This window comes from Mesorhizobium sp. M0276 (assembly GCF_040321755.1).
Taxonomy (GTDB): domain Bacteria; phylum Pseudomonadota; class Alphaproteobacteria; order Rhizobiales; family Rhizobiaceae; genus Mesorhizobium.
The window spans coordinates 1-55,229 of sequence record NZ_JAMYSC010000024.1; the positions used below are offsets into that span (position 1 = coordinate 1).

Annotated in this window: 57 protein-coding genes, 1 tRNA gene and 1 pseudogene (1 of these 59 running past the window's edge); 24 read left to right on the forward strand and 35 right to left on the reverse strand. The window is 64.0% G+C overall.

The features are described from left to right. Both NKJ01_RS19460 and NKJ01_RS19465 read right to left on the reverse strand, forming a co-directional pair. The coding region (locus NKJ01_RS19460; RefSeq protein ID WP_352730198.1) for a DUF7929 domain-containing protein at positions 1 to 3,311 on the reverse strand (3,311 nt) is incomplete at its 3' end. 10 nt (positions 3,312 to 3,321) lie between these two features. After that, entirely contained in the window at positions 3,322 to 5,280 is a 1,959-nt protein-coding gene (locus tag NKJ01_RS19465) for an NHL repeat-containing protein (protein WP_352730199.1), read from the reverse strand. A 488-nt stretch (positions 5,281 to 5,768) separates the two neighbouring features. On the opposite strand from NKJ01_RS19465, the gene dnaK reads away from it, so the two are divergent. From dnaK to NKJ01_RS19510, 9 genes are all read left to right on the forward strand, one after another. Next, positions 5,769 to 7,685 (forward strand): molecular chaperone DnaK, encoded by a 1,917-nt coding sequence (dnaK, locus tag NKJ01_RS19470; RefSeq protein WP_023762470.1) that lies wholly within the window; start codon positions 5,769 to 5,771, stop codon positions 7,683 to 7,685. A gap of 213 nt (positions 7,686 to 7,898) precedes the next feature. Beyond that, positions 7,899 to 9,029 carry a molecular chaperone DnaJ gene (gene dnaJ, locus NKJ01_RS19475; RefSeq protein WP_352486114.1) on the forward strand — a complete coding sequence of 377 codons (1,131 nt, stop codon included), beginning with the start codon at positions 7,899 to 7,901 and terminating at the stop codon, positions 9,027 to 9,029. Positions 9,030 to 9,199: 170 nt separating this feature from the next. Beyond that, entirely contained in the window at positions 9,200 to 9,802 is a 603-nt protein-coding gene (gene pmtA, locus NKJ01_RS19480) for a phospholipid N-methyltransferase PmtA (RefSeq protein WP_352730202.1), read from the forward strand. Between the two features lie 231 nt (positions 9,803 to 10,033). After that, positions 10,034 to 10,630, forward strand: coding sequence for an NADPH-dependent FMN reductase (locus NKJ01_RS19485; RefSeq protein WP_352730204.1), 597 nt, complete (start codon positions 10,034 to 10,036; stop codon positions 10,628 to 10,630). Beyond that, positions 10,627 to 11,325 (forward strand): orotidine-5'-phosphate decarboxylase, encoded by a 699-nt coding sequence (pyrF, locus tag NKJ01_RS19490; protein ID WP_352730206.1) that lies wholly within the window; start codon positions 10,627 to 10,629, stop codon positions 11,323 to 11,325. Before NKJ01_RS19485 ends, pyrF begins: the two co-directional genes overlap by 4 nt. Positions 11,326 to 11,353: 28 nt before the next feature. Continuing rightward, positions 11,354 to 11,641 carry a DUF1330 domain-containing protein gene (locus tag NKJ01_RS19495; protein ID WP_352730208.1) on the forward strand — a complete coding sequence of 96 codons (288 nt, stop codon included), beginning with the start codon at positions 11,354 to 11,356 and terminating at the stop codon, positions 11,639 to 11,641. 240 nt (positions 11,642 to 11,881) lie between these two features. After that, a complete protein-coding gene (locus NKJ01_RS19500; protein ID WP_352730210.1) occupies positions 11,882 to 12,202 on the forward strand; it encodes an ArsR/SmtB family transcription factor in 321 nt (106 codons plus the stop codon). Then, positions 12,199 to 12,666, forward strand: coding sequence for an SRPBCC family protein (locus tag NKJ01_RS19505; protein WP_352730212.1), 468 nt, complete (start codon positions 12,199 to 12,201; stop codon positions 12,664 to 12,666). Before NKJ01_RS19500 ends, NKJ01_RS19505 begins: the two co-directional genes overlap by 4 nt. A 44-nt stretch (positions 12,667 to 12,710) precedes the next feature. After that, complete coding sequence (locus NKJ01_RS19510; protein WP_352730214.1) at positions 12,711 to 13,121, forward strand: GFA family protein; 411 nt, start codon at positions 12,711 to 12,713, stop codon at positions 13,119 to 13,121. A gap of 50 nt (positions 13,122 to 13,171) precedes the next feature. Here NKJ01_RS19510 and NKJ01_RS19515 read toward each other — a convergent pair whose 3' ends face one another. From NKJ01_RS19515 to NKJ01_RS19540, 6 genes are all read right to left on the reverse strand, one after another. Then, positions 13,172 to 14,230, reverse strand: coding sequence for a D-alanine--D-alanine ligase family protein (locus NKJ01_RS19515; RefSeq protein WP_352730215.1), 1,059 nt, complete (start codon positions 14,228 to 14,230; stop codon positions 13,172 to 13,174). 118 nt (positions 14,231 to 14,348) lie between these two features. After that, complete coding sequence (locus NKJ01_RS19520; RefSeq protein ID WP_352730217.1) at positions 14,349 to 15,224, reverse strand: SMP-30/gluconolactonase/LRE family protein; 876 nt, start codon at positions 15,222 to 15,224, stop codon at positions 14,349 to 14,351. Next, positions 15,224 to 15,865: a 2-dehydro-3-deoxy-6-phosphogalactonate aldolase gene (locus tag NKJ01_RS19525; protein WP_352730219.1), complete on the reverse strand. Its 642-nt coding sequence runs from the start codon at positions 15,863 to 15,865 to the stop codon at positions 15,224 to 15,226. Before NKJ01_RS19525 ends, NKJ01_RS19520 begins: the two co-directional genes overlap by 1 nt. Next, on the reverse strand, positions 15,862 to 16,815 hold the full coding sequence (locus NKJ01_RS19530) for a 2-dehydro-3-deoxygalactonokinase (RefSeq protein WP_352730221.1): 954 nt from the start codon (positions 16,813 to 16,815) through the stop codon (positions 15,862 to 15,864). The genes NKJ01_RS19525 and NKJ01_RS19530 overlap by 4 nt, the downstream gene beginning before the upstream one ends. Continuing rightward, the gene (locus tag NKJ01_RS19535; RefSeq protein WP_352730223.1) at positions 16,812 to 17,579 is read right to left on the reverse strand and encodes an SDR family NAD(P)-dependent oxidoreductase; all 768 of its coding nucleotides are present in this window, start codon (positions 17,577 to 17,579) and stop codon (positions 16,812 to 16,814) included. The genes NKJ01_RS19530 and NKJ01_RS19535 overlap by 4 nt, the downstream gene beginning before the upstream one ends. A gap of 257 nt (positions 17,580 to 17,836) precedes the next feature. Next, complete coding sequence (locus tag NKJ01_RS19540) at positions 17,837 to 19,186, reverse strand: putative bifunctional diguanylate cyclase/phosphodiesterase (protein ID WP_352730224.1); 1,350 nt, start codon at positions 19,184 to 19,186, stop codon at positions 17,837 to 17,839. Positions 19,187 to 19,524: 338 nt separating this feature from the next. Here NKJ01_RS19540 and gshB point away from each other — a divergent pair, with 338 nt between their 5' ends. The 3 genes from gshB (at position 19,525) to NKJ01_RS19555 (ending at position 22,548) form a co-directional block, all read left to right on the forward strand. Further along, entirely contained in the window at positions 19,525 to 20,466 is a 942-nt protein-coding gene (gene gshB, locus NKJ01_RS19545) for a glutathione synthase (RefSeq protein ID WP_352730226.1), read from the forward strand. Positions 20,467 to 20,643: 177 nt separating this feature from the next. After that, entirely contained in the window at positions 20,644 to 22,176 is a 1,533-nt protein-coding gene (locus tag NKJ01_RS19550) for a YifB family Mg chelatase-like AAA ATPase (RefSeq protein WP_352730228.1), read from the forward strand. Between the two features lie 87 nt (positions 22,177 to 22,263). Beyond that, the gene (locus NKJ01_RS19555; RefSeq protein WP_352608652.1) at positions 22,264 to 22,548 is read left to right on the forward strand and encodes a TfoX/Sxy family DNA transformation protein; all 285 of its coding nucleotides are present in this window, start codon (positions 22,264 to 22,266) and stop codon (positions 22,546 to 22,548) included. A 4-nt stretch (positions 22,549 to 22,552) separates the two neighbouring features. On the opposite strand, the gene NKJ01_RS19560 is transcribed toward NKJ01_RS19555, so the two are convergent. After that, the gene (locus NKJ01_RS19560) at positions 22,553 to 22,783 is read right to left on the reverse strand and encodes an exopolysaccharide production repressor protein (RefSeq protein ID WP_352608651.1); all 231 of its coding nucleotides are present in this window, start codon (positions 22,781 to 22,783) and stop codon (positions 22,553 to 22,555) included. A gap of 358 nt (positions 22,784 to 23,141) precedes the next feature. On the opposite strand from NKJ01_RS19560, the gene NKJ01_RS19565 reads away from it, so the two are divergent. After that, entirely contained in the window at positions 23,142 to 23,681 is a 540-nt protein-coding gene (locus NKJ01_RS19565) for a J domain-containing protein (RefSeq protein ID WP_023762635.1), read from the forward strand. A gap of 77 nt (positions 23,682 to 23,758) precedes the next feature. On the opposite strand, the gene NKJ01_RS19570 is transcribed toward NKJ01_RS19565, so the two are convergent. The 6 genes from NKJ01_RS19570 to NKJ01_RS19595 form a co-directional block, all read right to left on the reverse strand. Further along, entirely contained in the window at positions 23,759 to 25,927 is a 2,169-nt protein-coding gene (locus NKJ01_RS19570; protein WP_352730231.1) for a malate synthase G, read from the reverse strand. A gap of 265 nt (positions 25,928 to 26,192) precedes the next feature. Next, a complete protein-coding gene (locus NKJ01_RS19575; RefSeq protein WP_352730233.1) occupies positions 26,193 to 28,235 on the reverse strand; it encodes a hydantoinase/oxoprolinase N-terminal domain-containing protein in 2,043 nt (680 codons plus the stop codon). 224 nt (positions 28,236 to 28,459) lie between these two features. Next, entirely contained in the window at positions 28,460 to 28,762 is a 303-nt protein-coding gene (locus tag NKJ01_RS19580) for a cupredoxin domain-containing protein (RefSeq protein ID WP_023762630.1), read from the reverse strand. Positions 28,763 to 28,819: 57 nt separating this feature from the next. Next, the gene (locus tag NKJ01_RS19585) at positions 28,820 to 29,446 is read right to left on the reverse strand and encodes a CDGSH iron-sulfur domain-containing protein (protein ID WP_352730235.1); all 627 of its coding nucleotides are present in this window, start codon (positions 29,444 to 29,446) and stop codon (positions 28,820 to 28,822) included. A 108-nt stretch (positions 29,447 to 29,554) separates the two neighbouring features. Continuing rightward, entirely contained in the window at positions 29,555 to 29,926 is a 372-nt protein-coding gene (locus tag NKJ01_RS19590) for a hypothetical protein (protein WP_352486111.1), read from the reverse strand. Between the two features lie 124 nt (positions 29,927 to 30,050). Then, positions 30,051 to 30,341 (reverse strand): hypothetical protein, encoded by a 291-nt coding sequence (locus tag NKJ01_RS19595; RefSeq protein ID WP_352730237.1) that lies wholly within the window; start codon positions 30,339 to 30,341, stop codon positions 30,051 to 30,053. Here NKJ01_RS19595 and NKJ01_RS19600 point away from each other — a divergent pair. Beyond that, on the forward strand, positions 30,328 to 30,786 hold the full coding sequence (locus NKJ01_RS19600; RefSeq protein WP_352730239.1) for a hypothetical protein: 459 nt from the start codon (positions 30,328 to 30,330) through the stop codon (positions 30,784 to 30,786). The genes NKJ01_RS19595 and NKJ01_RS19600 overlap by 14 nt on opposite strands. 76 nt (positions 30,787 to 30,862) lie before the next feature. Next, a complete protein-coding gene (locus NKJ01_RS19605) occupies positions 30,863 to 31,243 on the forward strand; it encodes a YkvA family protein (RefSeq protein ID WP_352730241.1) in 381 nt (126 codons plus the stop codon). A gap of 34 nt (positions 31,244 to 31,277) precedes the next feature. On the opposite strand, the gene NKJ01_RS19610 is transcribed toward NKJ01_RS19605, so the two are convergent. Continuing rightward, a complete protein-coding gene (locus NKJ01_RS19610) occupies positions 31,278 to 31,820 on the reverse strand; it encodes a phosphatase PAP2 family protein (RefSeq protein WP_352730243.1) in 543 nt (180 codons plus the stop codon). Between the two features lie 38 nt (positions 31,821 to 31,858). Here NKJ01_RS19610 and NKJ01_RS19615 point away from each other — a divergent pair, with 38 nt between their 5' ends. After that, positions 31,859 to 32,341 (forward strand): DUF2127 domain-containing protein, encoded by a 483-nt coding sequence (locus NKJ01_RS19615; RefSeq protein WP_352730244.1) that lies wholly within the window; start codon positions 31,859 to 31,861, stop codon positions 32,339 to 32,341. A 47-nt stretch (positions 32,342 to 32,388) separates the two neighbouring features. On the opposite strand, the gene NKJ01_RS19620 is transcribed toward NKJ01_RS19615, so the two are convergent. The 11 genes from NKJ01_RS19620 to NKJ01_RS19670 all read right to left on the reverse strand — a co-directional run bounded on the left by NKJ01_RS19620 (position 32,389) and on the right by NKJ01_RS19670 (position 43,330). Then, complete coding sequence (locus tag NKJ01_RS19620) at positions 32,389 to 32,697, reverse strand: UBP-type zinc finger domain-containing protein (RefSeq protein WP_352730246.1); 309 nt, start codon at positions 32,695 to 32,697, stop codon at positions 32,389 to 32,391. Beyond that, positions 32,694 to 34,373, reverse strand: coding sequence for an FAD-dependent oxidoreductase (locus NKJ01_RS19625; RefSeq protein WP_352730248.1), 1,680 nt, complete (start codon positions 34,371 to 34,373; stop codon positions 32,694 to 32,696). Before NKJ01_RS19625 ends, NKJ01_RS19620 begins: the two co-directional genes overlap by 4 nt. A gap of 149 nt (positions 34,374 to 34,522) precedes the next feature. Beyond that, positions 34,523 to 34,607, reverse strand: a tRNA-Leu gene (locus NKJ01_RS19630). A gap of 150 nt (positions 34,608 to 34,757) precedes the next feature. Beyond that, entirely contained in the window at positions 34,758 to 35,378 is a 621-nt protein-coding gene (locus NKJ01_RS19635; RefSeq protein WP_023762619.1) for a 2,3-bisphosphoglycerate-dependent phosphoglycerate mutase, read from the reverse strand. A 48-nt stretch (positions 35,379 to 35,426) separates the two neighbouring features. Next, on the reverse strand, positions 35,427 to 36,263 hold the full coding sequence (dapB, locus tag NKJ01_RS19640; RefSeq protein ID WP_352730250.1) for a 4-hydroxy-tetrahydrodipicolinate reductase: 837 nt from the start codon (positions 36,261 to 36,263) through the stop codon (positions 35,427 to 35,429). Next, on the reverse strand, positions 36,260 to 38,134 hold the full coding sequence (locus tag NKJ01_RS19645; protein WP_352730252.1) for an ABC transporter ATP-binding protein: 1,875 nt from the start codon (positions 38,132 to 38,134) through the stop codon (positions 36,260 to 36,262). Before NKJ01_RS19645 ends, dapB begins: the two co-directional genes overlap by 4 nt. 78 nt (positions 38,135 to 38,212) lie before the next feature. Then, a complete protein-coding gene (locus NKJ01_RS19650; RefSeq protein WP_352730254.1) occupies positions 38,213 to 39,259 on the reverse strand; it encodes a glucokinase in 1,047 nt (348 codons plus the stop codon). Positions 39,260 to 39,448: 189 nt separating this feature from the next. Beyond that, the gene (gene mepA / locus NKJ01_RS19655; protein WP_352730256.1) at positions 39,449 to 40,543 is read right to left on the reverse strand and encodes a penicillin-insensitive murein endopeptidase; all 1,095 of its coding nucleotides are present in this window, start codon (positions 40,541 to 40,543) and stop codon (positions 39,449 to 39,451) included. 63 nt (positions 40,544 to 40,606) lie between these two features. Then, positions 40,607 to 41,506 (reverse strand): NAD-dependent epimerase/dehydratase family protein, encoded by a 900-nt coding sequence (locus tag NKJ01_RS19660; protein WP_352730258.1) that lies wholly within the window; start codon positions 41,504 to 41,506, stop codon positions 40,607 to 40,609. Further along, positions 41,503 to 42,657, reverse strand: a complete 1,155-nt coding sequence (gene queG / locus NKJ01_RS19665) for a tRNA epoxyqueuosine(34) reductase QueG (protein ID WP_352730260.1) — start codon at positions 42,655 to 42,657, stop codon at positions 41,503 to 41,505. Before queG ends, NKJ01_RS19660 begins: the two co-directional genes overlap by 4 nt. Next, positions 42,638 to 43,330, reverse strand: coding sequence for a glutathione S-transferase family protein (locus NKJ01_RS19670; RefSeq protein WP_023762611.1), 693 nt, complete (start codon positions 43,328 to 43,330; stop codon positions 42,638 to 42,640). Before NKJ01_RS19670 ends, queG begins: the two co-directional genes overlap by 20 nt. 160 nt (positions 43,331 to 43,490) lie before the next feature. On the opposite strand from NKJ01_RS19670, the gene NKJ01_RS19675 reads away from it, so the two are divergent. Then, complete coding sequence (locus NKJ01_RS19675) at positions 43,491 to 44,297, forward strand: undecaprenyl-diphosphate phosphatase (protein WP_352730262.1); 807 nt, start codon at positions 43,491 to 43,493, stop codon at positions 44,295 to 44,297. 35 nt (positions 44,298 to 44,332) lie between these two features. Here the strand turns inward: NKJ01_RS19675 and NKJ01_RS19680 are convergent, their stop codons facing one another. Then, positions 44,333 to 44,731 carry a YraN family protein gene (locus NKJ01_RS19680; protein WP_084025735.1) on the reverse strand — a complete coding sequence of 133 codons (399 nt, stop codon included), beginning with the start codon at positions 44,729 to 44,731 and terminating at the stop codon, positions 44,333 to 44,335. Next, positions 44,703 to 45,617: a 16S rRNA (cytidine(1402)-2'-O)-methyltransferase gene (gene rsmI / locus NKJ01_RS19685; RefSeq protein ID WP_352730264.1), complete on the reverse strand. Its 915-nt coding sequence runs from the start codon at positions 45,615 to 45,617 to the stop codon at positions 44,703 to 44,705. Before rsmI ends, NKJ01_RS19680 begins: the two co-directional genes overlap by 29 nt. Positions 45,618 to 45,763: 146 nt before the next feature. Between rsmI and NKJ01_RS19690 the strand changes: the two genes are divergently transcribed. After that, a complete protein-coding gene (locus tag NKJ01_RS19690) occupies positions 45,764 to 45,943 on the forward strand; it encodes a hypothetical protein (RefSeq protein WP_352730266.1) in 180 nt (59 codons plus the stop codon). A 73-nt stretch (positions 45,944 to 46,016) separates the two neighbouring features. Here the strand turns inward: NKJ01_RS19690 and NKJ01_RS19695 are convergent. The 5 genes and pseudogenes from NKJ01_RS19695 to rph form a co-directional block, all read right to left on the reverse strand. Beyond that, positions 46,017 to 46,145: pseudogene (locus NKJ01_RS19695) on the reverse strand (EamA family transporter); the annotation flags it as partial. Positions 46,146 to 46,186: 41 nt separating this feature from the next. Next, the gene (gene hemW / locus NKJ01_RS19700) at positions 46,187 to 47,350 is read right to left on the reverse strand and encodes a radical SAM family heme chaperone HemW (protein ID WP_352730268.1); all 1,164 of its coding nucleotides are present in this window, start codon (positions 47,348 to 47,350) and stop codon (positions 46,187 to 46,189) included. After that, positions 47,347 to 47,994: an RdgB/HAM1 family non-canonical purine NTP pyrophosphatase gene (rdgB, locus tag NKJ01_RS19705; RefSeq protein ID WP_352730270.1), complete on the reverse strand. Its 648-nt coding sequence runs from the start codon at positions 47,992 to 47,994 to the stop codon at positions 47,347 to 47,349. The genes hemW and rdgB overlap by 4 nt, the downstream gene beginning before the upstream one ends. Next, on the reverse strand, positions 47,994 to 48,404 hold the full coding sequence (locus NKJ01_RS19710) for a VOC family protein (protein WP_352730272.1): 411 nt from the start codon (positions 48,402 to 48,404) through the stop codon (positions 47,994 to 47,996). Before NKJ01_RS19710 ends, rdgB begins: the two co-directional genes overlap by 1 nt. Before the next feature lie 198 nt (positions 48,405 to 48,602). After that, a complete protein-coding gene (gene rph, locus NKJ01_RS19715; RefSeq protein WP_023762602.1) occupies positions 48,603 to 49,319 on the reverse strand; it encodes a ribonuclease PH in 717 nt (238 codons plus the stop codon). A gap of 180 nt (positions 49,320 to 49,499) precedes the next feature. On the opposite strand from rph, the gene hrcA reads away from it, so the two are divergent. The 6 genes from hrcA to NKJ01_RS19745 all read left to right on the forward strand — a co-directional run bounded on the left by hrcA (position 49,500) and on the right by NKJ01_RS19745 (position 55,113). Then, on the forward strand, positions 49,500 to 50,582 hold the full coding sequence (gene hrcA, locus NKJ01_RS19720) for a heat-inducible transcriptional repressor HrcA (RefSeq protein ID WP_023762601.1): 1,083 nt from the start codon (positions 49,500 to 49,502) through the stop codon (positions 50,580 to 50,582). A gap of 90 nt (positions 50,583 to 50,672) precedes the next feature. Further along, positions 50,673 to 50,870, forward strand: a complete 198-nt coding sequence (locus NKJ01_RS19725) for a hypothetical protein (protein WP_352730274.1) — start codon at positions 50,673 to 50,675, stop codon at positions 50,868 to 50,870. Between the two features lie 114 nt (positions 50,871 to 50,984). After that, entirely contained in the window at positions 50,985 to 52,334 is a 1,350-nt protein-coding gene (locus NKJ01_RS19730) for a PQQ-dependent sugar dehydrogenase (RefSeq protein WP_352730276.1), read from the forward strand. Positions 52,335 to 52,539: 205 nt separating this feature from the next. Beyond that, complete coding sequence (locus NKJ01_RS19735; protein ID WP_352730278.1) at positions 52,540 to 53,157, forward strand: LysE family translocator; 618 nt, start codon at positions 52,540 to 52,542, stop codon at positions 53,155 to 53,157. A gap of 216 nt (positions 53,158 to 53,373) precedes the next feature. Next, entirely contained in the window at positions 53,374 to 54,354 is a 981-nt protein-coding gene (gene cysK / locus NKJ01_RS19740; RefSeq protein ID WP_023762597.1) for a cysteine synthase A, read from the forward strand. Between the two features lie 132 nt (positions 54,355 to 54,486). Further along, a complete protein-coding gene (locus tag NKJ01_RS19745) occupies positions 54,487 to 55,113 on the forward strand; it encodes a glutathione S-transferase family protein (RefSeq protein WP_023762596.1) in 627 nt (208 codons plus the stop codon). Positions 55,114 to 55,135: 22 nt separating this feature from the next. On the opposite strand, the gene NKJ01_RS19750 is transcribed toward NKJ01_RS19745, so the two are convergent. Further along, positions 55,136 to 55,229 carry the 3' end of an RNA polymerase sigma factor gene (locus NKJ01_RS19750; RefSeq protein ID WP_352730280.1) on the reverse strand. It continues 1,151 nt past the right edge of the window, so only the last 94 of its 1,245 coding nucleotides appear in the window; the start codon falls outside the window, past its right edge; its stop codon occupies positions 55,136 to 55,138.

The window sequence follows — 55,229 nt, forward strand, 5'->3', positions numbered from 1 at the left end:
TGCTCGGGCTTGGGCCGGATCGGACGGCAGGCGTTGTCCCTGACTTCCGTACCCTTGGGGCAGACGCAATCGCCATCGGCATTGTAGACCTGGCCACGGATCGTGCACTGCTCGGGCTTGGGCCGGATCGGACGGCAGGCGTTGTCCCTGACTTCCGTACCCTTGGGGCAGACGCAATCGCCATCGGCATTGTGGACCTGGCCACGGATCACGCACTGCTCGGGCTTGTCGGTCCTGACGCATTTGCCGTTCTCAAGCCCGGTTCCGCGTGGACAGACGCAGCGTCCGTCCTCGGTGCGGATCTGGCCTTCGAGCAGCACGCAGCGCTTCGTCTCCGGCTTCGGCACGATACCGCCACCCGGCGAACACTGGCCGTTGCGGAACGTCGTACCGGGCGGGCAGACGCACCGGCCGGCGCCGTTCAGGACGAAGCCTGCCGAGCATTCCTTCTTCATCTCGTGGCTGATGGAGAAGGGATGGCAGGCATAGGCTTTGCCGCGATCACCCTGCGTGTTGGCCTGATCGCCGGAAAGCACGTCGCCACCGCCCTGCACCCGTGTGTCGGGAGACAGGACGCCAACGCAGTTCTGGCCGCTGACGTTGCCCTGCAGATTGGCCAGGCGGCCGTCGTCGGGAATGACCACGGTGACATGGTGCATTTGGCTTTCGCCTGCGCCGAGCGTCAGGTTGGCAATGCAAGACAGCGGCAAGCTTGTCGGTTCCGGCGAGCAGCCGAAGGGCGGATCGATCGAAGTGATCTCAACCCCTTCCAGCCTGCCTAGACCCTCCACGCCGATCGCATCACCGATGCGGACCGGCCCGGAGAAGGGGCTTGTGCCGTCGTTCGTGATGGTGATCTCGAACGAGCAGGGTTGGCCGAGCTTGCATTCGCGGTCGCCGGTCTTTTCGACGCGGATGGTCGAAGAGCCGCCGCCCTTGGCGCAGGCCTGGCCGATCGGATAGACGATGTCGTCGCCCGGCGCCGGACCATACGAGCCGCGCGCGCAGTTCTCGAACGCGCCGTTCGCCGAAACCGTCACGTCGAAGTGGCGGCTGGTTCCAGGTGTCATCACGGCACCGGGAATCTGGCACGACAGCGCATTGGCCGGAACCGGTCCGCACGCCCATTCCGCGCCGTCAGGAGTGACGGACTGGATCTGGACGGGCGCGCCGCCAGCCACCAGCGTGGCGGCATCGTTGACCCGCACCGGGCCGGTGGGGGCAGCGGTGCCAAGGCTGATGACAGTGATGCGGCAAGAGACGGCCGCGGCACCGGCGAGCGAGGCGTTGCACACCTTGGTGATGCGCAGGGTCGGCTTGCCGCCACTGGGATGACGGAAGCGCTCCTTGGCGCAAGCCTTGTTGTTGGTGAGGTCGACCTCACCGGGAATGGCCTTCACCACCGCGCAGTTCTCGACCGTGTCCGACTGGTAGCCGGCCGGCATGACCGCCTTGACGACGATCGGTGTCGAGGCGCCCGGAGGCAGCGAGATGCCGGCATTGTCGCAGCGGAACTGGCCGGGGCCGTTTGGTCCGCATGTCCAGGGTGGGCTCGGGCCGAAGGTCGAGGAGGACGGTGCACCGGCCGGATAGCTGTCGATCACCGTCAGCGGCCCGTTATAGGTCGATGTGCCGTTGTTGATGATGTCGATCACGAAATAGCAGATGCCGTCGGCCGTGCAGACCGGGATGCGGGCGCGCTTCTTCAGGATCAGGTCGACCTTCTTTTCGACCGGCGGCTGGCAGTCGCGGTCACGATCGCCACGCCGGCAGATCGGGATCGAGGCACAGCCGCGATCGTTCGACTGGCTGCCGAAAAGCGGCTTGCCGCTGGCCCCATAATTATAGGTGGCGCAGTTGCGCAAGGCGCCGCCTTGCCAGCCCCCGACCGGCTTGAAGCCGAGCTTGAGGTCGACCGAGGCTCCCGGATTGAGCGTGGTCACCGGATAGGTGCACGTCATCGGGGTGGTGCCGGGCACGCAGACCCAGGGCGGATTGGGGCCTGAATCGAGCGTCGAGCCGGCCGGCAGCGTCACTTCGTCGAGCACGATCTTGCCGTGGTAGGCACCGGTGCCGACATTGGTGACCCTGATGGTGAAGTCGCAGCCGCCGCCCATCGTGCAACGCGACACGTCGGCGCGTTTCTCGACCTTGAGATCCGGTTCCTTGTCCTTGGGCGGGCATCTCTGGTCACGCGGGATGACGATGTCGATCGTCTGCGTGCAGCACAGGCCCCAGCCTTCCTTCGGACCGGCATAGGTTTCGATGCCGGTGACGACGAGGTGGATGACGTCACCGGGCGATGCGCCGACGATCTTCCAGTTGAGCACACCGCCGCCCGCCGGCACCAGCTGCGTGTCGGGGATGATGGTGATGCCGGGCGTGGTCGTCGACACCTGCACCCATTTGCCGCCCATCTCCGGGCCGACGGGCATGTGGTAGATGAAGGCGCCGCCGCCGGGCACGCAGTCGACCGTGCCGCGCTCCACCTTGAAGCACTCCTTGCCGGGAGGCGGTGGTGGCGGATTGCACTTGCTGACATCGATCTTGATCGAGGTCTTTTCGCCGGTCTTGAAGTCGCCGTCGTCGGGCTTGCCCGGATCCTGCGACGGGATGATGGTCCCGGTGCCTGGTCCGGCGGTCACCTTGATCATGCCCTGGTTGTCGACGATCGTCGGCGCGGGAAATGCCGCATGATCGATCTTGGCCGTGATCTTGAAGTTGATGATGCGCTCGTTGGGAGCCCCGATGCCGTCGAGATCGGAAGTGGAGATACGGAAATCGGAAACAACAGCCGTATCGTTCGGATTTGCCGACGTGCTGATCGTCGCCCCCGGCAGCGGTCCGCCGGACGAATCCGTGCCGTCGCCGGACACATCGACGTTGACGATCTCAAGGCCGTGCGGAAGCTGGTCCTTGAAATCGACCCGGACCTTCTTCAGCCTGGCTTCCAGGCTCGGGTCGGCAAGGCCCTGCGGATCACCGCGCAGGCCGAAGCTCAGCGAATAGACGACATAGTCGCAGCCTCGTTGAGTGCCTTTCTTGGTGAAGAAGGGTACGACCCGGTCGGGCCTCGGATTGATGACGCGCGAACTGTCGAGATCGAGCTTCAGCTCCGGGGTGATCGGGGCGGCGTCTTCCGCAAAGCCTTGCACCGGGGTCAGCATGGCGACCGCGATACCGGCCGCCATCAGCCAGCGCGCGCCGCGCCTGGCGTATGACAGGGGTTTCATGATCGTCTCCATGACGGTTGTTTGAGTGCCGGTTAATTGGCTGCTCTGGGCGAACGGGGAGAGTGCGAGATTTTTCATCTTCCCCTCCTTAACGTTCGCAGCTGACGGCTGGGGTTCTGAGCGGCAAAGTCATCTTGCAGCAAGGGTAGTAGCCACCCTTGTCCTTATCGGACTTCCTGTAGAAGCAGAGCCCGACATCGACTGTGTCGCCCGGATAGTGGCCGGTGATGTCGATCGTGTAGGGCTTGCCGGGCGCATGCGACTGCCGGGTGGTTACCCCGACCCCTGGCGTCCTGGACTGGGCCTTGATCGAATCGCCGCCGAAGCCAGCATGATCATGGAGATAGAGATCGGCCTCGAGACCGGAAGGCGTGCAGTAGTACTGGACGTCGTCGACATCGAGACATGGAGGCAGATTGCCGGGCGGTGGGAAGTCCGGCGGGTAGAAGGGGGGCAGATAGCCGCCCGGAATTTCCTCATAATAGCCGGCACGGCCTTCGCAGGGATGCCAAATAGCGACGTCGCCGACATGGCCCTCGACCTCCGGGTCGTCGAAATAGCTGTCGAAGTCGACGAACCAGGAGCCGAAGGGCGGCATATTGGCCGGCTTGACCAGTTCCTTGGGCGTGATCTGCACGCCATGCACGGCGAACGGCCCGCCGGCGGCGAGTTGCTCGGCGAGAGCCGGATTGTCGCGCAATTTGTCGCCGGTGTTGACCAGCGTTTGCGTGCAGACCGAGGTGTCGAGATTGCCGTCGGCGTCATAGCCATATTGCAGGTCGAGACCGCCGGCCGACTGCCTGTTGCCCTGCGGGAAACCGACCGCGTATTCCTGCGGCGTTTCGACCCAGACCGATTCCGTTTCCGGATCATCCGGGTTCTCTCTGAAGTAGCGAATGACCTCGCCCTTGCCGGAATCGGCGAACTGGCTGTAGTCGTAGCGGTTCTCGACCGGGCCGCGCTGGGCCAGGTACATGAAGCCGCTGTTGTCGAAGGCGATGTCGGTGACGGCGTAGTCCTTGTCGGCCTTGACCGTCAGTTCCCAGCGCGGATCGCCAGCAAAAGTGCCGTCGCGGGCAATGCCCACCGACCAGATTTCCGACTTTTCGCCGACCGAATAGTAGAGCCGGCCGCCATGAGAGGAAACGGCCCAGATGCGGCGCTCGTCCTGCGTGTAGCCCCAGCTGTCGGGATCTTCGCTGTCAAAGGCCGCGCCCTGTATGTCCATCACCGAGCCATCGTCGGCGACCGGAGCCAGCCCATGCGTCGGACGCCCGGCAACGCCATGGTCAAAGCTGTCGATCAGCGTGCCGGCGGCATCGATGCGGTGGATCAATCCGGTATCGAGATCGGAAGCGAAGAACTGGCGATGGCTGGGATCGAAGGTAAGATTGCCGATGCCGGGACCGCTGTTGGTGTCGATGTCGGCAAACTTGGAGACCTGGCCGGTGATGCCGTCGATCTTCCAGATGGTGCCCGGCCCGCCGGCGTTTTCGGTGCCGAACTGGCCATCCATGAAGGTGGCGCCGGCCGCGCCGCGGCGCTGCCTCTCCGGCCTGCCATCATCGTCGGTATCGGGCGTGACGATGCGGATGCCGTGCAGCGAGGTGGCGGCGGCATAGAGGTTTGGAATGCCTGATGGAACGCCGTCGCGCACGCCGTCGTCATAGGTGACGCCGAACACCTGGCCGATCTGCTCTGCCGTCACCTCGAAAGGCGGCGGCGTGTTGACGAGCTGGCCGGCGGCTGGCCCGCCCAGATGCGAGACGTCGAACACGCGCAAGGTGGCGCGCGTGGCGTCGATGAAGGTTTCGTCGACCGGATCGACGCCGGGAGGCAGGCCCTCGTCGAGATTGGGAATGATGGTGCCGGAAAATCCGGTCACTGCCATGGAACCGGGATAGATGATCTGGGTTTCCTGCGCCTGGGCGGCGCCCAGCCACAGACCGGCGCTGAGCGCCAGCGTCAGCAATCCGCCGCTTGCGTGCGCGATACTGCGCAAATGTCCATCGAGAGACGACACGAGCGAGCCGCGGATGCGAGACATGACATTCCCCCCGTAGTCGACGGGAGAAATGTCCGGTTGGGCCGCGCAAATCAGGGCAAGGCGCGGCGGTCCGGCTCGTTTTTCCCTGATCGAATTGTCTGCTTTCCTCATTGTCACGATACGCCTGCTCTTACGCAGGGTCAACGGAACCAGCGGAGAACCCAGCGCATCGACCCCATCCCGAAGGCGGTGGTCGCGCCCAGCTCCTGTTGTTCCCGGAGACCGTGGTGCCTCTGGGTTATTGGTCATGGGGCTTCCTTTCCGGGCCGCACCATGCGGCACCTGGAGATCAGTCGCAGGCGGAAGTGGAAAGGTTCATGGAAGCGTTGCGCAGAATGCTTGCGCGCGCTGCAGCCTGTTCTTATATACGCGCCAAGCCGTTCGGTGCCGGAATGCCGGTTGCCGGAACGGAATTTCTTGTGAACAGGGGCTTTCGTCGGAATGCCTGTACGGGTCCTGAGAGCCTGCTTAGCGGAGAGACTAGAAAAATGGCAAAAGTAATCGGTATCGATCTTGGCACCACCAATTCCTGTATCGCCATCATGGATGGCAAAGAGCCTAAGGTAATCGAGAATGCGGAAGGGGCGCGCACGACGCCTTCCATCGTCGCCATCAGCGGCGACGACGAACGTCTCGTCGGCCAGCCGGCCAAGCGCCAGGCGGTCACCAATCCTGAAAACACCATCTTCGCGGTCAAGCGCCTGATCGGTCGCCGCTATGACGATCCGGTGACGGAAAAGGACAAGAAGCTTGTCCCTTACAAGATCATCAAGGGCGACAATGGCGATGCCTGGGTCGAGGCCGGCGGCAAGAAGCAGTCGCCCTCGCAGATTTCGGCCATGATCCTGCAGAAGATGAAGGAAACGGCGGAAGCCTATCTCGGCGAGAAGGTCGAGAAGGCGGTCATCACCGTTCCGGCCTATTTCAACGACGCCCAGCGCCAGGCAACCAAGGACGCCGGCAAGATCGCCGGCCTCGAAGTGCTGCGCATCATCAATGAGCCGACGGCTGCGGCACTTGCCTATGGCCTCGACAAGAAGGAAGGCAAGACCATTGCCGTCTATGACCTTGGCGGCGGCACGTTCGACATTTCGGTGCTCGAAATCGGCGACGGCGTGTTCGAGGTCAAGTCGACCAATGGCGACACCTTCCTGGGCGGCGAGGATTTCGACATGCGCCTGGTCGAGTACCTGGCGACTGAGTTCAAGAAGGAACAGGGCATCGACCTGAAGAACGACAAGCTCGCCCTGCAGCGCCTCAAGGAGGCGGCTGAAAAGGCCAAGATCGAGCTGTCGTCGACAACGCAGACCGAAATCAACCTGCCCTTCATCACTGCCGACGCGACCGGGCCGAAGCACCTGACGCTGAAGCTGACGCGGGCCAAGTTCGAGCAGCTGGTCGATGACCTGGTCCAGCGCACGATTGCCCCTTGCAAGGCGGCGCTCAAGGACGCCGGCCTGAAGGCCGGCGAGATCGACGAGGTCGTTCTGGTCGGCGGCATGACCCGCATGCCCAAGATCCAGGAGATCGTGAAGCAGTTCTTCGGCAAGGAGCCGCACAAGGGCGTCAACCCGGATGAGGTCGTCGCTCTGGGCGCTGCCATCCAGGCAGGCGTGCTGCAAGGCGACGTCAAGGACGTGCTTTTGCTCGACGTGACGCCGCTGTCGCTCGGCATCGAGACGCTGGGTGGCGTGTTCACCCGTCTGATCGAGCGCAACACGACGATCCCGACCAAGAAGAGCCAGGTGTTCTCGACGGCCGAGGACAGTCAATCGGCCGTGACCATCCGCGTCTTCCAGGGTGAGCGCGAAATGGCCGCCGACAACAAGGCGCTCGGCCAGTTCGACCTGGTCGGCATCCCGCCGGCGCCGCGCGGCGTGCCGCAGATCGAGGTCACCTTCGACATCGACGCCAACGGCATCGTCAACGTCTCGGCCAAGGACAAGGGCACCGGCAAGGAGCACCAGATCCGCATCCAGGCATCGGGTGGTCTTTCGGACGCAGACATCGAGAAGATGGTCAAGGACGCCGAGGCCAACGCCGAGACCGACAAGAAGCGGCGTGCTCTGGTCGAAGCCCGCAACCAGGCCGAAGCGCTGCTGCATTCGTCCGAGAAGTCGCTGAAGGAATATGGCGACAAGGTCTCGGAAGCCGACCGCACGGCGATCTCCGACGCCATCGCGGCGCTGAAGACCGCCACGGAGGGCGACGACGCAGTCGACATCGAGGCCAAGTCGCAGGCGCTTGCCGAGGCTTCGATGAAGCTTGGCCAGGCCATGTACGAGGCTTCGCAGAAGGAAGCGGCGGAAGCTGACGCCAAGGCGGACGCCGCCAAGGACAGTGACGTGGTCGATGCCGATTTCGAGGAAATCGACGAGGACGACGACAAGAAGAAGTCCGCCTGAGCCGTTTGACGGCAAAATAGAGCGAAAAGCCCGGCGCAAAGCCGGGCTTTTTTGCAACCCTTTGCACAAAAACAGCGGGTCTCGCCGAAAAAAAGCGGCCAAACCCGCGTCGACACTGGCATCGCGGTTCCATCGCACCTAAATCGAAGCGTCAGTGCCGGCAAGAGACGCAACAATGCTTGAAGACGTTGAGCATCCGGACAGCGGGAAAAAATGAAAGCTGATTTCTACGAAACGCTGGGCGTCCAGAAAGGCGCCGACGAGAAGGAGCTCAAGAGCGCTTTCCGCAAGCTCGCCATGCAGTTCCATCCCGACCGCAACCCCGGCGATCATTCCTGCGAGCATAAGTTCAAGGAAATCAACGAAGCCTACGAGACGCTGAAGGACCCGCAGAAGCGGGCGGCCTATGACCGCTTCGGCCATGCGGCCTTCGAGCAGGGCGGCATGAATGGCGGCGCGCAAGGCTTCGGCGCCGGCGGCTTCGCCGACATTTTCGAGGATATTTTCGGCGACATGATGGGCGGGCGCCAGCGTCGCTCGTCGGGCGGGCGCGAGCGCGGCGCCGACCTGCGCTACAATATGGAAATCTCGCTGGAAGAGGCTTTCGCCGGCAAGACCGCCCAGATCCGCGTGCCGGCTTCGATCTCCTGCTCGGAATGCTCTGGCAGCGGCGCCAAGCCCGGCACCCAGCCCGTCACCTGCTCGATGTGCAACGGCCACGGCAAGGTGCGCGCCACGCAAGGCTTCTTCTCGATCGAGCGCACCTGCCCGCAATGCCAGGGGCGGGGGCAGACGATCAAGGACCCATGCCCGAAATGCGCCGGCCAGGGCCGCGTCACCGAGGAGCGTTCGCTGTCGGTCAACATCCCGGCCGGCATCGAGGACGGCACCCGCATCCGGCTTGCCAATGAAGGCGAGGCAGGCCTGCGCGGCGGGCCGTCGGGCGACCTCTATATTTTCCTGGCGGTCAAGCCGCACGAGTTCTTCCAGCGCGACGGCGCCGATCTCTATTGCAAGGTGCCGATCTCGATGACGACGGCCGCCCTTGGCGGCTCCTTCGAGGTGACGACGCTGGATGGCACGCAGACCAAGGTGAAAGTGCCGGAAGGCACCCAGAACGGACGCCAGTTCCGCCTCAAGGGCAAGGGCATGCCGGTGCTGCGCCAGCCCAATGTCGGCGACCTCTACATCCAGACCGCGGTCGAGACGCCGCAGAACCTGACCCGCCGCCAGCGCGAGTTGCTGGAGGAGTTCGAGCAGCTCTCCTCGCAGGACAATTCGCCCCAATCGAGCGGCTTTTTCGCCCGCATGAAGGATTTCTTCGAATCCTTCGGCGAGCATTGATGCAAGTCCCCCAGCGGCGGAAGCCGGTTTGGGCCGCGAAAATCCGTGACTCGCGCGTTGTTTTGAGACGCGACGAAAATTATCTTATCCACGACATGCGCCTGACCGCGCCTTGCCTTGCGCCGCTCAAGTGTTAAGTACCTTGAAGGGGAGCGCTGAGGAGAGCTTGCATGACACGTCCCGGACTGCGCAAGGCGCTTGCCGAAAAGTTCGACGACGAGCTCAAATTCTTCAAGGGCTGGATCGATAAGCCGAAGACGGTCGGCTCGATCGTGCCGACCAGTTCGATCACCGCCCGCAAGATGGCCTCGATCGTCAATCCGAAATCCGGCCTTCCGGTACTGGAAGTCGGTCCCGGCACCGGCGTCATCACCCGGGCTATCTTGGCCCAGGGCGTGCGGCCCGAAAATCTCTACGCGGTCGAATACTCCACCGATTTCGTGCGCCATTTGCGGCGGCTCTATCCCGGCGTCAACGTCATCGAGGGCGATGCCTTCAACCTCAACGCCACGCTTGGCGAGAAAAGCGGAATGATCTTTGATTCCGTCGTTTCCGGTGTGCCGTTGCTCAACTTTCCGGTCGCCCAGCGCATCGCCTATATCGAGAGCCTGCTCGACCGCATCCCGGCCGGACGGCCGATCGTGCAGCTGACCTATGGCCCGATGTCACCAATCCCGCCCGGCCGCGGCGACTACACCGTCGAACATTTCCACTTCGTCATCCGCAACATCCCGCCGACGCAGCTGTGGATCTACCGGCGCGGAGCGCATTAGGTTCCTCGACGCACAATCGTTCGCGGTTCCGAGCGCTGGCTGCATACCTTGGCGATTGGCGGAAACATCTCTCACTTCGTCATCCACGGGCGGAGCAAGGAGCGCAGCGACGCGGCGCAGACCCGAGGATGACGAAGTTCGGGGGCTTCTGCTAATCCCGACCGTTTTGTGGCTCCGATGCGTTGATTTGGGCCGTTCTTGGCTGTACCTGTCCGGGAACAAGGGTGGCCAATGGCAGTGATCCCGAAAATCCTCGTCTTCGCCGGCTCGGTGCGCAGCGGCGCTTATAGCGGCAGGACAGCCGACGTGGCGCAGAAGGAACTCGCCATGCAGGGCGCCGAGGTGACCCGCATCTCGCTCGCCGACTATCCCCTGCCGATCCTCGACGAGGATCTGGAAAAGGAAAAGGGCGTTCCCGAAAACGCTGGGAAACTCGGCCGTCTCATCCTTGCCCATGACGGTCTGCTGATCGCCGCGCCCGAATATAACGGCTCCATCCCGCCGTTGCTCAAGAACACGATCGACTGGGTGAGCAGGGTGCGCCGGGACGGCGGCCGGCCGGTGAGGCCGCTGGCCGGCAAGGTCGCCGGCCTCTGCTCGTCCTCCAAAGGACACTTTGCCGGCATCCGCTGCATCAACCATCTGCGCGCCGTGCTGGTGCGTTGCCAGATGGAGGTGGTGACGCCGGAATGCTCGGTGCCCGAGGGCGGCAGCGCCTTCGACGAGGATGGCCATTTCCGTGACGAAAGACTGCATAAATCGATGGAGCTTCTATGCCGCACGCTGATCGAAACCTCGCGCATGCTGTCCACCCGGATCGAGGCATGATCGCCACGACGATGCAGGACCGGCTGATCGTCGGTCTCGATGTCCCGACCGTGAAGGAAGCCGAGCAGGCGGTGCTCGAACTCGATGGCGTCGTCTCCTTTTACAAGATCGGCTACCAACTGGCCTTCGCCGACGGGCTCGACTTCGCCAGGGAACTGGCCAGCGGCGGAACCAGGGTCTTCCTCGACATGAAGCTGCTCGACATCGACCACACGGTGGCCAAGGGCGTCGAGAACATCGTCAAGATGGGCATGACCATGCTGACCATCCATGCCTATCCCAAGGCGATGGCGGCGGCGGTGGAAGCAGCGCGCGGCAGTGATCTTTGCCTGCTTGCCGTCAGCGTGCTGACCTCGATGGACGAGCAGGACATGGTCGACGCGGGCTACGAATACGACCCGCATACGCTAGTGCTGCGGCGCTCGGAACAGGCGCTGCATGCCGGCATGGGCGGCATCGTCTGCTCGGCGGCGGAGGCCGAGGCGGTGCGCCGCATCGTCGGGCCCGACATGGCGGTGGTGACGCCCGGCATCCGGCCGACGGGCAGTGACCATGGCGACCAGAAGCGGGTGGTGACACCGGGACAGGCAATCCGCAACGGCGCCAGCCACCTCGTCGTCGGCCGGCCAATCGTCGCGGCAAGCGACCGGCGCGCAGCGGCCGAAGCCATCCTTGACGAAATGCGCTCGGCATAATCCAAAAGAACGACTTCGGAGACAACAAATGCCCAAGGGATACTGGATCGCCCGCGTCGATGTGCGCGACGCCGAAGGCTACAAGGACTATGTCGCCGCCGCCAAGCCTGCCTTCGAGCGCTTCGGCGCGAAATTCCTGGCGCGCGGCGGCCAGCACGAAAAGGCCGAAGGGCCTGGCCGCGCACGCAATGTCATCATCGAGTTCGAATCGCTCGCCGCCGCACATGATTGCTACCACTCGCCGGAATACCAGCGCGCCGTCACCATCCGCCAAAAGGTCGCCGACGGCGAAATCGTCCTGGTCGAGGGCGCCTGAGGACCATCGGACGCATAGTTCCGAAAAATAACATCCGGTTTAAAGGATATCATGCTCACGGCCTGACAGCACTTCAAGCGAAGCCGTGCCGGCTTCACTTCCGGTTCTTCGCCCCGCGCCTCCATCGTGACCTGCCCAGCAGCAGTCGTCAGCTGCGGAGCCTTGCCGGCACACGGCGGACTGCCAGTTGACATGCAGGCATTTACCTGCATATTATAGGCTCACCACAGAGTGAGGCCGATGGACGCCGACAAGGTTTTCAAAGCACTGGGCGACCCGACACGCAGGAGGCTGCTTGACCTTCTGTGTGAGCAGAACGGGCAGACGCTCGGTCAGCTTTGCGAACACCTGGACATGGCGCGGCAATCCGCCACCCAGCACCTCGACATGCTGGAGGCGGCCAATCTGGTGAGCACGGTCAAGCGCGGCCGCGAAAAGCTGCATTTCATCAACCCGGTGCCGCTGCACGAAGTCTACGAGCGCTGGGTGCGGAAATTCGAACGGCAGCGGCTCAGCCTGCTGCACGACCTGAAGCAAGAACTCGAAGGAGACGACCAATGACCACCAAAGAGACGACCAGCTTTGTCTATGTGACCTACATCCGTTCGACACCGCAGAAGGTGTTCGAGGCCATAATCAAGCCCGAGATCGCAAGGCGCTACTGGGGCCACGAGAACGTCTCCGACTGGAAGACGGGTTCGAAATGGGAACATATCCGCGCCAATGACGAACGGACCCTCGAACTCGTCGGCAAGGTCGTCGAAATCTCGCCGCCGACCCGTCTCGTCATCACCTGGGCGAACGCTTCGCAGGCCGACGATCCGTCGAAGTACAGCCGGGTAACGTTCGGCATCGAGGAATACGACACCATGGTGCGGCTGACCGTCACTCATGACGAACTCGAAGCCGGCAGCGGCATGGCGAAAGGCATCAGCCAGGGGTGGCCGGCTGTGCTGTCCAGCCTGAAATCCTTCCTCGAAACCGGCAGTGGCATCGACATTTCCGCCAAGCCAAAATCGGCCTGATGCCGTTCGATATCATGCAGAACCAAAGCCAGTGGAGAATGACAATGGCCAAGCGCTATACCGGCGGCTGTGCATGCGGCGCGATCCGTTATGAAACCAGCGGCGAGCCGATCTTCCAGAATCACTGCCAATGCAACGATTGCCAGAAGCGCAGCGGCACCGGCCACGGCTCCTATCTGACCTTCGGCCGGCGCGCCGATATGGCAATCACCGGCGAAGCGAGCACCTGGCGGGTGGCGACCGCCAGCGGCAATGAAAAGATCCACGCCTTCTGCCCAACCTGCGGGACGCCGGTCTACCTGACATTCGTCGCCATGCCGGAGTTGATAGCGATCAACGCCACCAGCCTCGACGACCCCAGTGTTTTCGAACCGCAGGTGGTCACCTACACGATCCGCGGCCATGACTGGGACAGGATGGATCCGTCTTTGCAGGCGTTCGAGCGAATGCCGTAGGAAGTTCAGGCCAAGTGTCCGAACGACCGAATTCCAAGATTCGACCCGAACTAGGCGATCAGCCGGTTTGCCGCGGTTTCGGCCATGGCGGCGACGAGCTCGAGGTCCCATTGCTGGCGGCAATAGGCGCGGAAATCGAAGCAAGGCAGGCCGGGGCAGACCTCGAACTCGATGAGGTGGACGGTGTCGTCGGCCTCGACCCTGAGATCGATGGAAAACACGTCGCGCAGGCCGAGCCCGCTCATCAGCCGATCGGCGATCGCGCGAATCCTGGCGTCGGCGACCGGCTGGGTGTCGGCAACCGCAACGAGTTCCGGTTCGGCATAATGTCCCGCCGCTTTCGCCGCCTCTCCGGTGTCGCCGTAAAGCGCCAGGCTGTCGGCCATCGTCTGGAAATCGGCGCCCGAATCGACAAAGGCGACGCCAAGGGCTTCGACCCCGGCGCCCGGCACCAGGCCGAGGAAACTGGCGCGCACATTGCGGCCGGCGACATAGGGCTGGACCACGACATCATCGCGGTAGGCGGCGAACACACGCCGGCTAAGCTTCAGCGCATGGCCGAGGTCCGCCACACGCGAATCCGGCCAGATACCGATCTTGGCGCCAAGTCGGTTGGGCTTGACGAACCAGCCGGCGGCAGACACCGGTGGATCGACCAGCCATTTGCCGTTCCGTGCAAGCCCGGCCTGCGGCACCGGCAGGCCGACCGCGCCAAGCACGGCGCCGGAGCGGAACTTGTCCTGGCAAAGTGCGAACAGCGCATCGTCGGCGCCGATCGTCTTGAACCCGCCCAGTCTCGCCAAAGCGGGTGCGGCGCCGCCCCGGAAATAGGCGATGCCGTCGGTCAGCGTCCAGACCAGCGTCGTGCCGGGATCCTCGCCGGCGAGCACGCCTGCGGCCTCGTCAAGCGCCACCGGCGTGAACGACAGGCCGCGGGTCTGGCAGGCGCGGCCGAGCGCCTCGAATTCAGGGGCGAGATCGGTCGACTGCGCCAGATAGGACGCGATTTCGGTGGCACGCTCCGGTGCATGACCATCGGCGACCAGACGATCGAAGCAGGCCTTTTCGGGCTCATGGACGAGGATCAGTCTTGGCTTGCGGCTCGGCATGAACGCTTCCCGTCGGTGCGATCGCCTACCATCGCACGGTCAAGGCGTCAGGCTCTCGCGAAACCGACACGGCGCGGGCGCCTGCGTGACAGCACACCGGACGAGCGCTGAATGCAGTTCAGGCGATCAGCACGCGCGGCTCGAAGCGGCCGTTGACGGGAATGTCGAGCAGGAAAGTCATGCCCGCCTGCGGATCGAGCTGGCGCTGCTTCTCGTCCTTGCCCTTCCAGGCGGAAGTCACCGCCAGCCGGTCGGCGTTCTTTCCGACGAAGGCCGGACAGGATGGCTGCGTCACCGGCATCGGGATTTCGCGCAGCAGCGCGCCTTCAGGCGAATAGGCCTTGACCACCTTGCCGCCCCAGACGGCGTTCCAAAGTACGCCGTCGCGGTCGACCACCGAGCCGTCGACAAAACCCTTGGACGAGCGGTGATCGACGAAGATTTTCGGTTCGCCGATGGGCAGGCCGGTGGTCGGGTCGCAAGCGACGCGCATCAGCAACCCGGTCGAAGTGTCGGTGTAGTAGGCGAGCGCGCCATCTTCCGAAAAGCAGATCGAATTGGAGACGGTGATGTCGGAAAACAGCTTGCGCAGCTCACCCTTGAAAAACCAGTAGATCGAGCCCGCGCCCTTGCTCTCGTCCTTGGCCATCGTGCCGACCCAGAAGGCGCCGCAGGGATGGACGCGCGAATCGTTGGAGCGCGTGAGCGGATTGTCGGCCTCGACAGCTGTGTGCAGCGTCAGCGCGCCCGTCCCCACGTCGCGAACAAAAAGGCCGGTCTCAGTGGCGATCAGCTGGCGCTTGTCGTCGATGACGGCGATTGCGCTCGCCATCTGGCCAAGCTCATGGATCTTGAGCGCGCCGGAGGCGACGCCACGCTCCAGCAAAAGGCCGTTGACGATGTCGAACCAGAACAGCGCATCGGTGGCGGGATCGTAGCTCGGCCCTTCGCCGAGCTGGCAGATATGATCGGAGAAAACCGAAACCTCGCCCATCACGCGTCTCCGCCGAATGCTGCATCCCAGGCAGTTACCGCCGCCTGAGCCCGCGCGGCCACGTCACCGACGCTCATGCCCGGCTTGAACAGGCTGGAACCAAGTCCGAAGGCCGTCACGCCCGCCGCCTTGTAGCCGGCAAAATCCTTTTCAGAGACGCCTCCGACGGCGCCGACCACCGTTTGCGCCGGCAACACCGCGCGCATCGCCGAAATGCCGGCAGCACCGAGCACGCTGGCCGGGAAGAATTTCAGCGCCGAAGCACCGAGCCGGATCGCCTGGAAGGCTTCGGTCGGCGTGAACACGCCGGGCATGGTGACCATGCCGTAGTGCATGGCGCGCGCCATCACCTCGGCATCAATGTTGGGGCTGACCAGCAGCCTCCCACCGGCCTTGTGCAAGCTGTCGACATCGGCTGGCGTCAGCACCGTGCCGGCGCCGACCAGAGCCGTTTTCGGAAGCGCTTCGACGATCGCAGCGATCGAGGAAAACGGCTCCGGTGAATTGAGCGGTACTTCGATCGCCTCGATGCCGGCGTCGAACAATGCCTGGCCGATGGCGATCGCCTCAGTCGGTTTCAGCCCACGCAGGATGGCGACCAAGCCGCGCTTGAGCTTGGGAAAAGGTGCGGTCTGGCTCATGAGGCTGCTCCAATTCTGGCGATCATGCCGTTTTCGCGCGCCGCCTCGACGAGACCGGTACGCACCGCTTCGTCGGCATCGACGACCCGGACTGCAAGCCCGGCGAGGCCGAGCGCCTCACTGTAAAGCGCGGCCAGCGCGCCGGATGCCACCAGCACGACGGGCTCCGCGCCGGCACCGTGACGACGGCTGGCCGAGGCGATCTCGCCACCGATCAACAGCCCGGAAAGGCAGGCTGCGGCATCGTCGGCTTTCAGGTCCTGAAGCAGGCCGGCGGCGCGGATGGAAAACAGCCGCGAGGTGACATCGCCGCCTTCGGCCAATGCGGTTTCGCACCAGCGGCGGAAGAACGGATTGTCTGCCGTGACGGGCTTCGGATGTTCGCCGAGCGAATGGCGCAGGATCGAGTGCGCGGCAAGCACGGAAAACAGTTCGCCGGTCGGCCAGGTGCCAAAACCGGTGACAGCGCCGTCCTCGACCAGCACCCATTTCGAATGGGTTCCGGGCATACAGACCAGTTGGCGCCCCTTGGCCGGCAGGCCGGCACCGGCAAGCTGCGTTTCCTCGCCGCGCATGACGTCGGGTGCATCGGCCAGACGCTGGGCAAGGCCCGGAACGATGCGGATGTCGCGGCTTTGGTCAGGTACGCTGGCGGCACCTGCAAGGATGGCATCGAGCGGCGCCGGCACCGTCACATACGATGCTTCCAGCCAGCCCTGGCGGGAGCCGGCCATGCCGCAGATGATCACGGGCAGCGTCTCCGGCGCCGCCAAGGCCGCCAGATGCCCTTCAAGGATGGTCGAAAAGCCCTTTTGCTGGGCGGTGATCAGGCCATCGTCGCCGCGACGTTCGGCAAGCACCTTGCCTTGCCCGTCGATCAGCCAGACCCGCATGCGGGTCGTGCCCCAGTCGACGGCGGCGACCGCCGGGGCGTTGCTGGCTGGGCTCACAGGAAGCCTCCATCGACGATCAGCATCTGCGCGGTCAGCATGCGCGACGCGTCCGAGGCCAGGAACAGCACCGTGCCGACGATGTCGTCCGGCCGCATCACCTGCTTGATGCACTGCTTGGCGACATGGGCGGCAAGCGCCTGTTCGGTCACCCAGAGCTCCTTCTGCCGCTCGGTGATCACCCAGCCCGGCGCAATGGCGTTGACGCGGATGCCGTCGACGCCGAGCTTGCCGGCCAAGCCCTTGGTGAGGCCGAGAATGCCGGCCTTGGCGGCCGTGTAGGACGGCATGTCGGGGTGGTTGATCAGATAGGATGTCGAGGTGAAGTTGATGATCGAGCCGCCGCCGGCACGCTTCATGCCCGGCGCCACCGCTTGCGCGGTGAAGAAATGCGGCCGCAGATTGATCGCCTGGTTGTTGTCCCAGAAATCGACCGTCACGTCCTCGACGGCGTGGCGTTCGTCCCATGCGGCATTGTTGACCAGTACGGTGACGTCGCCATGCGCCTCTGCCGCCCTGGTAGCCGACGCCCGCAGGGCCTCGACGTCGCGCAGATCGGTCTTGAGATACAGCGGCCGCCGGCCGGACTCTTTCTCGATGCGGTCGGCAAGGAGCGTGCTTGGACCATCGGCGATATCGATGAAGGCGACATTGGCGCCCTGGCGTACAAACCCCTCGGTCAGTGCCGCGCCAATTCCCGAGCCGCCGCCGGTGATCAGCACCGAAGCGCCTTCGAGGTCGGCAAAATTCGCCGATGGCATCATATCTTTTCTCTCCGAGCGCATGACCCCGAAAATCAGATCGATTTTCGGAAAGGGATCATGCGCAAATACAAAATGCTACGCGTCCTGAAGGACGCGCGGCGCTGAAGCCAGACCGGCGCGCATCCTAGCCACGCAAGTTGCGCGGGCAAGGGCGAACGGTCGGATTTTTGGGCTAATGTCAGACAAAACGACAATGCGCCGCACCGGATTGCGGACAGCGGCATCGTCGGGATCGGCGGCAGCTTCGAGATCGCCGGTCAGATCGCCTTGGCGCGCAGAGCGCCGCGGAAGGAATCGCGGAGATAGCCGAGCGTGGCGTCGGCATCGACCGGCTTGCCGAAAAGATAGCCCTGGCCGCCGGCGCAGCCGAACTGGACCAGGCGATCGGCCTGCGCTTCCTGCTCGATGCCTTCGGCGACGACGTCCATGCCGAGCCCCTCGCACATGGCGAGGATGGCGCGGATGATGTGTTCGGACGGGCGATCGTCGAGAATGGACGAGACGAAGGCGCGGTCGATCTTGAGCTTGTCGAAATGGAATTCGCGCAAGCGGCCGAGCGAGGACTGGCCGGTGCCGAAATCGTCGAGCGAGACGCGGATACCGACGCGGCGCAGGTCCTCGACGATCTGCGCGGCCGAGGCAGGATCGTTCATCAGGCCGGTCTCGGTGATCTCGATTTCCAGCCGGCGCGGATCGAAGCCGGTTCTCTCGAGGATCGCCAATATATGCAGGCCGGTGTTCTGGTCGACGAGCTGCGAGGGCGACAGGTTGAACGACAGGAACAGGTCCTTCGGCCAGCTCCGGGCCGCCTCGGTCGCCTTGCGCAGCACCAGCTGCGACAGCGGGCCGATGATGCCGCGCTCCTCGGCGATGGGGATGAAGACGGTTGGCGGCACGGAGCCCAGGTCGCGATCGGTCCAGCGCGCCAGCGTCTCGAAGCCGATGGTGCGGCGCGTGTTGAGATCGACGATGGGCTGGAAATGCGGTTCCACCTCGCCGGCCGAGACAGCCCGGCGCAGCGCCTGTTCGATGCGGGTGACGCGCTTGGCCGCCTCTTCCATCTCGCGGGTGTAGACGACGACGCCGCCACGGCCGGAACGCTTGGCGTGGTAGAGTGCCGTCTCCGCCTTGTTGATGAGGATTTCGGTGGTTTCGTCGCCCGAAGAAAACAGCGAGCAGCCGACCGAGGCCGAAAGCCTGGCAGTGCGTTCGCCGACATCGTATGGCGCCGACAGGATCTCGATCAGCATGCGCGACTTTTCGGCCGCCGCTTCCTCGCTGAACACCATCGGATAGAGAAACGCAAATTCGTCGGCGCCGATGCGGCAGACCGTGGAGTAGCCGTCCATCGAGGCGCGCAGCCGCATCGCGACCTGGATCAGGATGTCGTCACCGGCCTTGTGGCCGAACAGGTCGTTGATCGGCTTGAAGCCGTCGAGATCGAGAATGCCGACGGTAAAGGGCGCGGGATCGTCGGCACGGTCGCTTATCAGGCGATCGACCTTGTCGAAGAAGCGGCGATGGTTGCCAAGCCCGGTCAACGGATCTGTGAACGCCAGATCCGTGCTCTCCCTGTTTGCCTGACCGGTGCCAAACGAAGTTTGCATCGGTGTCCCTGTTTTGTGTCGTCGGAATTTATTGCGAGACTGGCAGCAAACCCTTTAGGAAACGTATCGCCAAATGGATTTTTCACGGGTAAAGCGCATCACCTTCGGGAAGGCCGACGTGGGGCGTGTCAAGCCGTTGTTTTCACGCGCACATCTCCCGTCGTTTGCCGCCACCGGATGACCCGGCGCCTCGCCTTGTCTGCACATGGCCGGCAAGATCAATGCCGGCCTGGCTTTGCGACTTGCTTATGCCAATCCTGGAATGTCGCGATTGGCAGACGGACAGTGAGCCTGTACAGGCAAGACAGTCGTCCCATCCGAGTCCACCGGAGACCGCCATGAAGCTGAAAATCGCAGTCCAGATGGACCACATCTCCACCGTGTCGATCGCCGGCGACACCTCGTTCGCGCTGTCGCTGGAAGCGCAGCGGCGCGGCCACCAGCTGTTCCACTACACGCCCGACCGGCTGTCGCTGCGCGACGGCAAGGTGTTTGCCCGCATCGAGGAAATGCAGGTGCGCGACGAGAAGGGCAGCCACTACTCGCTGGGCGAGAGGGTGCGCACCGATTTGTCGGAGATGGACGTGGTCCTGCTCAGGCAGGATCCGCCCTTCGACATGAACTACATCACCACCACGCATATCCTCGAGCGAATCCATCCGAAGACGTTGGTGGTCAACGACCCGGCCTGGGTGCGCAACAGCCCGGAAAAGATCTTCGTCACCGAATTTCCCGACCTGATGCCGGACACGCTGATCACCAAGGACCCGCTGGAGGTGGCCGCCTTCCGCAAGGAGTTCGGCGACATCATCATCAAGCCGCTCTACGGCAATGGCGGCGCCGGCATCTTCCATCTGCACGAGGCCGACCGCAACCTTGCCTCGCTGCTCGAAATGTTCGGCCAGATGTTCCGCGAGCCCTATATCGTGCAGCGCTACCTGAAGGACGTGCGCAAGGGCGACAAGCGCATCATCCTGGTCGACGGCGAACCGGTCGGTGCCATCAACCGGGTGCCGGCCGAACACGATTCCCGCTCCAACATGCATGTCGGCGGCCGCGCCGAAAAGACCGAGCTGACGGAACGCGAGCGCGAGATCTGCGCCCGCATCGGGCCATCGCTGAAAGAGCGCGGCTTCATCCTCGTCGGCATCGATGTCATCGGCGACTACATGACCGAGATCAACGTGACCTCGCCGACCGGCGTGCGCGAAGTGCAGCGCTTCGGCGGCGCCGACATCGCCAGCCTGTTCTGGGACGCGATCGAGGACAAGCGGAAGTAACCGTCTTCATTTCGTCTTAACTTGGTATTGCAACCGAGCTCTGTCCGGCTGCAACCTACGCGCTCATGCGTTCCTGTAATGTTCTTGATTTGGCCGGGGAATTGTGATTGTCTCACCAAAGGGGCTCCAACGCCCTAATGGCGCGGGCTCGGGCAAGCCCACATTCGGGGTGGGCAAATGGTGGCGCGGGTTCGCACGGTCGCTTTCCAGGGCATCGAGGCCGTGCCGGTCGACGTGCAGGTGATGATCGCGCCTGGCAAGGTCAACATGCATATCGTCGGCCTTGGCGACAAGGCGGTGGCCGAAAGTCGAGAGCGGGTGCAGGCGGCGCTTCATGCCTCGGGCCTGTCGATGCCGTCGAAGAAAGTCACGGTCAATCTGGCGCCCGCCGACCTGCCGAAGGAAGGCAGCCATTACGATCTGCCGATCGCGCTTGGCCTGATGGCGGCATTGGGCGCCATTCCGGGCGACATGCTGGCCGGCTACGTCGTCCTTGGCGAATTGTCGCTTGATGGCACGATTGCCGCGGTCGCCGGTGCCTTGCCGGCGGCCATCGCCGCCAATGCAGAGGGCAAGGGCCTCATCTGCCCGTTTGCCTGCGGGCCGGAAGCGGCCTGGGCGGGCAAGGAAATCGACATTCTGGCGCCGCGCAGCCTGATCGCCATCGCCAATCATTTTCGCGGCACGCAGGTGCTGTCGCGGCCGGAAGCCGGCATCCACGCCGCGGCACGCGACCTGCCCGACCTTGCTGACATCAAGGGCCAGGAGACCGCCAAGCGGGCGCTGGAAGTGGCGGCGGCCGGTGGTCATAACCTTTTGATGATCGGTCCGCCCGGCTCGGGCAAATCGATGCTGGCGCAGCGGCTGCCGTCGATCCTGCCGCCGCTGGCGCCGAAGGAATTGCTTGAGGTCTCGATGATCGCCTCGGTGGCGGGCGAACTCGGTGAAGGCAAATTAACCGACCGGCGGCCATTCCGCGCCCCGCACCATTCGGCTTCGATGGCGGCGATGGTTGGCGGTGGCGTACGTGCACGGCCGGGCGAAGTGTCGCTTGCCCATCACGGTGTGCTGTTTCTCGACGAGTTTCCCGAATTCACGCCGCAGACGCTCGATGCGTTGCGCCAGCCGCTCGAGACCGGCGACTGCATGATCGCGCGCGCCAATCATCGCGTGACTTATCCAGCGCGCATCCAACTGGTCGCGGCGATGAACCCTTGCCGCTGCGGCATGGCCGGCGAGCCGGGCTATCGCTGCCTGCGCGGCGAGCGTTGCCGCACCGACTACCAGGCGCGCATCTCGGGCCCGCTGCTCGACCGCATCGATCTCAGGATCGAGGTGCCGGCAGTGTCGGCCAGCGATCTGATCCGGCCCGACCGGGCGGAGAAAAGCGCCGAGGTGGCGCTGCGCGTGGCGCGCGCCCGCACCATCCAGCGCGAGCGCTTCGAACGGCTCGGCGCCACCCGCGCCACCACCAACGCGCATTGCTCGCCCTCGGTCATCGAGGAGATCGCCATGCCTGACGCCGCCGGCCTTTCTCTGCTCAAGGACGCCAGCGAGAAGCTCGCCTTTTCCGCCCGCGCCTATCACCGGGTGCTGAAGGTGGCGCGCACGCTGGCCGATCTCGACGCCAGCGAAACCGTCGGCCGCATCCACCTGGCGGAGGCAATTTCCTACCGCATGAGTTCGGAGCGCATGGCGCAGGCGGCTTGACGGGCAGGTGAGGCACCGCTTTCCCGGAGAAGGTGGCAAATCCCATAGGGACTATCTTGCGCACTGTGAGCGCGCCGGGGCCCAGCCATGAGCACTCGCATCGAAGACATGAGAAACCTCGGACCAGCTACGGCGCGGATGCTGGCGGAAATCGATGTTCTCTGTGAGGAGGATTTGCGGGGTCTAGGCGCGGTTGAGGCTTATCACCGTCTGAAGTTCCGATTCGGACAGCACATAACGATCAACGCACTCTATGCGATGGAGGCGGCGATCCGCGGTTGTGACTGGCGGGCGCTCGACAGCGGAACCAAGGAGCATCTGCGTCGGCAGGCTCGCTATGCAATCGCGCGGCAAGCCGACCCTGCCGAATGAGCATTCACATCAACGGTGACGTTGGGTCTGCCGGCGTCGCATGGGCGTCGGACACTTCCGGTGCTCGCCTGAATATCAAGTGAACCAGCAGGCCGACGTATCCCACCTGAAGTATGACCATTGCTAGAATGGCCCAACCGAACGCCACCCAGACCGATCCGGCTTCAATGTAGGCCCAGATCGCCACCGTGATCGTGGTGGCGGACATGCCCACCAGGAACTGCGGAAAATACATCGTTTTGCCACCCGCTTGACCAGCCGCTAGTTAAGTTTTCACTAATTTAGCTAAATTGCAAGCTTACAGGACCAAGCTGCGCGCCTCGTCACGATGGCCGATGCCTCGCCGGCTTCCGCGATCACGCCATAACGGGCCCCTTACAAATCGGCCATGTCTGCAGTGCGGCGGACCTGATTGTCCGCTTGGCCGGCGTCCGCATCACCCAACGGCCCCCACCGGACGGGCGTCGGCCATTTTTCTCGCCCCTTCACCGGAAGTATGGCCGCTATCGGCGCCCGACTAAGGTCTGGGCTGTTGCATTGGATGTTCCTTAGCTTAGACAATGCGAATATGATTGGGGTTGGGGGTGTCCGCAATGTTCATCGACTACTACGAAATCCTGGAAGTTAGCCCGAACGCCAATTCGGAAACGCTGGAGCGAATATTTCGCTATTTTGCGATGCGGTATCATCCAGACAATCAACAGACTGGCGATGAAACCCGCTTCAGCGAAATCGTAGAGGCGCACAACACGCTCAAGGATCCGGTAAAGCGCGCTCAATACGACATCGCGTACAGGGATAATGCCAGCCTTCGCCGTGAATTGACCGAGGAAGCAAGCAGCACCAAAGGCATTGAGCGGGATGTCGTGATCCAGGCCAAACTGCTCTCGCTGCTTTACGCGAAGCGCCGGCACGACGTCACCAATCCTGGGATCGGAGATGTAGAACTCGAACGCCTGTCAGGCTGCCCGCGAGAACACCTGGAATTTCATCTCTGGTACCTGAAAGCAAAAGGCTGGATAGCAAGAGTGGAAAATGGAACGATCGCGATTACGGTAGAAGGCGTTGATCGCGCCAACTCCGAACACCGTCGCGATCCCGTCGTTCGGCTCCTGGACCACAGAGCCTCCTGAGGCCTTATCGCTGGCCGGAAACCCAGGTCGAAGATCAACCGCCCGATTCAGGGCAGCGGCCTGCCGCTTGTGCCTGTTCAGCCCTGCTTCGCCTTCAGCTCCAGCCGGCGCGCGTGCAGAACCGGTTCGGTGTAGCCATTGGGCTGGACGCGGCCTTTGAAGACCAGATCGCAGGCGGCCTGGAAGGCGATCGAGGTGTCGAAGTCGGCGGCCATCGGATGGTAGAGCGGGTCGCCTTCGTTCTGGCGATCGACGATCGCAGCCATGCGCTTCATCGTCGCCATCACCTGGTCCTGTGTGCACACACGGTGATGCAGCCAGTTGGCGATGTGCTGTGACGAAATACGCAGCGTGGCACGGTCTTCCATCAGGCCGACATCGTTGATGTCAGGCACTTTCGAACAGCCGACGCCCTGGTCGATCCAGCGCACGACGTAGCCGAGAATGCCTTGCGCGTTGTTGTCGAGCTCCTTCTGGATGTCTTCGGAAGACCAGTTCGGCCGCACCGCGACCGGCACCGACAGGATATCGTCGAGCTTGGCCTTGGGCCGGGTCTTGAGTGCTGCCTGCACGGCATGGACATCGACCTTGTGGTAGTGCGTGGCATGCAGCGTCGCCGCCGTCGGCGACGGCACCCAGGCGGTGTTGGCGCCGGCCTTGGGGTGGGCGATCTTCTCGGCCAGCATAGCAGCCATCAAATCAGGCATCGCCCACATGCCCTTGCCGATCTGTGCATGGCCGGCCAACCCGCATTCGAGGCCGGTGTCGACATTCCAGGCCTCGTAGGCGGAAATCCACGCGGCCTGCTTCATGTCGCCCTTGCGGATCATCGGACCGGCTTCCATCGAGGTGTGGATCTCGTCGCCGGTGCGGTCGAGGAAGCCGGTGTTGATGAATACCACACGCTCTTTCGCGGCACGGATCGCTTCCTTGAGGTTGACGGTCGTGCGCCGCTCCTCGTCCATGATGCCCATCTTGATGGTGTTCTTGGTCATGCCGAGCAGGGCTTCGACACGGTCGAATATCTCGACGGCGAAGGCGACTTCCTCCGGCCCGTGCATCTTGGGCTTCACCACATACATAGAGCCGGCGCGGGAATTGGCGCGGCGGCCATTGGGTCCGACATCGTGCAGCGCGATCAGCGCCGTCAGCGCCGCATCCATGATGCCTTCCGGCACCTCGTTGCCGTCGCGGTCCGTTATCGCCCGATTGGTCATCAGGTGGCCGACATTCCTGACCAGCATCAGCGAGCGGCCGGGCACTGTCAGCGTGCCGCCGGTGGGCGCGGTGTAGGAGCGGTCGGGATTGAGCCTGCGGACAAAACTCTTGCCGCCCTTGGTGATCTCTTCCGCCAGATCGCCCTTCATCAGTCCGAGCCAGTTGCGGTAGACGACAACCTTGTCCTGCGCATCCACCGCCGCGACCGAATCCTCGCAATCCTGGATGGTGGTCAGCGCCGATTCCAGGATGACATCGGCGATCCCCGCCGGATCGGTGCGGCCGATCTGGTTGTTGCGGTCGATCACGATCTCGATGTGCAGGCCGTTCCTGACCAGCAGCACGGCATCTGGATTGGCGGCATCGCCGCGATAGCCGACGAATTGTTTCGGGTTGGCCAGCGTGGTCGAGCCGGCACCGGCGCCGAGCTTCAGCGCGCCATTGGCCACCGACAGGCCATTCACGCCTGCCCACTTGCCCGAGGTGAGCGGGGCAGCCTCGTCGAGAAAGCTCTTTGTCCAGGCGACGACCTTGGCGCCGCGCGCCGGGTTGAATTTGCCGCCCTTCTCGGCGCCGCCCGTCTCTGGGATCGCGTCGGTGCCATAGAGCGCGTCGTAGAGCGAACCCCAGCGCGCATTGGCGGCGTTCAGCGCATAACGCGCATTCATCACCGGCACGACCAGCTGCGGGCCGGCAACGACGGCGATTTCCGGGTCGACATTGTCGGTCGACACGCTGAAGGCCGGACCTTCGGGGAGGAGATAGCCGACCTCCCTGAGGAAGGTTTTGTAGGCCTCCAGGTCGACGGGCGCGCCGTTGTCGCGATACCAGCCGTCGAGCTTTTCCTGCATGGCGTCACGGTTTTCGAGCAGCGCCCGGTTCCTCGGCGCCAGATCGTGGACGATGGCTGAAAGCCCGTTCCAGAACGCCTCCGCTTCGATGCCGGTGCCGGGCAGCGCTTCCCTGGCTACGAACTCATGCAGCTCGCGGGCGATCCGCAATCCGGCGATCTCGATGCGATCGGTCATCAGGCTACTCCAGATGAAAGGCTTTGCGGGCCTTTGGCATGCCAGGTTTGCCGGGTCAATTCAGCTTAGGGTGAAGGTGGCGTTTTTGCAGCCGGCGAAACCGCGAATCTCCCCCCTCGAGGGGGAGATGGCCGCGGAGCGGCCAGAGGGGGTCGGTCCGACCGGGCTCGGCCTCCTGCGGCAGATCGAGGTTGGCGCTTCATGCCCGGCGACCCCCTCTGTCGCCTTCGGCGACATCTCCCCCTCAAGGGGGGAGATGTCGCACTCACACCGCAATCCTTGGCCGCCCGGCGGCAACCGCCACCACATGGGCCTCGATGAACATGCGCTGGGCTTCGACTGTGGAAACGCGGAATTCGGTCGTGACATCAATCTCGGCGCTGTCGGTGCCGGCTTCCTTCGCGCGCGCCGCGACGATGGCGCGGACATCGGCCTCGGCCGCCGCGATCGCTGCCGCCTCGTCGAGGAAATCGCGCACGGTTTCACCCGAGGCAAGGCGAAACAGCCCTTCCCTGGGCTGGCTGACCCGCGCCTCGGCCGACACCCTGACCTGGCCGACGACGGCGCCGAGCGCGTTGGCGACATCGGTATCCTCAGGCACCACGCAGTCATTGCCGATCAAGGGCGGCAGCCCGGCATAGTGCAGCGGCGCCGAGGCGCCGAGGCCGATGACCGGGCGGTCGAGCGCCACGCTCAGCCGGGCAATGCCGGGATGCGCGTCGACCGCGCGCTGCACCAGCGCGTGCGCCACCGTCGAGGCACCATCGAGCCCGTCCTCGGCAAAGGCGGTTTCGAGGATATATTCGGCCGACCAGCGGGTCAGCGTCACCAGCACCCGCTCCGAGATCACTTCGGGCGAAGCGGCGATGAACTGGCCACGGCCGTCGCGCTTGCGCGCGAACAGTTCGGCGCCGAGACGCGCGGCAACCGGATCCCAGTTCGCCTGCTTGCGCAGCACATGGGCGGCATCCGACGGGGTGAAGCCGGCGATATGCACCAGCCCGCGCGACACAAGCCGGTTGAGCGTTGCGTTCTGCGCGTTCGAGGTCAAAAGCCTGTCGATGGCGAGCGGCGTGGCACCGATCATCTCGTAAAGCCTGGCTTCGGCGCCGGTGAGACCGGCGGCGAGCCGGTCCGGCACGCCGGTGCGCACCGCGAAGCGGCCGTCCATCCGGCCGGGATTGGGCGCTCGCAGCTGGCGCTCCAGCTCCGATGTGACTGCGCTGCCATGCGCCATGCCGGCCAGCGCCAGTGGTACCAGGCGGCGCGGCCCGAGCAGGATCCTTGGGTTGAGCGCGCCATCTTCCAGCGTCACTTCGGAATCGCCACCGAGGCCGAAGGTGCGCATCGCGACAGCCTCGACCATGGTGCGGAAGCCGCCGACGGTGGCGCCTTCCGGATCGAGCCGCGGCCGACCGCCATCGAGCACGGCGACATCGGTGGTGGTGCCGCCGATGTCGGACACCATCGCATTGTCGAGCCCGGTCATGTGGCGGGCGCCCACCAGGCTGGCGGCCGGGCCGGACAGGATGGTCTCGATCGGCCGCTGGCGGGCGAACGCCGCCGAAACCAGCGCGCCGTCGCCACGCACCACCATCAGGGGTGCCGCGATGTTGCGCTGCTCGAGGAAGCCTTCGGTCGCCGCCACCAGCCGGTCGATCATCGAGATCAGCCTGGCGTTGAGCAGCGTGGTCAGCGCCCGGCGCGGGCCGCCGAGCTTGGCAGACAGTTCGTGGCTCGATGTGACCGGCAGGCCCGTCTTTTCGCGGATCAGCTCGCGGGCGGCGATCTCATGCGCCGGATTGCGGGTCGCGAAATAGGCACAAACGGCAAAGCCGGACACCGAGACGCCGAGTTCCGGTAGCGCCGCCTCCAGTCCGGACAGATCGAGCTTGGCGGCATTGCCGTGCACGTCGTGGCCGCCCGGACAAAACACCACCGGGTCGGTGCCGAGTGCGGCTTTCAGTCCGTCGCGGGCGAGGTCTCCCTCGGAAAAGCCGATCATCACCAGCGCGACGCGGCCGCCCTGGCCCTCGACCAGCGCATTGGTGGCAAGCGTCGTCGACATCGAAACCAGTTTGATGGCGGCGGGATCAGTGCCGGCCTTCTGCAATACCGCATCGACGGCGCCGGAAATGCCGACGGCGAGATCATGCCTGGTGGTCAGCGCCTTGGCCTTGGCGAGCACCTTGCCCCTATTGGGCTCCTCCTGCTTGCCTTCCGTCTCGGACCATAGCACGGCATCGGTATAGGTTCCGCCGGTGTCGATCCCTAGGAACAGCGGCTTTGGCTTGGTCTTGGCGGTCATCGTTTGGCGGCGGTCCGGCTGGCGAATTTATCTGCCCCTGCCCTTAGCCGATACGGAGTGGGCGATAAAGCCGCGACCGCTGGGCCAACACGCGATGGCCGTGATGAGGATTTGATCTCCCCCTCCGGGAGAGATCGCCAGCTTTGGCCGCAACGCTGCAACCATCTCCCGCCGGCGTCGAAAAGTCTGCGCGCCGTGCCGAAAGAAAGTCCAGCGAGATGCCGCTATTTCGCCGCGACAGTGCCCTTCATCGAGCTATGGATCGCACAATGGAACGGGTGTGCGCCGGCAGCTGATATCTTGACCTTGGCGCTCTTGCCGGTGGCGAGATGGCCGGTGTCGAAGGAGCCGTCAAGTGCGGTGGCGGTGTGCGTCATCGGATCGGCATTGGTGAATGTGATGGTATCGCCGACGGCGACCGAGATTTTCGACGGGTTGAATTTCATGCCTTTGATCTGGACCGCATGATTGGCTGCGTAAGCGGGCATGGCAAAGGCAAGCAGGGCGAGTACGAGCATAGTGCGCATGATGGATTCCTCCTGAGCGCGGACCCTCATCCTACACTAACGCTGCCGAACTGTCTTTCATGCCACGAAGCCGATCTTTTTATGCGTACCGTCGCAAAACGGCTTGTTGGCGGAATGGCCGCAGCGGCAGAGGAAGGTACGTTGCGTACGATCGACCGTGTGGCCGGTGCCGGTGACGATCTCGACATTGCCTTCGAGCTTGAGCGGGCCGTTGGTGGTCGGCGTCACCGTCAGCGGGCCGTTCCTCGCCTCCAGCGCCGGCGTGTCCTTCAGCGGCGGCTCGCCGGTGGCGGCAAAACCTGATTTGGTGTGGCTGCCGTCGCAGAACGGCTTGTTTTCGGAAGCGCCGCAGCGGCACAGCGTGGCCCGGTAAAATGTTTCGCCGTCGAGCACGATCTCGGCATGCACCGCCAGCGGACCGTTTTCCCGCAGCCGTACGGTGTTGACCACCGGCGGCTGCTCCTGTGGCCCGCCATCCTTCCTGATGTAAGTGATGGCGCCCGAGGGGCAGCTTTCGGCGATGGCGACGATCTTCTCGACGCTTGCCGCCTCGGGATGAATCCACTGGCCCGGAGCGTTGGGCACGAAGACATGCGGATCGCCGAGCACGCAGTTTCGCGAATGGATGCAGCGCCTGCCGGAAAACCCGACGTCGATCTTGTCGCCTTCGACCATACCGGCCATTGCCGTGCTCCTTCTGCCTGGCGCGCGTCGCGTCAACCAACGCGGCGCGCTCTGGGTATTCGCGCAGGCTAGGGGTTCGGCAGGATAACCGTCAAGCTGGCAACCCGGTCAGGGGACCAGGTCGATCTCCTCGGTTTCGCCGCCGTTGCAGGTATAGCAGCAATCCTCGCATTTTTCCTTGTTGCCGGGGCCGACACCCCAATAGGTCCCTTCGTCGCCATCGACCCAGGCGCCATAGCAGATCGATTCGCCGGCGTTGCAGGATATCGGCAGCTGCTTGGTCTCGCCGTCATCGAGGTAGAAATCCTTGTCGTTACCCGGCCAGACATAGTCACGGTCCTGGCTATACAGTTCGACGCGCATGGCATTGGGATGGCCGTTCTTGATGGAAAAGGTGACGTCGTCGGCATGTGCCGCCGGCGCGAACGCCATGACCAGAGAAAGCGCGACCAACGTGCGGCGCGCGTAGGTGTAAAGCATGGTAACCCCCTGAAGTAGCGGCCCATCCGGCCGCGCGGCGACCATCGCATGCTGCAGTGAGTCGCTAAAGGGATGATTGCAACAATTCCCGAACTGATTTTGGGGATATCGGCGTGCGTCTCCCCTATGGCACCAGATCGATCGTCTCGGTCGAGTGCTCCACGCAGATGAAGCAGCAGGTGTCGCAGGGCTGGTCATTGTCCGGTCCGACGCCGGCGGAAATGCTGTCGTTGCCATCGACCCAGGCGCCGTAACAGATGTGTTCGCCCTGATTGCACGTGAGCGGCACGGATTTCTGCGAACCGGGGTCGATCAGGAACACCTTGTCGTTGCCCGGCCAAACCGTTTCGCGGTCGCGGCTGAACAGCTCGACCGCAACCGCTTCCTTGCGCAGGTTCTTGATGAAGAAGGCCATGTCGGCGGCCTGCGCCGGGGTGGTGAAGACCAAGACCGCAAGCACAGCCATGCGAAACAGCGTCACGGTCTCGATCTCCCGAATCATCGCGGCAGAATCGCATGCCCGCCTGGAACTGGGAAGACGCGGCGCCGACGATCTCCTGTCCAAGACTGCGAGGATCTCATCGGCATCCTTCGCCTCAATTCCGCCCATTAACAAAGTCGTAAGGAGTTGCTTAACCGTTCACGGCTATGTCACGGCCGGGGGGTCCGACAAAGTGAGTATGATGAGCAACAGCCCCGACAAGCGCAATGAATGGCGCGCCATTTTTTATGTGCAAGCCCGCGTTGCAATCCTGTTTGTCCCGGTCGTTGCCAGCCTGCTGATCATCGCGGCACTCGCCGGCAACGAACGCAAATCCGTTCCCAATGTTGACCGGACCGTCACGGGCTCCGTGCGATAAAACGGCCTGATAGCAGGCAATAGCCGGTGTGATCGGGAGCTATCAGCGCATTGTCGTTTGGCGCTAAGGTCGTCCAATGGCTGCGGCATTGGACCAGTGGGCGCGAACGATCAAGCGCGACGTGCATGCGCTCTACCTTGCCGCGCGTGATCCCCGAACGCCGTGGTATGCCAAGGCACTTGCCGTGTGCGTCGCAGGCTACGCCTTGTCCCCAATCGACCTGATCCCCGATTTCATCCCTGTACTTGGCTACCTCGACGATGTGATCCTGGTCCCCTTGGGTATCCTTGCGGTTGTCAAGATGACACCGCCCGAGGTCATGGCGGAGCATCGGGAGGCTGCCGCCCTCGCTGCTGACAGGCCGGTGAGCCGTATCGCGGCGGTTATCATCGCTTGTATCTGGGTCGCTTCGGTCGCGCTGGCGGGATGGCTGGGATATCGATACTTCGCTGGCTGATCTTGAAGTTGCGTGCAGCTCGCGGAGCGCCCAGCTAAAGAATTTTGGTCACCAGATTGTCCAGACGGGAATTCTCGCGGTAGGCCTGTCGCACCACGATGGCACCCAGGACGCCGGTGAGGCCCCCACCGACAACATCGGTCAGGTAGTGCGTCCCGATGTAGATTCTCGACCAGCAGATCAGGAATGCCATGATGAAAAGCGCGATCGTCCGGCGCGGGAGGCCTTGCATCGCAAAGGCCGCAACAATTGCAATGCTGGCTGTCGCGTGATCGGATGGGAATGACCAGTCGGCACTGGGCGCAATCAACAGATGCGTCACGCTGGCGTCGTAGGGCCGTATCCGATGCACGAACAGAAGAATGAACTGATTGATCGCCAGGCCGAGCAAGAACGCAAGACCGGCCGACACGGCGCCGTGACGAACATGGTAGCGGTCGACCTTCGCCCACCATTGCATGACCACGGCCAGCACCATAAGGGGAACGCCGATTTGTGAGACGCCGATCATTGTCTTATCAAGAAAAGGGCTGATACCGGCCCCGGTGTTTATCCAGTGCGTTAATGCTGCATCCATTTGGCATCGGTTTCCGCAGTTGATCGGGAGGTGGATTTTTGAAGCCCGTCGATGAACACCGCATCCATCAGATTTTCGAAGTCGGCGTCTGGCTCAAGGGCGCGCATGCCCTGATCGAATGCATCGGCGGGATCCTGCTTTATGTCGTCACCACCAATGCCATTGCCTCCTGGGTCAATGCAGTCACCGCAGAGGAATTGATCGAAGATCCGAACGATTTCATAGCTGGCTATCTGTCGCAGATGGCCAGCCATTTTTCGTTGGCCAGCAAGGAGTTTTACGCCTTCTACCTGCTCAGCCACGGCCTGATAAAGCTGGCCCTGGTTGTCGGGCTCTTGAGGGGCAAGCTCTGGGCGTATCCGGCGTCGCTCGTGGCATTGGGTTTGTTCATGGCCTATCAGATCTACCGCTACTCATACACCCTTTCGTTCGGCCTGCTGGCCCTGACCGTCTTCGATGCGGTCGTCATGATGCTGATATGGCACGAGTGGAAGATCGTGCGACAGCACAGGCCAGCATGACAGTTGAACTACCGGCCTCGTCCCTGTTCCCTGAACGCCGCGCGGCCTCAATAAAAGCGAGGGATCGGGCCGTTCTGCGGGGTCACGTCCTCGCCGAGGTCGATAAACACCTCGTCGACATAGCACCATGCCCAGCCTTCCGGCGGATCGTAGCCCTCGATGATCGGATGCCTGGTGGCGTGAAAATGCTTGGTGGCGTGGCGGTTGGGTGAGTCGTCGCAGCAGCCGACATGGCCACAGGTGCGGCAGAGCCGCAGATGCACCCATTGCGAACCGTTCTTCAGGCATTCCTCGCAGCCGAGCGCGCTCGGCGTCACCTTCCTGATGTCGCGCGTATGCCTGCATTCATCCATCATGGTCTCCCGGGCGTTAGAGGTGCGTTGGCGTTGCCGAGCGCGAGATATGCATGCAAGGCCGCGACCACCTGGGCACCTTCGCCGACAGCCGCAGCGACCCGTTTGACCGAGCCTGAGCGGACGTCGCCGATGGCGAATACGCCGCTGCGGCTCGTCTCCATCTGCGCCGATCCCAGGTCCGATCCGGTGCGCACGAAACCCTTGGCGTCCAGCGCCACGTCGCAGTTCGCCAGCCAGTCGGTGTTCGGGTCGGCTCCGATGAACAGGAAGAGATGGCGGTTCGGGCGCGTCGTTTCCTCGCCGCTTACGCGATTGCGCCAGCGCACGGCGGCAAGATTGCCCCCGTCGCCTTCCAGGGCTTCGACCTCGGTTCCGGTCAGCACCTCGATGTTCGGCTGCGCCTTGATGCGCTCGACGAGATAGCGCGACATGCTGGCTTCGAGGCTGCCGCCGCGTGCCAGCAACGCCACCTTGCGCGCGTGGCTGGCCAGGTAGACCGCCGCCTGTCCGGCAGAGTTGCCGGCGCCGACAAGTGCTACTTCCTGCCCGGCGCAAAGCCGGCCTTCGATGGGCGACGCCCAATAATGCACGCACGTTCCCTCGAACTGCGCCAGGTTCGGGATATCGAGGCGGCGATAGCGCGCGCCACTGGCGATCACCACGCTGCGGGTGCGAACGGTCTCGCCGTCGCCGACATCGAGCGTGTAGCGGGCATTGCCGGTGGCGGCACTCAATAGCTTCACCTCGTCCGGAATCACCATTTCGACGCCGAATTTCTGCGCCTGGTTGTAGGCGCGCGCCATCAGCGCCATGCCCGAAATGCCCGTGGGGAAACCGAGATAGTTCTCGATGCGCGAGGAGGCACCGGCCTGTCCACCGAAGGCACGGCAATCGAGCACGATGGTCGATAGCCCTTCTGAAGCCGCATAGACCGCAGCCGCCAGCCCCGCCGGTCCGGCGCCGACGATGGCGACGTCGTATAATTGGTCGGCATCGATCGGCCGCAGCAGGCCGATGCAGCGGGCGAGATCCTTCTCGCCGGGATTGAGCAGCAGCCTGCCGTTCGGACACAGCACGATCGGCAGATGATGAGGGTCGACATCGAAGCGTTCGACCAGTGTTTTGGCGCAAGGATCGCTCTCGGAATCAAGCACGCGGTGCGGCTGGCCGCTGCGAGCGAGGAAACCTTGCAGCCGCAACACGTCGCTGTTGTCCTGGGGTCCGATGATGATCGGCCCGCTGGTGGAACTTTCCAAAAGCCCGACGCGGCGCAGGATCAGCGCCCGCATGATGCGCTCGCCAAGATTGGCCTCCTGCACCATCAGGTCGCGCAGCCGCTGCGAGGGGATGACGAACGCCTCCACCGGATCGGCGGCCTGCGCATTCACCAGCGAGGGACGCGCCGAAAGCTGTGCCAGTTCGCCGACGAAACTGCCCGGTCCATGCGTGACGATCGTCTCGCGCCGGCCAAGCCCGCCACCCTGGATGATGTCCACTTTGCCCGACAGCACGACGATCAAGCCGGGCGCCACATCGCCTGCGGTGATGATGTTCTCGCCGGCGGCATAGAAGCTGGCCTCGCCGAACCGGCGCATGCGATCGATGTCCGCCTCGGCCAGCGTCGGGAATGCCTGATCGCGACGGGCGCCGAAGATCGGGTTAGTGGATTGAGACATGGCTTTGAGCGTAGCGAAGCGGTCGCGCGGTTTGAAGTGGTTTGTTCGGCGGCTGGCCGGAAGGGGAGGTTGGCGGCAAAGAAAAAGTCCGGGCGAACCGGGCTTTTTCTCTAAGTTTCTGAACCGTCGAATGGTTCGAAACGGGAATTTGGTGCCCAGAAGAGGACTCGAACCTCCACTCCTTGCGGAACACGGACCTGAACCGTGCGCGTCTACCAATTCCGCCATCTGGGCTGGTGCGGGGTGATGTAAGCGGGCAAGCGATGTGTGTCAACGCGCTTTTTCAAAGCATGATCCCGAAAAGTGGGAACCAGTTTTCTCGGGCAAACGGTTTTGGTTTGTCCAGAGATGATGCTCGATCAAGAACCGCCGGCTGAAGGACTGTCAGCCCTCCAGCACTTCCTTGGAAGCCACGGTCGAATCGGCGTTGAGCTGGTAGATGACCGGCACGCCAGTGCCGAGTTCCAGCTTGACGATCTCCTCGCCCGACTTGCCGTCCAGCGCCATGATCAGCGCGCGCAGCGAGTTGCCGTGCGCGGCGACCAGCACCGTGCCGCCGCGCAGTACATGCGGCTGCAGATCGTGCAGATAATAGGGCCAGACCCGGGCGCCGGTGTCCTTCAGGCTTTCGCCGGCGGGCGGCGCCACGTCATAGGAACGGCGCCAGACATGCACCTGCTCCTCGCCCCATTTCTTGCGGGCGTCGTCCTTGTTGAGGCCGGAGAGATCGCCATAGTCGCGCTCGTTCAGTGCCTGGTCGCGGATGGTTTTCAGATCGCTCTGGCCGACCGCGTCGAGAACGTGCTGGCAGGTCTTCTGTGCCCTGATCAGCGCCGAGGTGAAAGCGATGTCGAATTTCAGCCCGCGCGCCTTGAGTTTCTGGCCGGCGGCCTTGGCCTCGGCGTGGCCCTGCTCGGTCAGGTCGACATCGCGCCAGCCGGTGAACAGGTTTTTCAGGTTCCATTCGCTCTGGCCGTGGCGCACGAGCACGAGGGTTCTCGACATGTTTGCTCCCTTCGGGTTGGCAGATTGGCAAGTTGGCGGATTGGTGGCTCAGCCGAGGCCGAGCACGTCCCGCATCGAATACAATCCCGGCTTCTTGCCGCGTGCCCACAGGGCCGCCCTGACGGCGCCGCGGGCGAAGATGGCGCGGTCCTCGGCATGGTGTGCCAAGGTGATGCGCTCGCCGGTGCCGGCCAGCATCACACTGTGATCGCCGACCACCGAGCCGCCGCGCAGCGTGGCAAAGCCGATCGAGCCCGCCTTGCGCACGCCGGTATGGCCGTCGCGGACGCGCACATCATTGCCGGCCAACGCGATGCCACGCCCGGCGGCAGCGGCTTCGCCGAGCAGCAGTGCGGTGCCCGACGGTGCATCGACCTTGTGCTTGTGGTGCATTTCGAGGATCTCGATGTCGAAATCGTCGGCGTCGAGCGCGCGCGCCGCCTGTTCGACCAGCACCGCCAGAAGATTGACGCCGAGGCTCATATTGCCCGACTTGACGATCGTCGCATGACGCGCCGCAGCGGCGATCCTGGCGTTGTCGTCGGCCGAGCAACCGGTGGTGCCGATGACATGGGCGATGCGCGCTTGCGCCGCGTAGCCGGCGAACTCGACTGATGAGGCCGGCGTGGTGAAATCCAGCACGCCGTCGGCCCTGGCGAAGACGGGTAGCGGATCATCACCGATCGCCACATCGATGCGGCCGACGCCGGCGAGTTCACCCGCATCCTTGCCCAGATGGGGCGAGCCCGCGCGCTCGATGGCGCCGATGACCCGCGCGCCGGGGATGGTGTGGATGGCACGGATCAGGGTCTGGCCCATGCGGCCGGCAGCGCCGACCACCACCAGGCCCATATCGATCCTGTCGGTTGCGGGCGTCTCGCTCATGTCGTGCTCCCGGCGATGCTCTTCTGCGTCTCGATGTTGCGAATTGGGCCTTGGGCCGAAGTCTGGATCGGTGCGCTGTCATCGACAAGCCCCAGGCCCTTGACGCCCTGGATACGGTGGAAACGCGCATAGACGCTGTGCGGATCGGCCATCAGCGAGGCATGGGTGCCCTCTTCGACCAGCCGGCCCTGTTCCATGACGATGATGTGATCGGCGTTGACCACCGTCGACAGCCGGTGCGCGATGACGATGGTGGTGCGCCCTTCCATCACCTGGGTGAGCGCCTGCTGAACGCGGGCTTCGGCCTCGTTGTCGAGCGCCGATGTCGCCTCGTCGAGCAAAAGGATCGGCGCCTGCCGCACGATGGCCCGCGCAATCGACACGCGCTGGCGCTGGCCGCCCGACAGCGTCACGCCGTTTTCGCCGACCGGCGTGTCATAGCCCTGCGGCTGCTGGCGGATGAAGTCGTCGGCCGCGGCCTGCCTTGCCGCCTGTTCGATCTCGGCGTCGGTGGCGCCCAGCCGGCCATAGCGGATGTTGTCGCGGATGGTGCCTTCGAACAGATAGGGCTGCTGCGAGACATAGGCGATGGAGCCGCGCAGCGACTGTTTGGTGACCTTGGAGATGTCCTGGCCGTCGATCTCGATCGTGCCCGCATCGACGTCGTAGAAGCGCTGCAGCAGCGCCACCAGGGTCGTTTTGCCGGCGCCCGAAGCGCCGACGATCGCCGTGACCTTGCCGGCGGCGGCGACAAAGCTCAAATCGTGCAGGACCGGCGCCTCCTCGACATAGCGGAAGGAGACGTTGTCGAAGCGAACTTCGCCGGAGGTGAATTTCGCCTCGGCGGCACCTTGCGCGTCACTTTGCTGCGGCTCGATGTCGAGAAGCTCATAGATCATGCGGGCATTGACCAGCGCGCGTTCCATGCCGACCTGCATGCGCGCCAGCCGGCGGGCCGGATCATAGGCGAGCGTCAGCGCCGTGATGAAGGAAAACACCGCACCCGGCGGCTGGCCGAGCACGGTGGCCCGGTACCCGGAATAGGCGATGACGCTGGCGAAGGCGATGCCGGCCAGCAGTTCGGAAACCGGCGTCAGCCGCTCGGAGACGCGGGCGATCTTGTTCGAACGCTGTTCCGCATCCTCGGCGAGCTTGCTGATGCGGCGCGACAGCTCGTCCTCCATGGTGAAGGCCTTGACGATGGCGATGCCTTGCGTGGCCTCCTGCATGGCGCCGATCAGTCGCGAGTTGATCTGCACCGATTCGCGCGTGATACGGCGCACCCGGCGCATCAGGTAGGTGACTGTCCAGATCAGCGGCGGCCCGATCAGCAGCGAGCTCAGCGAAAGTATCGGATCCTGATAGATCATGACGCCGACCAGGCCGATCAGCGAGACGGCGTCTCGCGCCGTCGAGGTCACCGTCATCGACAAAAGGTCGCGAATGCCGTTGACGTTTTCGTTGACCTGCGCGGCCAGCCGCCCGGACCTGGTGTCGTTGAAGAACGAGACGCCAAGCTTCATCAGATGGTTGAAGATGCGCTGCTGGTAGCGCGCCACCAGATTGTTGCCGATCCTGGCCATCGTCACCGCCTGGCCGTAGCCGGCAAGGCCGCGCAGGATGAAAGCGCCGAGCAGTGCCGCGCAGATCCATGGGATCAGGTCGCCGCGCCGTTCATAGAAGATCTGGTTGACGACCGGGCTCATGATCCAGGCGGCAAGCGCCGTCGTCGCCGACACGGTCAGCAGGCAAAGGATCGTGAAAATATACGCGCCGCGATATTCGCGGCCGTTTTCCTGGAGAATGCGGCGGATGACCGCCACGATCTCGCCAGCACGGGGTTTCGACAAATTGGGAGGCTGAAATGTCAAATCGGAGCGCTTCGTAGGTTTCCGCTTCCCGCGGCCGGGCAATTCGGCACCCCTCTTAACGCCAAGCAGCCGGCTTGCCTATGCCTTGGGGTGACTAACTTCGTCGCGCCATCGTCGGCCTGCCGTCTGGACGCCGAACAGCGAGGGGTTCCGGGCGTAGGCGGCAAGGCCCAGGAGTGCGGCCAGCGGGTGGGTGATGACATAGACCGGCATGGTGCGCATCAGCGCGCTGTGCGGCGCCTTGTCCTCGAAGGCAGCGCGGAAATTGCCGGCTTTCAGCGCCGGCACGATCTTTTGCGCGATGCCGCCGGTGAGGAACACGCCGCCACGGCTCATGAACACCAGAGCGAGATCGCCGGCGGTGCGCCCGAGGCAGGTGACGAAGGTCTCCAGCGCTTCCTCCGCAACCGGATCGGTCTTTGCAAGTGCGGCGGCGGTGACTTCGGCCGGCGTGGTGAACGGCGCCGGTTTGCCGTCCGCCTTGGCCACCGCACGGTAGACGTTGACCAGGCCGCGTCCGCACAGGATCTGCTCGCCCGAAATGCGGCCTTCGAGCTTCTCGATATGCGGGAAAACTTCGAAATCGCGCGGCGTGCGCGGGCCGATGTCCATATGGCCGCCCTCGCCGGGCACCGGTATCCAACGATGAAGCGCATGGACCAGCCCGGCGACGCCGAGACCGGTTCCCGGACCGAGCACGACGCGACCGGCATTGGGCTCCGGCGTACCGCCGCCGATCTTTTCCATATGCTCCTCGCCGAGCGCGACGACGGCGAGCGCCTGCGCTTCGAAATCGTTGAGCACGACGATGTCGCTCAGCCCGAGGCTGGCAAACATTTTTCTCGGCTTGACGATCCACGGGCAGTTGGTGAGCTCGATCTCGTCGCCGTCGACCGGGCCGGCCACCGCCAGCACCGCGGAATTGGGGCGCACCGATGAGAGATCGAGCACGACCGCCTGGATTGCTTCGTCGATGGTGTTGTAGTTGGCGGTCTGGACGATGGCGGGCTCGCCGGCCTCGGAATTGGCATCGAGCACGATCGAAAAGCGCGCATTGGTGCCGCCAATGTCGCCGATCAGGATCGGAAACCGCAACAAAGTATCGTCGTCGCCTGTGCCTGGCATGCTCTCGTCCGTCCCCGGCGCCCCTGACGGCATCTAGCCGCTCTCCCGTTGACTAGCGCATGAGTTTGAAAAGGGAAACGGTTTTCGAACCCACGGGCGCGCGCTGCGGCCGGTTCTGCGGCCAAACGGCCACTGTTTCGCAAAAATCACACCCCAGCCGATTGAGCCTACCGACAAGCGCGGCGACCCTCAGTTTCCAGGCGGCCGTGGCCGCGGCAGCGGGATGCCGATCTCGGGCGTCGCCGTGAAGGCGCTCACCGCGCTCGGCAATCCAGCCGTGCCGCTGGCCGTCGTGGCCGGCAGCGACGGCGCTTCCAGTTCGGGCGCGGCCACCGCGACCGGCACGCTGCCGCCATGATAGGTCGCGGCCTCGGCTGAAGCCGGCCCCGGTGCGTCGAGCACGGCACGGCATTCCTGGGGCAGGTTCGCCATCGTCATCAGGTCGCGGGCCTTCGGCGCGTCAGGGTTCTTGTTGGGCCGCCACGGCTCCTGCGTGAACCACCAGGCCAGCGGCTTGCCGCAGCCGTCATCGTCCGGCGTTGCTTCCTGCGCCTTGCAGCCGGGCGAGCCCGGCTGGCAGCCGATGCGCATGTGGAAGTGATAGTCGTGGCCCCAGAACGGCCTGATCTTGCGCAGCCATGAACGATCACCCTTGACGGTGTCGCAGAGTTTTTTCTTGATGCCCGGATTGACCAGGATGCGTTCGACTTGCGCGTAGCTCGCCGCCCGCTTCAAGAGCCTTGTGTGCGCCGGCGTCCACAGCGCGTCCCTTACCAGATGGGTCTTCTCGTCGATCATCAAGGTGGCGCTCATCGATTCGCGCTGCGCCATCGACAGCGGATGGCTGGGCATCGGTGTCAGCCATATGTCTGCGTCGAGCCCGATCTGGTGCGAGGCGTGGCCGGTCATCATCGGGCCGCCGCGCGGCTGCGAAATGTCGCCGATCAACAAGCCGGGCCAGCCATCGACTGCTGCGTCGCGCGACAATTTCTCGATGACCGCGATCATCGCCGGATGACCCCAGCGGCGGTTGCGCGAAGGCCGCATCACCTCCCAGGTCGGACCATCCATCGGAATGGCGACACCGCCGGCAAAACAGCCCTTGGAATAGAAGCCAATGGATTGCGCAGCTGCTGCCGTCGGCAGCTTCTTGGCGCCAAACAGGTCCTTTGCCCGCTCCTCAGCCGCGGCTGGTTGTACGGCAAGCCCTGCGATGGCAGCAAGGCCAAACGCAGCGGCCAGGATTGTCCTTCTGCCCGGCGACGATGGTCCCGATGCCTTCATGACCCCACTCCTTCATCGCTTGAACCGCCGAATCGTAGCATGCCCAACTTACGGCTTCGACCGTTAGCGCTTCATCGGACTGCGCGCTTCGCCGTCGCGCCAGTCGCCGCTTGCCCACATATGGTCGAGGGCGGTGCGGTAGTCCGGAAATCGAAAACGATAGCCCGCCGCCTTGATCGCTGCGTTGGCGACACGCTTGTTCTCGCCATAGAAGGACCGCGCCATCGGCGAAAGTTGGGCGGCGTCGAAGGGAATTTCGGGCGGCGGCGTGACACCCATCAGCGAAGCGGCATAGGCGACGACATCCTGCGGCGGTGCCGGCAGATCGTCGGTGACATTGAAGATGCCACCAGTATTGCTGTCGATGAGCCGCCAAAGCGCACCGGCAATATCGTCGCAATGAATGCGATTGAACACCTGGTCCGGCTTGACCAGCCGCCTTGCGGTGCCGTTTTCCAGATTGACCAGCGCATTGCGGCCCGGCCCGTAAATGCCGGACAGGCGCAGGATTGCAACAGGCCGGCCGATGTCCGAGCCCAGTTGCAGCCAATCCTGCTCGGCCCCCACCCGCATCACCGAGCGCTTCGACACCGGCCGGCATTCGGCCGTTTCATCGACCCACGCGCCGTCGTAATTACCGTAGACGCCGACGGTCGAGAGATAGCCGATCCATTCGAGCGCCGGCATTTGAGCGATTGCCTCCCGGGCAGCGTTCAAGACGGGATCGCCGGCCTCTTCCGGGGCGATCGAGATTACCAGATGCGTTGTTTTTTCCAGCGCATCCCCGATTTCGTCAGTCAGCGCACCATCGAACAGCAGCGGTGCGATGCCGGCCTGGCGCTGCGCCTCGAATTTGTCCGGGGAGCGGGTCGTGCCGAATATGTTGGCGGGCCCCTTGTTGGCACGGGCAAAGGCCTTGCCGGAATAGCCGGCGCCGAAGATGAAGACCTGTTTCTCGCTCATGCATGCGTCCTGGTTGGCCGCGCCAGACGCCATTCGTCGCGCACGGCTGTATCGGTCTCGGTTTTCAGGCCGATAGCTGCCCGTTCTGAATATTCGGCATCAGGCACCAGCCGCGCCAGCGCCCATATTGCCGCGCCCCGCACCAGCGGCGAGGCATCGTCCAGCAAGGCACGCACGCTGACGGCAAGCGCGGTGTCGCCGGAATTGCCGGCGGCGATCAATGTGTTGCGGACAAAACGATCGCGGCCGATGCGTTTTATCGGCGAACCGGAGAAGAAAGCGCGGAAGGCCGCCTCGTCCAGTTGCAACAGCCGGCCAAGCGGCGGCTCGCGCAATTCATCGCGCGCGGCGAGCTTGGCCTCCGAAGCAGCCCGGGCGAACTTGTTCCACGGGCAAACGGCCAAACAATCGTCGCAACCATAGATGCGGTTGCCGATCTTTTCACGGAATTCATGCGGGATCGGCCCCTTGTTCTCGATGGTGAGGTACGAAATACAGCGCCGCGCATCGAGCCGGTAGGGCGCCGGAAATGCATCCGTCGGACAGGCGTCGAGGCAGGCACGGCAGGAGCCGCAATGGTCGATCTCCGCCTTGTCGGGCACCAGTTCGGCGGTGGTGAAGATCGTGCCGAGGAACAGCCAGGAGCCATGCTCGCGGCTGACCAGATTGGTGTGCTTGCCTTGCCAGCCGAGACCTGCGGCTTCCGCCAGCGGTTTTTCCATCACCGGTGCGGTGTCGACGAACACCTTCACGTCGCCGCCGGCACGGGCAACGATCTTGCCGGCGATCTCCTTCAGCCGGCCCTTCATCACCTCGTGATAGTCGCGGTTCTGCGCATAGACCGAGATCGCGCCGCGGTCGCGCTTGGCCAGCACGCCGCGCGGATCATGGTCGGGACCGTAATTCATCGCCAGCACGATGATCGAGCGGACCTGCGGCCATAGCACCGTCGGGTCGCCGCGGCGTTGCAGTGTCTCGGCGATCCAGTCCATCGAGCCGTGAAAGCCGTCGGCGACAAATTCGGCCAGCCGCGCCGGCGCAACCGGGATCGCATCGGGAGAGGTGACGGCGACGGCATCGAAGCCGGCGCGACGCGCCTCCGCGTCGATCAGCGTGCGCAGTTTTGCGGCGTCAGAAGTCGAGGTCCGCATAATGCGACACCGGCGACAGGCCGCGTACGCGGTCGGTCAAAAGCGGCCGGAAGGAGGGCCGTGACTTGACCCGCGTGTACCATTCGCGCGCTGCAGGATGCTCGCGCCAATCGATCTCGCCGAGATAATCGAGCACCGACAGCGTCGCGGCAGCGGCCAGATCGGCATAGGTAACCCTGGAGCCCGCCAGCCAATGGCGAGTGCCGGCCAGCCAGTTGGTGTATTTCATGTGCTGGCGGATGTTGGCGCGCGCCGCACGGATCGCGCCTGAATCGGGCGAGCCGCCGCCCGCAACCTCCGGCATCACCGGCTTCAGCACCCGTTCGCGCACCAGATGGCGGGTGATTTCGCTTTCGGCCTTGCTGAGATACCAATCGATCAGCCGGCGGATTTCGGCGCGCTGCATCGGATCTTCGGCAAACAGCCGCTTGTCGCGCTTCAAGACACCGCGCGTTTCATCGAGATATTCCGATATGACGGTTGCACCGACGATCGGCACGTCGCCTTCGGCCAGCAGGATCGGCAGTGTGCCGGCCGGGTTCAGCGCCAGGAACTCCTTGCGTCGGGTCCACGGCTTTTCCTCAATCAGGGCCAACTCCTCGCCATACTCGCCGAAAGCGAGGCGGACGAAGCGACAGGTGGCGAACATGGGATGGTGGAAAAGCGTCAGCATGGTTCCGCGATGATAAAGCGCACTGGCGAATCGAAGGGCGCACCGGTAAGTCTTGGCCGCCCGGTTAGCGGGCCGTCAGGGTGTTGCGACCTATAGGGGGACTTGCACGCCATGACAAGCAAGCCGTTCTGTCAGCCGTCACGCCAATCCCGAGGTAGCCATGGAAAGCCAGCCATTCGTCGAAGCCCTGCTGCTCGGCCTGCTGGAGGGGCTGACCGAGTTCATCCCCGTCTCATCCACCGGCCATATCCTGCTCGCCGGCCATTTCCTCGGCTTCCATTCGACCGGCAAGGCCTTCGAGATCCTGATCCAGCTCGGCGCCATCCTGGCGATTCTCAGCGTCTATTTCCGCCGGCTGTGGCAAATGCTGGTCGACCTGCCGCATGACCGGCTGACAAGGCATTTCGCCATCGGTGTCCTCATCGCTTTCCTGCCGGCGGCGATCATCGGCGCGCTGGCGCATGATTTCATCAAGGCGGTGCTGTTCGAATCGCCGCGGATGATCTGTATCATGCTGATCATCGGCGGCTTCGTGCTGCTGGCGGTGGACCGCATGAACCTCAAGCCGTTCTACCGCGACGTCGAGCGGTTCCCGACCCGGCTTTACCTGCAGATCGGCCTTTTCCAGTGCCTGTCGCTCGTTCCCGGCACGTCACGCTCGGGTTCGACGATCGTCGGCGCGCTGCTGCTGGGTGTCGACAAACGGGCGGCGGCCGAATTCTCCTTCTTCCTCGCCATCCCGACCATGGTCGGCGCCTTCGCCTTCGACCTGTTCAAGAACCGCAACGTGCTGAGCAGCGCCGACCTGCCGATCATCGCCGTCGGCTTCGTCGCCGCCTTCGTCACGGCGCTCATCGTCGTGCGCTTCCTGCTCGATTACGTCTCGCGCAACGGCTACTCGCTGTTCGGCTGGTGGCGGCTGGTGGTGGGTGGTGTCGGGTTGGTGGCGCTGATGGTTTGGGGGTGAGCTTACCCTCCCCCTTGTGGGGATGGTGAGCAACCTCAATTCCTTCCATAGAACGCATTCTCGACATGCACCGGCCAGCGCCAGGGCAGCACCGCGACCATGTCGAAGCGCATCGACAGTTTGCCGTAATCGGACTGGCGCGACAGCCAGATGTCGGCCGCCCCCTCGATGCGGCGCTCCGATTCGTGGCCGATCGCCTCCATGGCTTCCATCAGCGTGCGCCGCGCCTTGACCTCGACGAACAGCACGAGGTCGCCGCGGCGCGCGATCAGGTCGATCTCGCCGAAGCGGGTGCGGTGGCGGCGCGCCAGAATCCGGTAGCCCTTCAACACCAATGCTGCCGCCGCCAGCCATTCGCCGCGGTGGCCGCGCCGATAGGCTTTTTGGCGGCTGGCACTCGGGCGCTCAACCACCGTCGCTTTCTCCAGAAGCATGCTTGAGTTCGAGAAGCCGCCGATACAACGCCTGTTTCTGGCCGCCGATCATTTTTGCGGCTTCCGCCGCTGCCTTGGAAGCCGGCATTTCGCCGGCGAGCGACAGCAACAGGCGGTCGATGTCGGCCGGTTCGTCGGCCTTGGCCTCGGCCGGACCGACGCAGACGACGATTTCGCCCTTTGGAGTATCGGCCGCCGCATAATGGTCGGCCAGCGCCTGCAGCGTGCCGGTGCGCATCTCTTCAAAGGTCTTGGTCAATTCGCGGCCGATCGCGGCCTTGCGCTCGCCGCCAAGCGCCTCGACCATGGCGGCAAGGGATTCGGCCAGCCGGCGCGGTGATTCGAAGAAGATCAGCGTCGCCGGCACAGCCTTCAGTGCCCCAAGCCGCGTCAGCCGCTGCCCTGATTTGACCGGCAAAAAACCGGCGAACAGGAAGGCGTCCGACGGCAGGCCGGATGCGGTCAACGCCGCGAGCGGCGCCGACGGGCCGGGAATCGGCACGACGCGAATGCCGTGGTCGCGCGCCTCGCCGACCAGCCGGTAGCCGGGATCGGACACCAGCGGCGTGCCGGCGTCGGAGATCAGCGCCACGCTCTGTCCGGCCTGGAGCGCGGCGATCAGCTTCGGCCCGGCCTCGCCGGCATTGTGTTCGTGATAGGCCGTGGTGCGGCGGCGAATGGCGTAGCGGTCCAGCAGCACGCGCGACACCCGCGTGTCCTCGCAAGCAACGATGTCGGCGGCGGCCAGCGTCTCCAGCGCGCGCAGCGTGATGTCGGCCAGGTTGCCGATCGGCGTCGCCACCAGATAGAGCGCCGGCTCGAGCGGTCGGGCCGCGATTTCGGTCTGCCCGATCACATAGCTGCGCTTGCCCGTTTCGCCGGTCACTGATGCCTTCTCCATTCAGCCCTGTTTGGCACGGCCAGCGTCGGCTTGCAAAAGCTGACGTTGCGCCTCGCTCGCCATTCCTTTGCCACAGTAGGGAACGAAACCGGCTACGGCGGATTTACCCCCTGATTCCCGAGGAGGACAGGATGGATAGCCTTAATATGCAGGACGCTTTCGAGCCCTATCGGGCCGAGCGCAACCGCGTTGCCGTACGCAAGGACAAACGCCTCCCCGCGAAGACTGACGCCAGCCTGGCCAAGCAGGCCTGCTTGCCCACGAATGTCAGGCTTTCCGACAACAAACCCGACAACATGACGGAGCACTGACCGGACGATGCCCAATCGCTTCGATATCTTCATCACCCGTCTTGAAACAAAAAACGCCCGCAACGACGTGCCGCTACATCCGATAGGCGACCAGCACCGCGGACGCCGCGATAAGGGCGACGCCAAGCCAGTCCGCTCCGGAGAGTCGCCCGCCGAGAAAGGCCGCGGCAAACAACCCCACAAGCACGACGCTTAGAGCATCTCACCGTTTCGCGGTAACGGCGAGCCGCTCCAATTCTTTGCTTATCGCGCTAGGTCCGCCACGACGGCGTCAAGCACGATCATCCCGGCCGGCGTGGCGCGCAGCCGGGCATTGCCGATCGGCGCCACTAGGCCCTCGCCCTGCAGCATCGAGAGTCGCGCGCTCGACAGGCCGCGCCCGGAGAACGCCTCGTAGCGGGAGAGGTCGATGCCCTCGGCCAGCCGCAGGCCCATCAGCAGGAACTCGTCGGCTTCTTCCGAACGCGTCAGGATCTCGCCACCGGTGACGCCATGGCCCTTGGCCTCGACCAGATTGGCCCAGGTTTCCGGCATCCGCTCGGCGATCGTGACTGTGCGGCGGCCGTTCTCGACGAAGCGGCCATGGGCGCCTGGCCCGACACCGACATATTCGCCGTAGCGCCAGTAGGTCAGATTGTGCCGGCTTTCGGCGCCCGGCCTGGCGTGGTTGGAAATCTCGTAGGCCGGCAGGCCATGCGCCGAGGTAATCTCCTGCGTCAGCGCATAGAGGTCAGCGGCGTGGTCGTTGTCGGGGATGACGAATTTCTTCGCGGCATGCAAGGCATGGAACGGCGTGCCCTCCTCGATGGTCAGCTGGTACAGCGACAGATGATCGGCGGCGTGGCCGATCGCCTGTTCGAGTTCGGCCTGCCACGCCTCCGGTGTCTGGCCGGGTCGGGCATAGATCAGGTCAAAGGACAATCTTGGGAAGATTTCCCGCGCGAGCCCGATAGCATGCAACGCTTCCTCGACATTGTGAAGCCGGCCGAGGAAGCGCAAATCCTTGTCGTTCAGCGCCTGTACCCCGAGCGAGACGCGGTTGACCCCGGCCGCCCGGTAGCCGCGAAAGCGTTCGGCCTCGACCGAGGACGGATTGGCCTCCAGCGTCACCTCGATGCCGTCGGGAACGGTCCAGTTCCTAGCCACGGCGTCCAGAACCCTGGCCACCGTTTCCGGCTTCATCAGCGACGGCGTGCCGCCGCCAAGAAAAATGCTGGTTACCTCGCGCGGCCCGGTGCGCTCGCGCATCGTCGCCAGTTCAGCCTCGAAGGCGCTGGCGAAGCGGTCCTGATCGACCGGCTGGTGGCGGACATGGCTGTTGAAATCGCAATAGGGGCACTTGGCCGCGCAGAACGGCCAATGGACATAGACGCCGAAGCCGGGCGTCCGGTCGAGCAGCATGCTCATGACGAACCCAATCGTGCTTGGGCGAACTTCTGGAAAGCGCGGGCGCGGTGCGACAGCGCGGTCCGCTGGCCGGGCTTCCAGCCATGCTTTTCCTCGGCGCTCATCTCGCCGAAGGTTTTTTCGAAGCCATCGGGCAGGAACACCGGATCGTAGCCGAAACCGAGATCGCCGCGCGGCGGCCAGACGAGCGTGCCTTCGGCCTCGCCGCGATAATATTCGGCTTCTCCGTCGGGGAACGCCAGGCAGATGACGGCGACAAAGCGGCCCTTGCGTTGTTCGGCCGAGGCGGCGCCGACTTCCTGCAACGCCACTTCGGTACGTTGCATAGCCATGCCGAAATCGCGCGCGCCGTCAGGGGTTTCCGCCCAGTTGGCGGTGTAGACGCCGGGCGCGCCGTCGAGCGCGTCGACGCACAGGCCGGAATCGTCCGACAGCGCCGGCAGGCCGGTCGCCTTGGCCGCGGCCAGCGCCTTGATGTAGGCGTTTTCCTCGAAGGTGGTGCCGGTTTCGTCGGGCTCAGGCAGGCCGTAGTCCTTGGCCGATCTCGCTTCGAATCCGAACGGCCCCATCAGGTCGGCGAATTCGCGCAGCTTGCCTTCATTGTGGCTGGCGACGACGATCTTCTTTCCATCGAGAGAATGCATCAAAGGCCCCAGATTCGTGGCTCGGCGAATTCGATCGAATTGCCCGAGGGGTCGCGTATATAGATCGAACGGCCGCCCTGCGGCCATTCGAATTCGCTTTCGATGGCTATGTTTTTCGCTTCGAGATGCGCTCTCCAGTCGGCGATTTCGTCAGCGGTCGCCGCAAAGCAGAGATGGCCTTCGCCGACAGCGCCGTGTGGCGGCACGGGCAGCCTCGCGTCGGGCGCCGGCGGGATTTTGGTTGCCTCGGCATTGAAGACGAGCAATACGCCCGGCCCGCAGCGGAAGAACAGGTGGCGGCCATCGACTTTGCCGAAGAGGGTGAGGCCCAGGACGCCGGTGTAGAAGGTTTCCGCGGCGACGAGGTCGGTGACGTAGAGAGCAGATTCCAGGATAGCAGAGGGCGTCACGAGACACCCCCCTCTGCCCTGCCGGGCATCTCCCCCGCAAGGGGGGAGATTGGCAGCTTTGGCGTCACCGCCCGTTCTGCAGCGCTGGCGATTGGCGAAAACCTCGGCGACAGCCGATCTCCCCCCTTGCGGGGGAGATGCCCGGCAGGGCAGAGGGGGGTGTGAAGGATCGCCAACCTCATCAAAACAAACCGAGACTCAGGCCACCGCCATCTGCTGCAAGCTGACCAGGCGCTGAATGCCCTTCTTGGCCAAGCCCATCAATTCCGCGAACTGCCCTTCGGAGAAAGGCTCGCCTTCGGCGGTTCCCTGGATCTCGACGATGCCACCCTTGCCGGTCATGACGAAATTGGCATCGGTGCCGGCCGACGAGTCCTCGATATAGTCGAGGTCGATAACCGGCTGGCCGTCATGGATGCCGCAGGAGATCGCCGCGACGTGGTCCTTCAGCACCTTGGCGACGCTGGCCATCTGGCGGGCTTCCATCCAGCGCAAGCAGTCGTAGAGCGCCACCCAGCCGCCGGTGATCGAGGCGGTACGGGTGCCGCCATCGGCCTGGATGACGTCGCAGTCGACGGTGATCTGCTGCTCGCCCAGCGCTTGCAAATCGACCACGGCGCGCAAGGAACGGCCGATCAGCCGCTGGATCTCCAGGGTGCGGCCGCCCTGCTTGCCGGCGGAAGCCTCGCGGCGCATGCGCTCGCCGGTCGAGCGCGGCAGCATGCCGTATTCCGCCGTCACCCAGCCCTTGCCGGAATTGCGCATCCAGCCCGGCACCTTTTCCTCCAGGCTGGCCGTGCACAGGACATGCGTGTCGCCGAACTTCACCAGGCATGAGCCTTCGGCGTGCTTGGAGACGCCGCGCTCGAAGGAGATGGCGCGCATTTCGTCGAATTGGCGTTTGGAGGGGCGCATTCAGGCTGCTTTCTTGTCATCTTTCGGGAATCTTGGCCGGCTTGTAGCCGCATGGGACGCATGGCGCAAAGGAAAATGGCCTGACGATCCGACGCAGACACCGGGGCGATCTGACACAGACACCGGGTTGCGCGGGCCGTAGCGAAGTCTATATCTTTGGGCCGGAGGTTTTTGGCCGCAATGACCAAGGCAGTCGATCCAAGTTCGCAGGCGCCCGCGCTTCAATCATTGGACATGCGCTCGCGCGACATCTTCCGGCGCATCGTCGATTCCTACCTCAAGGACGGCGAACCCGTGGGATCACGCAGCCTATCGCGCATCCTGCCGTCTTCGCTGTCGCCGGCCACAATCCGTAACGTGATGAGCGATCTCGAGCATCTCGGCCTCATCTACGCGCCGCACATCTCGGCCGGCCGGTTGCCGACGCAGGCCGGCCTGCGTTTCTTCGTCGACGCCTTCATGGAGCTTGGCGATCTCTCCGACGAGGAGCGCCGCGCCATTGAGGCGCAGGTGCGGGCATCCGGCTCGGGCGCGACGCTGGAACACATGCTGACCGAGGCCAGCCAGATGCTGTCGGGCATGTCGCGCGGTGCCGGCCTGGTGCTTGCCGCCAAGAACGAAGTGGCGCTGAAGCACATCGAATTCATCCAGCTTGAGCCGACCAAGGCGCTGGCGGTGCTGGTGTCGCAGAATGGCGACGTCGAAAACCGCGTCGTCGAGCTGCCCGCCGGCATCACCGTCTCGCAACTGCACGAGGCCTCGAACTTCCTCAACGCTCATATCCGCGGCCGCACGCTGGCGGAGGCGCGGGTCGAGATCGCCCGCATCAAGGAAGAGACCAGGGCCGCCCTCGACACGCTGTCGCAGGACCTCGTCGAGAAGGGGCTCGCGGTGTGGGCCGGCGCGGACAGCGGCCTGCCGGCACGGCTCATCGTGAGCGGCCGCGCCAATCTGCTCGAAAACGTCACCGCCCAGGCCGATATCGAACTGTTGCGGCACCTGTTCGAGGACATGGAGACGCAGGACGGACTGATCCAACTGCTCGACCTCGCCGAGGAAGGATCGGGCGTGCGCATCTTCATCGGCTCGGAAAACAAGCTGTTCTCGCTGTCGGGCTCGTCGCTGGTGGTCGCGCCCTATCGCGACAAAGACGCCCGCGTCGTCGGTGCGCTCGGGGTCATCGGCCCGACCCGGCTCAACTATGCCCGCATCGTGCCGATGGTCGACTATACGGCGCAGCTGATTTCCCGCATGCTGCGCTAAGCGTATTGATGTTCAGGTGATGCCGGCCTGACCTGAATCTCAACACCTTAGACTCAAAAAACAAAGAACAAGCAGCTGAGGAGAAAAACAATGGCGCTCGAAGAATTCAAGGCCCGGATCAGCCTGCTGCTCGAGGAGATGGTCAACCAGCCGGAAGACCAGCACGAGATCCAGGAGCAGTTGCGCAAAAAACTGCGGGAAATGCGCGCCATGGGCCTGCCGCTGCCGGCCGATCTCGTCGCGCTGGAAAAGCGTCTCGATGACGATTTCTACGCCGCTGGGACCTGAGGTTAAAAAACCTCCGCTTTCACTTCAACTGATCGTGTGCCGCGGAACAACAGACGAAACCGCTCGTTTGCCCCTTTGCAGCCGTTCACTGTCTGACCAGGTTTGGAGGATTGAATGATCCGATTGGCTGGGCTGGCCCTCTTCGCTGCGGTGTTTCTCGCCGCCGCTGCATTCGCACAGCAAGCGGAGCCCGTATTGAAAGGTGCCGCCGCCTTCGGCGACTGGCGTGCCGACAGGCCCGGTGTGCGCCGCCTGATCAAGCCGAACGATCTGCCAAAACCCGACGTCACCAAATCCGCCTCCAACAGCGCCGGCCTTGCCGAACGGCCGGCAGATGCCAAGCCGAAACTGCCGCCGGGCTTTTCGGCCGAGCTGATCGCGTCGGGCATCGACAATCCGCGCGTCGTCCGCGTCGCGCCGAACGGCGACCTGTTCGTCGCCGACAGCGAAGCCAACCAGATCCGCGTCTACCGCCTCGCCGAGGGCAGCGCGAAGCCGGCGCAGCACGGCATCTTTGCCCGCAATCTCAACCAGCCCTATGGCATTGCTTTCTATCCGCCAGGCAACGACCCGCAATGGGTCTATGTCGCCAACAGCGACGGCATTGTGCGCTTTGCTTATCACAGCGGCGACCTGAAGGCCGCCGGCGACCCGGAGACCATCGTCGACAACATCCCTTCAAGTCATCACTGGACCCGCGACATCGCTTTCTCTCCGGACGGCAAGACGCTTTATCTATCGGTCGGCTCGGGTTCGAATGCCGCGCAGCATATGGGCAAAGAACCGAAGGGCGGCCTCGGCGCCTGGGCGACGTCGCAGCCGCTCGGCGCTGCGTGGGGTCCCGAGGATGGCCGCGCGGCTGTGCTGGCCTTCGATCCCGACGGCAAGAACGGACGCATCGTCGCCACGGGTCTGCGCAACTGTTCGGGCATGGCCGTGCAGCCGGCGACCGGCGCGCTGTGGTGCGTCGTCAACGAGAGCGATGGGCTCGGCGACAATGTGCCGCCGGAATATGCGACCGCGGTCAAGGACGGAGCCTTCTATGGCTGGCCCTGGTACTATATCGGCAACAACGAGGATCCGCGTCACAACGGCGAGCGCCCCGATCTTGCCGGCAAGGCGACCATTCCCGACGTGCTGATGCAGGCGCATTCGGCGCCGCTCAACATCGCCTTCTACGAAGGGAAGGCCTTTCCGGCCGAATACAGGGGCGACGCCTTCGTGGCTCTGCACGGTTCATGGAACCGTGGCAACAGGACCGGCTACAAGGTGGTGAGATTGCTGTTCAGGGATGGCAAGCCGACCGGCGAATACGAGGATTTCATCACCGGCTTCGTCGTCTCCAACGGCGAGGTCTGGGGTCGGCCGGTTGGCGTGGCGGTGGCGAACGACGGCGCGCTGATCGTGACCGAGGACGGCAACGGCACCATCTGGCGCGTCACCCATGACGGCGATCGCTCCTGAGCAATCTTGACACAAACCCCTCACCCGGATTGCCAACGGCGGCGCCAGGCTCTTCTCCCCGGCGGAGACGGTGACCGCGAAGCGGCCGGATGAGGGCGCCTTCTCTGCGTGTTGCAGCGACATCTGGTGCAATGGATTCCGATCCCAGGGAATTCAATCCTGGTCCATTCTATGCGACAAGGCGTTCTGATTTGAGGCCGCAGCCATGACGCTCACCGGATTCCTCGCCTACAGTGCGGCGCTCGGCATCGCCGCCGCCATCCCTGGTCCCGGCGTCACCGCGCTCGTTGCGCGTGCGTTCGGCTCCGGCTTCCGCTCGTCGTTGGCGATGTCCTTTGGGCTGATGGCTGGCGATCTCACCTACCTGACCGCCGTGGTGCTGGGTCTCGCCTTCGTCGCGCAGACCTTCGGCGTGGTTTTCCTGGCTATCAAATGGCTCGGTGTCGCCTACCTGGCCTTTCTCGGCTGGCGCTTCTGGAACAGCGGCATCACGCCCGAGACAGTCGAAGCGAAAAAGGGCAAGGGTGGGCTACTGTCGAGCTTTGCCGCCGGCCTGACCGTCACGCTCGGCAATCCGAAGACGATGATCTTCTACCTCGCGATCACGCCGACCATCGTCGACCTGAAGACCATCACACTTACCGATTACAGCATTCTCGTTGCGCTGACGGTCGTCGTACTTCTGGTGGTGCTGGTGCCGTATCTGGCGCTGGCGGCCAAGGCGCGCTGGTTCCTGAAGTCGCCGCGCGCGCTCAAGGCGCTGAACCGCACCGCCGCCGGCTTCATGGTCGGCGCCGCTGCAGCGATTGCCGCCCGGCAATAGAGGGCTTTTCGGCCAAACCATTTCGCAAACAGGCCTTTGCGGGAAATGCTTTTCCGAGAGGGCGATGTTTTCGACACAGGTCCCACTCGGATATTTTCAGCCGACAGTCTATCTTGCACGGCCAAAGGCCCTATCTTGGCGGCTTGAATTCCACTTGCCTGAAATTCCCCACTTGCCTGAAATTCCCCTTGCCTGAAAATTCTGGGAGCGAAACCAATGAACAAGCCCGTCACCTCTGCCCGTTTACCCGGTCGCGGCCGCGTCTACGATTCCATCACCGATACGATCGGCGACACGCCCCTGGTGCGGCTCGACAAGTTCGCTCGGGAAAAGGGCATCGTCGCCAACCTGATCGCCAAGCTCGAATTCTTCAATCCGATCGCCTCGGTCAAGGACCGCATCGGCGTGGCGATGATCGAGGCGCTGGAGGCTTCCGGCAAGATTTCTCCCGGCAAGACCACGTTGATCGAACCGACGTCGGGCAATACCGGCATCGCGCTTGCCTTCGCCGCTGCCGCCAAGGGCTACAAGCTCATCCTGACGATGCCGGAAACGATGTCGATCGAGCGCCGGAAGATGCTGGCGCTGCTCGGCGCCGAGCTGGTGCTGACCGAGGGTCCGAAAGGCATGAAAGGCGCCATCGCCAAGGCCGATGAGCTGGCCGCGACGATCCCCAACGCGATCATTCCGCAGCAGTTCGAGAACCCCGCCAACCCGGAAATCCATCGCACGACGACGGCCGAGGAAATCTGGAACGATACGCATGGCGAGGTCGATATCTTCGTCGCCGGCATCGGCACTGGCGGCACCATCACCGGCGTCGGCCAGGTGCTGAAGAAGCGAAAGCCCTCGGTGCATGTCGTCGCCGTGGAGCCGGACTCCTCACCGGTTCTGTCGGGTGGCCAGCCTGGCCCCCACAAGATCCAGGGCATCGGCGCCGGCTTTGCGCCCAAAATCCTCGACACGACGATCTATGACGAGATCGTCAGGGTGTCGAACGAGGATTCGGTCGCAAATGCCCGCCTCGTCGCCCGCCTCGAAGGCGTACCGGTCGGCATCTCGTCGGGCGCCGCCCTGCAGGCGGCCATCGTCGTCGGCTCACGGCCGGAAAACAAGGGCAAGAACCTGGTCGTGGTCATCCCGTCCTTCGCCGAGCGCTATCTGTCGACGATTTTGTTCGAGGGGTTGGGGGCGTAATCCGACGGTTCTTCGTGATTAAGCTGGCCCGTTGAATAAACCGCCCGTGGCGTCAGCCACCAGCTTGAGAAATGCCCTGTTTCCGGTGCAAATCGTCACCGGCCCGTGCAAAGCGGGCCGGGGGAGGATTTCATGTACAAGCTCTACACTCGTCGGGGCAGCGGCGGCTTCGTCGTCGAGGCGGCCCTGGCGCTGGCGAATGTGCCGTTCGAACAGATCGACGTGCCGAAGACGGAGCGGCCCGATCCGGCCTTCCTCGACATCAGCCCGTTGAACCAGGTTCCGGTGCTGACTTTGCCGGACGGAAGCTCGATCACCGAATCGGCGGCGATCTGCATCCTGCTTGCCGAGCGTCATCCCAATGCCGGCCTGGCGCCGGCGGCCGACGCGCCTGCCCGCGCCGATTTCCTGCGCTGGATGACCTTCATGTCGTCGGTGCTCTATCCGGCAGTGCTGCGTTTCTATTACGCATACCGCTATACGACAGATGCCGAAGGCACCAACGCGGTCAAGCAGGCAGCCGTCGCCGAGATGGACCGCGGCTTTGCCGTCCTCGATGCCTCTCTCGAAGGCCGTGACTGGCTGGTTGACGACCGCATGTCGGTCGCGGACATCTACCTCGTCATGCTGGTGGCCTGGCATCCCGACGCCGAGAGGGCGCGCACGACCTGGCCTGATATCGAGCGTCTGTGGTCGAAGCTGCGCGAGCATCCCCTGATGAAGACGCTCAACACATCGCATGGGATGTGGCCGGGCTGAACGGACGGCCGGTTGGCGAGTCTCAATTTTTGAGCGCTGCCCTTTTGCCCTGCAGGAACCGGCGCACCGCCGGGTCGCGCTCGAGGCCGATCGCCCGGTCATAGGCTTGGCACGCC

Excerpts from the sequence above, each read along its gene's own strand:
- NKJ01_RS19580 (WP_023762630.1), bottom strand. The coding sequence starts at position 28,762 with ATGCGCACTATGCTCGTACTCGCCCTGCTTGCCTTTGCCATGCCCGCT.
- NKJ01_RS19620 (WP_352730246.1), bottom strand. The coding sequence starts at position 32,697 with ATGATGGATGAATGCAGGCATACGCGCGACATCAGGAAGGTGACGCCG.
- NKJ01_RS19680 (WP_084025735.1), bottom strand. The coding sequence starts at position 44,731 with ATGCTTCTGGAGAAAGCGACGGTGGTTGAGCGCCCGAGTGCCAGCCGC.
- NKJ01_RS19585 (WP_352730235.1), bottom strand. The coding sequence starts at position 29,446 with ATGGCCGGTATGGTCGAAGGCGACAAGATCGACGTCGGGTTTTCCGGC.
- NKJ01_RS19595 (WP_352730237.1), bottom strand. The coding sequence starts at position 30,341 with ATGGCCTTCTTCATCAAGAACCTGCGCAAGGAAGCGGTTGCGGTCGAG.
- NKJ01_RS19465 (WP_352730199.1), bottom strand. The coding sequence starts at position 5,280 with ATGTCTCGCATCCGCGGCTCGCTCGTGTCGTCTCTCGATGGACATTTG.
- NKJ01_RS19495 (WP_352730208.1), top strand. The coding sequence starts at position 11,354 with ATGCCCAAGGGATACTGGATCGCCCGCGTCGATGTGCGCGACGCCGAA.
- NKJ01_RS19600 (WP_352730239.1), top strand. The coding sequence starts at position 30,328 with ATGAAGAAGGCCATGTCGGCGGCCTGCGCCGGGGTGGTGAAGACCAAG.
- NKJ01_RS19590 (WP_352486111.1), bottom strand. The coding sequence starts at position 29,926 with ATGCTTTACACCTACGCGCGCCGCACGTTGGTCGCGCTTTCTCTGGTC.
- NKJ01_RS19550 (WP_352730228.1), top strand. The coding sequence starts at position 20,644 with ATGGTGGCGCGGGTTCGCACGGTCGCTTTCCAGGGCATCGAGGCCGTG.
- NKJ01_RS19540 (WP_352730224.1), bottom strand. The coding sequence starts at position 19,186 with ATGCAAACTTCGTTTGGCACCGGTCAGGCAAACAGGGAGAGCACGGAT.
- hemW (WP_352730268.1), bottom strand. The coding sequence starts at position 47,350 with ATGAGCATGCTGCTCGACCGGACGCCCGGCTTCGGCGTCTATGTCCAT.
- NKJ01_RS19560 (WP_352608651.1), bottom strand. The coding sequence starts at position 22,783 with ATGTATTTTCCGCAGTTCCTGGTGGGCATGTCCGCCACCACGATCACG.
- NKJ01_RS19730 (WP_352730276.1), top strand. The coding sequence starts at position 50,985 with ATGATCCGATTGGCTGGGCTGGCCCTCTTCGCTGCGGTGTTTCTCGCC.
- NKJ01_RS19565 (WP_023762635.1), top strand. The coding sequence starts at position 23,142 with ATGTTCATCGACTACTACGAAATCCTGGAAGTTAGCCCGAACGCCAAT.
- NKJ01_RS19635 (WP_023762619.1), bottom strand. The coding sequence starts at position 35,378 with ATGTCGAGAACCCTCGTGCTCGTGCGCCACGGCCAGAGCGAATGGAAC.
- NKJ01_RS19485 (WP_352730204.1), top strand. The coding sequence starts at position 10,034 with ATGGCAGTGATCCCGAAAATCCTCGTCTTCGCCGGCTCGGTGCGCAGC.
- NKJ01_RS19570 (WP_352730231.1), bottom strand. The coding sequence starts at position 25,927 with ATGACCGATCGCATCGAGATCGCCGGATTGCGGATCGCCCGCGAGCTG.
- cysK (WP_023762597.1), top strand. The coding sequence starts at position 53,374 with ATGAACAAGCCCGTCACCTCTGCCCGTTTACCCGGTCGCGGCCGCGTC.
- NKJ01_RS19520 (WP_352730217.1), bottom strand. The coding sequence starts at position 15,224 with ATGGGCGAGGTTTCGGTTTTCTCCGATCATATCTGCCAGCTCGGCGAA.
- NKJ01_RS19625 (WP_352730248.1), bottom strand. The coding sequence starts at position 34,373 with ATGTCTCAATCCACTAACCCGATCTTCGGCGCCCGTCGCGATCAGGCA.
- rph (WP_023762602.1), bottom strand. The coding sequence starts at position 49,319 with ATGCGCCCCTCCAAACGCCAATTCGACGAAATGCGCGCCATCTCCTTC.
- rdgB (WP_352730270.1), bottom strand. The coding sequence starts at position 47,994 with ATGCATTCTCTCGATGGAAAGAAGATCGTCGTCGCCAGCCACAATGAA.
- pmtA (WP_352730202.1), top strand. The coding sequence starts at position 9,200 with ATGACACGTCCCGGACTGCGCAAGGCGCTTGCCGAAAAGTTCGACGAC.
- NKJ01_RS19555 (WP_352608652.1), top strand. The coding sequence starts at position 22,264 with ATGAGCACTCGCATCGAAGACATGAGAAACCTCGGACCAGCTACGGCG.
- dapB (WP_352730250.1), bottom strand. The coding sequence starts at position 36,263 with ATGAGCGAGACGCCCGCAACCGACAGGATCGATATGGGCCTGGTGGTG.
- NKJ01_RS19505 (WP_352730212.1), top strand. The coding sequence starts at position 12,199 with ATGACCACCAAAGAGACGACCAGCTTTGTCTATGTGACCTACATCCGT.
- queG (WP_352730260.1), bottom strand. The coding sequence starts at position 42,657 with ATGCGGACCTCGACTTCTGACGCCGCAAAACTGCGCACGCTGATCGAC.
- NKJ01_RS19745 (WP_023762596.1), top strand. The coding sequence starts at position 54,487 with ATGTACAAGCTCTACACTCGTCGGGGCAGCGGCGGCTTCGTCGTCGAG.
- NKJ01_RS19670 (WP_023762611.1), bottom strand. The coding sequence starts at position 43,330 with ATGCTGACGCTTTTCCACCATCCCATGTTCGCCACCTGTCGCTTCGTC.
- dnaJ (WP_352486114.1), top strand. The coding sequence starts at position 7,899 with ATGAAAGCTGATTTCTACGAAACGCTGGGCGTCCAGAAAGGCGCCGAC.
- NKJ01_RS19515 (WP_352730215.1), bottom strand. The coding sequence starts at position 14,230 with ATGCCGAGCCGCAAGCCAAGACTGATCCTCGTCCATGAGCCCGAAAAG.
- NKJ01_RS19610 (WP_352730243.1), bottom strand. The coding sequence starts at position 31,820 with ATGGATGCAGCATTAACGCACTGGATAAACACCGGGGCCGGTATCAGC.
- NKJ01_RS19535 (WP_352730223.1), bottom strand. The coding sequence starts at position 17,579 with ATGATGCCATCGGCGAATTTTGCCGACCTCGAAGGCGCTTCGGTGCTG.
- hrcA (WP_023762601.1), top strand. The coding sequence starts at position 49,500 with ATGACCAAGGCAGTCGATCCAAGTTCGCAGGCGCCCGCGCTTCAATCA.
- gshB (WP_352730226.1), top strand. The coding sequence starts at position 19,525 with ATGAAGCTGAAAATCGCAGTCCAGATGGACCACATCTCCACCGTGTCG.
- NKJ01_RS19575 (WP_352730233.1), bottom strand. The coding sequence starts at position 28,235 with ATGACCGCCAAGACCAAGCCAAAGCCGCTGTTCCTAGGGATCGACACC.
- NKJ01_RS19725 (WP_352730274.1), top strand. The coding sequence starts at position 50,673 with ATGGCGCTCGAAGAATTCAAGGCCCGGATCAGCCTGCTGCTCGAGGAG.
- pyrF (WP_352730206.1), top strand. The coding sequence starts at position 10,627 with ATGATCGCCACGACGATGCAGGACCGGCTGATCGTCGGTCTCGATGTC.
- NKJ01_RS19660 (WP_352730258.1), bottom strand. The coding sequence starts at position 41,506 with ATGAGCGAGAAACAGGTCTTCATCTTCGGCGCCGGCTATTCCGGCAAG.
- NKJ01_RS19675 (WP_352730262.1), top strand. The coding sequence starts at position 43,491 with ATGGAAAGCCAGCCATTCGTCGAAGCCCTGCTGCTCGGCCTGCTGGAG.
- NKJ01_RS19525 (WP_352730219.1), bottom strand. The coding sequence starts at position 15,865 with ATGAGCCAGACCGCACCTTTTCCCAAGCTCAAGCGCGGCTTGGTCGCC.
- NKJ01_RS19690 (WP_352730266.1), top strand. The coding sequence starts at position 45,764 with ATGGATAGCCTTAATATGCAGGACGCTTTCGAGCCCTATCGGGCCGAG.
- dnaK (WP_023762470.1), top strand. The coding sequence starts at position 5,769 with ATGGCAAAAGTAATCGGTATCGATCTTGGCACCACCAATTCCTGTATC.
- NKJ01_RS19500 (WP_352730210.1), top strand. The coding sequence starts at position 11,882 with ATGGACGCCGACAAGGTTTTCAAAGCACTGGGCGACCCGACACGCAGG.
- NKJ01_RS19735 (WP_352730278.1), top strand. The coding sequence starts at position 52,540 with ATGACGCTCACCGGATTCCTCGCCTACAGTGCGGCGCTCGGCATCGCC.
- mepA (WP_352730256.1), bottom strand. The coding sequence starts at position 40,543 with ATGAAGGCATCGGGACCATCGTCGCCGGGCAGAAGGACAATCCTGGCC.
- NKJ01_RS19605 (WP_352730241.1), top strand. The coding sequence starts at position 30,863 with ATGGCTGCGGCATTGGACCAGTGGGCGCGAACGATCAAGCGCGACGTG.
- NKJ01_RS19510 (WP_352730214.1), top strand. The coding sequence starts at position 12,711 with ATGGCCAAGCGCTATACCGGCGGCTGTGCATGCGGCGCGATCCGTTAT.
- NKJ01_RS19650 (WP_352730254.1), bottom strand. The coding sequence starts at position 39,259 with ATGCCAGGCACAGGCGACGACGATACTTTGTTGCGGTTTCCGATCCTG.